Here is a 55,280-nt window from a genome sequence, read left to right as displayed (position 1 = left end):
GAGCGGCTCGGCACGCAGTTCCCCGGCGGCGAGGTGGGCGAGGGTCTGCGCGAACTCCTGGACCGTGTAGTAGAGCGAGAAGACCAGGTCGATCTCCTTGAGGATGCCGAACGTCGGCAGGAACCGGTCCTCGGCCATGCACAGGCCCGCGACGATGACCCGTGAACAGGCGGGGGCGCCGGCGAGCACCTGCTGGATGAGGCCGGGCACGCCGACGCACTCGAAGACCACCGACGGGCGGAACGGCAGCTCGGGGAAGAGCGCCGTCTGGCGGCCGTACCGGGCCGGGTCGTCGACGGCCGCGGCCTCGTGCCAGGAGTCGTACGGCGACGTCTCGCGCGGGTCGACGACGATGTCGGCGCCCATCTCGGCGGCCAGCGCACGCCGCGCCGGGGAGAAGTCGGCGGCGATGACCGGGCCGACGCCGCGCATCTTCAGTACGGCGATGACGGCGAGGCCGATGGGGCCGCAGCCGATGACGACGGGGACATCGTCCGCACCGAGGGCGCCGCGGTTCACCGCGTGCAGCGCCACCGCCAACGGCTCGGTGAGCGAGGCCACTTCGCTGGACAGGTGATCGGGCACCGGCATCATCAGCGCCTCGGTGAGCACCATGTACTCGGCGTAGCCGCCGGGCGCCTCGACGCCGCCGAAGCCGAGGTTGACCGGGACGGACCTGGCCAGCACCGGCGGCGACACGACACGGGTTCCGGGTGCGAAGGTGCCCTGGGTGCCCGGGCCGCTCCGCACCACCTCGGCGCAGAACTCGTGGCCCATCACGACCGGCCGGTCCGGGTCGAGCAGGTCGGCGCCGGTCACGGCCTTCACACCGGCGGCCAGGTCGCGGCTGTGGGACACGCAGTGCAGGTCCGAGCCGCAGATGCCGTTGGCGAGGGTCTTCACCAGGACCTCGCCCGGGCCGGGCTCGGGGACGGGTACCTCGGCGAGTTCGAGGGCGTCGTCCTTCAGGAGTACCGCTTGCATCGTCATGGGGTTCCTCATTCGACGGAACGGCAGGGGGTGGACCGAACGGGACGCGGGTCAGCTCGCGCTGTATCCGCCGTCGACCGGGATGGTCACGCCGTTGATCAGGCGGGCGGCCGGGGAGGCGAGGAACAGGGCGGTGCCGGCCAGCTCCTCCGGCTCGCTGAGCTGCCCGCCCGGGATGCGGCTGACGATCGCCTGCGCCGCCTCCGGCACGTCGGCGAGCGGTGCGGTGAGCGCGGTGCGGATCCAGCCCGGCGCGATGCCGTTGACGCGGACGCCCTCGGCGGCCCAGGCGAGGGCGAGGGTCTTGGTGAGCTGGACGATGCCGGCCTTCGCGGCGCCGTAGGCGGGCACCAGCGGGGAACCGAAGTAGCTGTACATCGAGCCGACGTTGATGACGCTGCCGCCGGAGGCCGCGAGCAGGGGACGCAGCGCGGTCGCCACCGAGAACGACCCCGTCAGGTGAATGCCGACGATCTCCTCGAACGTGGCGAGCTCGTACTCCTCCATCGGCGCGGCGCGGCCCGCGCACTGCACCAGCACGTCGAGCCGGTCCAGGTCCTCGGCGAGGGCGCGTACGGCGGCGGCGTCGCGGACGTCGAGCAGGCGGTCGTCGATCCCCTTGCGGGGCTCGGCCGGTACCGGTGAGACGTCGGTGGCGACCACGTGCGCGCCGGCGTCGACGAAGGCCGCCGCGATGGCGCCGCCGATACCGCCACGACCACCGGTGATGAGGACGTGCTTGCCTGATACGTCGAAGTCGACGGGCATCCGAGGGCTCCCTTGCGCCGGATCCGGGACGGTGACCGAGATGGTGACCGGGTTGGTGACCGGGATGGTCAGTGGCCCCAGCTTGCGACGCCTCGCCCGTCACGTCTTGACGTGGGACGACAAGAATTTGACACTTGGCGACATGAGCTCGCTGATCCGTTCCAGTTCCCTCACCGGCTTTCCCGCGCTGGTGAGTTCGCTCGGCGGTGAGCCGAGTCCGCTGCTGCGGCAGGCGGGCATCCGGCCCGAGGTGGTCGAGGACCCGGACGAGTACATCCCCTACCGTGCGCTCGTGACGGCCCTCGACCTCGCGGCCAGAGGGCTCGACCGCCCCGACTTCGGGCTACGGCTCTCCACCCATCAGGGCCTGGACATCCTCGGCCCGGTCGGTGTGATCGGGCGGCACGCCGGCTCGGTGGGCGACGCGCTCGAAGGGATCGGCCGGTTCCTGTACCAGTACAGCCCGGCGATCGAGATCGCCGTGGAGCCGGCGGGCACGGTGGCCGAGTACCACTTCCGGATCCGCCCGCGCGTGCAGCGCAAGCTGATCGACGTGGCCCAGATCGGCGAACTGTCCCTGGGAACCACGCTGCAGATCTTCCGGGTGCTGATCGGGCCCGAATTCAGCCCGATCAGCGTCTCGTTCCTCCACCGGCCCGCGGCCCCCATCGCCACGTACGAAAGCCACTTCGGCTGCCCGGTGTCGGCCGAAGAGGATCACTGGGGCTTCCGCTTCGCGGCCGATGTGCTGGGCCGCCCGGTCGAGGGCAGCGACCCGGCGGTGCGCAGGCTGGTCCTGGAGTACCTGAGCGGCGTGGTCGGCGGCGCCATCGGCAACGGCCTGCCCGCCGAGGTGCGCAGCACTGTCAAGCGGTCGCTGCCCACCCGGCGGTTCAGCCTGGAGGACGTGGCGGAGAGCTTCGCCCTCCACCCCCGCACCCTGCAGAGGCAGTTGGCCACCCACGGCACGACCTTCCAGGAGATCGTCGACGATGTGCGCCGCGAACTCGCGGACCGCTATCTGCGCACCACCGACATGCCGCTCGCGCAGTTGGCCGACGTCCTCGGATACAGCGAGCAGAGCAGCTTCAGCCGCTCGTGCCGCCGCTGGTTCGGGTGCTCGCCTCAGGCGCAGCGGGTGTCGGCGACGGGCCGGACCCCGAGCGCCGCCGACGGCGTGATGGTGCCGTCGAGGACGACACCGTCCGGCCAGTAGGCGCGCGGAAGGCGCGGGGACTCGTACGTTCCCTCACCGTGTGCTTGACCGTCGACCCCTGCGACACTTCAGGCACAACAGTTCGATACGGGCAGGAGTGAGGACGGCAGTGGGCCTTGAGGATCTTGGACTCACGGCGGACGAGGACGCCGTCTACCAGGCGCTGATCGCGTTTCCCTCGGTGCCGTCCGAGCAGGTGGCCGGCATGGTCGCGCTGCCCGGCGACCGGGTGGGCGAGGCGCTCGGCTCGCTGGTGGGCCGGGGGCTGGTGGCCCGGGCGGGTGACGGGCGGCGGTACACGGCGGCGCCCCCGGCCGTGGCGCTGGGGGCCGAACTCGCCGCCCACCGCGAACGCCTGCAGCGCGCCGAGCTCGTCGTGGCGCGGCTCTCGGAGACGTACCGCATGGCCACCGCGGACCGGGCGCAGCGCGAGCTCGTGGAGGTCGTCGAGGGGACCGAGGCGATCCGTGTCCGCTATCTCCAGCTCCAGCTGTCCGCCCGGCGCACCGTCGACATCTTCTCCGCGGGCGCGCCCCGCGCGGTCACCCCGGCGGACAGCGAGGAGGTGACGGCCATCGCCCGTGACGTGCGGGTGCGGGCCGTGATCGACCAGGGGTTCCTGCGCGAGCCGGGTGCCGCCGCGCACGTGACCCAGTCGCTGGCCGACGGCGTGCGGGTGCGGACGGTCACCGAGGTCCCGTACAAGCTGATCCTGTGCGACGACGAGGTGGCGATGCTGCCGCTGCACGGCAGGGAGGCCGACGTGGATCCGGCGGTCGTGCTGCGCGGCGGACTCGCCCACGTGGCACGGGAGTTGTTCGAGCTGGTGTGGGAGCGGGGCCGGCCGTACCAGGATCAGCGGGGCACCGGTATCGACCCGGTCGACGCGGACATCCTGCGGCTGCTGCTCGCCGGGCTCACCGACACCGCGGTGGCCGGGCAGCTGGAGATGTCCGTACGGACTCTGCAGCGCCGGCTGCAGGTGCTGATGGCCGGGGCCGGGGCAACCACCCGCCTCCAACTGGGCTGGTACGCACGGGAGAACGGCTGGGTGTGACGGGCCGGCGGTCCCCCTCCGGACCGCCGGTCCGTCACACCCATGCCTCGGCTCACCGCAGCAGGACCGCCCTGACGACGTCCTGCTGGACGGTGAGTCCGCCGGGGGCGTCGGCCGTGGCGCGCAGCGACACCGAGGTCGCGCCGCGCGGCGTGCTCAGGGCCGTCGTCCACCGGCCGTCGCCGGTCCGCTTCAGCTTCGCGTCCCGCCAGGTCGTCCCCTCGTCGTACGACACCTGGAGCGAGGCCTCGTCCGCCGTCACGTCACCGGGGAACGTCTCGGCGTGCAGACCCAGTTCGAGGCGTGAGCCGGCGCGTACCGCACCCCGCAGGTCCGTGTCGACGTCGTAGCCCAGGTTCAGCAGCGGAAGGTCGGCGCGGAGCGGACCGTCGGCCTTCGGCGCGAGGTCGAAGCCCCATGTCGTGCGCGTGCTCGTGGACGTCTGCCAGGCGGAGCCGGTGCGCTGTCCGGTCGCCACCAGCTCGTACGAGCCCGCGGGGAGGCTGGAGGCCCGTCCCGCCCGGGAGTTGGCCTTGGCCACCTGGGTGTCGCCGCGGTACAGCGCGGTCTGCGCCGTGCCACCGCGTCCGGTGTGGCCGTCGTCGCCGCCGGACAGCATCGGGATGTTCCACTGAAGGGTGCCGGTGCGGGTGTAGGAGGCGGCGTAGTCGGTGCCCAGGCGCGGGGCCTGGACCGGCTTGAACCACGCTCCCTCGTAGGGGTGTCCCGTCGTGTACGACGGCGCGTAGCCGCTCTCGTAGTAGCCCGCGGCGTCGCCGAGCCCCTCGTGCTGCTCCCACCAGGTGCCGACATCGCCCGCATCCGGGGTGACGTACTCGATGACGGTGCGCCCGTACTGCTCGTACGCGTCGCCGCCCAGGGCGGGGCCCCACTTCGGTGCGAAGTAGCGCCCGCCGACGCCGAGGGTGCCCGCCGGAGCGTAGAAGCTGTTGTTCACGCGGGCCAGGTCGCTGTTGTCCGGACGGTAGGTGAGGGACGACGCCGGGATGCCGCCGTCGAATTTCTTCAACAAATCGTAGGTGTAGTCCGGGTATTGACGCTGCGTCACATGGAGTGTTCCGCCGCGTCCCGCCTCGGCCTCCGCGATCAGGCGGGCGCCGTCCCGCTGTGCCACGGACGCGATGGTGACGTCACCGGCGCCGCTGTACGTCTGGTAGAGGCGGCCGCGCGCGTCGTTGGCGACGATCAGCATCGCCGCGCCGGCGTCCGCCGCCGCCTTGGCCCGCGCGTTCGCGGTCACGGCGTCGCTGCGGTCGATCACGACCGCCTTGCCGCGCGCGTCCAGGCCGTCGTAGTCGGCCGCCGCGCCCTGGCCCGCGTACACCGTGCGAAGGGTGTGGCCACCGTCGTGGTAGGCGGTCCCCCCTTGCGGGTCCAGGGTGATCTCGTGGCCGCCGCCGGTCTCGGCGTCGAGCGCCTTCTGCCGCATGCGCCAGTTCATGAACGCCTTCATCGACCCGTCGGCGACCTTCTCGGTCGGCGTCAGGTAGACGGAGTCGTACTTGGCGGGCAGCAGCAGGGAGCTGGACCAGTCCGTGGCAGCGGGGTCGGCGAAGTCGCGGGAGAGGCCGAAGACCGTCTGCGTCGTCTCGCTCTCGCGCTCGGGAACCGCCGACACCTTGCGTGCCGTACGGGCGTCGAGGACCGCGGTGCCGTTCGGATGGGCGGCGTCCAGGGTGACCTCGGGCGAGAGCAGCAGCGCCTCACCGAGCGAGTCGGAGCTCTCGCCGGGCACGTCCATGTACGAGGAGGCCGAGTAGCGGCCCGGGGGCAGGCGCAGGGTGGTCTCGCCGTCGGCGTCGACGGCGATGTACCTGGGCTCGTCCGCGGTGGGGTCGTAGAAGGCCACCGTGTCGGCGGTGGGATTCCCTTCGCGGTCCTTCACCTTGATGGTGAGGTCGTACGCCTCCCGCTCCTTGAACAGCGCGAAACCCGTGTGCGCCACCACGGAGTGCGAGGCGGCGTCCGTGGCGGTGACCTGGCCGGAGTACATGGTGCCCGCGGCGGCCTTCGCCGGGTCGAGGGTGAGGGTGACCTCGGCGGTGCCGTGCGCCGGGACCTTCACCGAGGAGGCGGACAGGGAGTACGCGTCGTCGGCCGTGCCCGTGGCGAGGTCGAGGGTGACGTCCGTGTCGCCGTCGTTGCGGTAACCGATCGTGCGCGAGGCCGACTTGGCGTCGGCGTTGGGCCACTTGTACACGGCGGCCTCGACGGAACCCGTCGCCTCGATGGTCGTGTCCAGTGCGGCGGACACGTCGACCCGGCCGGTGCCGGACTCGTACGGTGTCTCGCCCGTCCGGTGCGCGGTGGTCATCAGCGCGGCCTTGACGCGCGCGCCGCTCCAGTCGGGGTGCCGCTGCTTCAGGATCGCGGCCGTGCCCGCGACGAGCGGCGTGGCCATCGACGTGCCGCTCATCGTCCGGTACAGGCCGCCGGTCCAGCCCGGCACCGACTGGGAGGCGGCGGCGGTGACGTCCACGCCGGGCGCCGAGACGTCGGGCTTGAGACCGTAGGACCCGATGAGCGGGCCCTGGCTGGAGAAGTCGGCGCGCTCGTCGTCGCGGTCGACGGCGGCCACGGTCAGTGCGGAGGCCGCGGCGCCCGGGGTGCCGATGGTGCCCTGGTCGTAGGCGTTGCCCGCGGCGATCACGTACAGCGGGCCGCCGTCGGCCGACAGGGCGTTCACGGCCTGCGACGTCGGGTCCAGGCCGTCGGAGCCGTCGGGCGAGCCGAGGCTCATCGAGACGATGGCGGCGCCCTGTTCCTTGGCCCACTCCATTCCGGCGATCGCGTCGGACTCGTTGCCCGTACTGGCGTTGGAGAGCACCTTGCCGATCAGCAGGCGCGCGCCCGGGGCCGCGCCCTTCTCCTTGCCGTCGGAGGCGGCGCCGGTGCCGGCGATGGTGGAGGCGGTGTGGGTGCCGTGGCCGTTGCCGTCGTCGACGCCCTCACCGGCCACGAAGCTCTTCGACGCGTCGACCTGGCCCACGAGGTCCGGGTGGTCGAGGTCGGCGCCGGTGTCGAGCACCGCGACCTTCACGCCCGTACCGTCAAAGCCCTTCTGCCAGGCGTCGGTCGCCTTGATCCGCGCGGTCTCGTCGGCGAGGGATGCCTTCACCTTCCCGTCCAGCCACAGCTTGCCGATGCCGCCGTCGAAGGTGCGCGGGGCCTTGCCGGGGGCGATGTCCTTCCAGAACTCGGAGGCGTCGTCCTTGTCCGTGTGCAGCGCGGTCGCGTCGATCGACGTCAGCGTGCGGACCTTCGCGGCGCCCTTCGGGGCGGCCGGGGGCCGGGCGGACCGGGCGTCCCGGGGCGCCGTCGCGATCAGCGGCACGGAACCGGCGTGCGCGTCGTCGTACCCCATGGCCACCAGCTCGGTGACGTTGAACAGGCGCGGGTCCAGCTTGTCGGCGGCCAGCAGGGGCATCGCCGCCGTCGGGACGACGTAGGTGTCGTCGCCGCGGGTCTGCACCTGCACCCCGCCGCCGTCCTCGTCGGCCTGATCGACCGTGACGATGTCGCGGCGGCCGGGCAGGTCGGTGTAGTGCACGACATCGCCCGTGACCAGGGTGACGTCGTACGACCGTGCGTCGGAGCCGCTCGCCGGCCCGGCCGGCGCGGAGGCGCCCGCCGCGGTGGCCGACACCCCTGCCCACCCGGTGAGCGCCATGGTCAGCGCGGTTGCGGCCGGGAGGTACCGGCGCCTGGATATGGGTCTCATGGGGAAGGGTTTAGCTGGCGGTGCCGCCCCGGCGCAGCTGTCAGCGGTGGCGGATGTCCGTCATGGCGGAAACCGGACTGCCGCCTTCAGTCCTGGACCGGTCGCGGGGACGGCCGCTCCGCGGATGGTTCCCGCGTGATCGGGCGAGCCTCGACGGCTCGGCGCCCCCGCCTCACCGGCAGGCCCCGCCCAGCGTCTCGTAGTGGTCGCACATCGCGACGACGGACCGGGCGAGGCGGCGGTTGTGGGCGGCCAGGGCCGGCAGGCCGGGGCGGGGCTCGACGGTCAGGCGGGACCATGCCTCGCCTGCGCCGACGCGGGCGCAGCTGGCGGGTACGTCGTCGGTGGGCAGTACGGAGGCGAGGCTCAGGACCTCGGGGACGGCGAGTATGACCATGCCGCGCAAGGTGAGGGCGAGGGTGTGCTGCTCTTCGGGGGTGGGTGGTTCGGCGTCCTCGGCGAGCAGGCGGCGCGCGGTGGCGCGCATGGTGGCGACGTCCATGGGCCGCCCCTCACGCCCTTCGGCGGGCGGAACGTGAGCGGAAGCTTTCATGTGTCGGCGCTCCTTGTCGGCGTGGGCCACGCCCGGGACCGTTCGTGCGGCTGCCGGGGCCTTTTATTCCGTCGGAGCACTCGATTCGGATGCACTTCGTTCCCGGTCGGCCGACTTCGTGAGCAGAAACGAACAGTGAGTGACGTTCACTCCCGAGAGGCATAAATAGGACAAGGCACTTAAACTCGGGCACGTCGCACACGCTGGACAAGCCTCGGAGGAGTGCACCCATGAGCAATCTGTTCGTCGTCGCCTACAACGACCTCGCCACCGCCAACCAGGTTCGCGACAAGGTCCTTTCGATGACCCGTGAGCATCTGGTCGAGCTCGAGGACATCGTCGTCGTCGAGCGGCGCGAGAGCGACGGGAAGATCAAGCTGCACCAGGCCGTCAACCACACCACGACCGGTGCCGCCGGTGGCGCGCTGTGGGGCGGAGTCATCGGGATGCTGTTCCTGGTGCCGTTCCTGGGAGCCGCCGTGGGCGCCGCCGCCGGAGCGGCGGGCGGGGCCGTGACGGACACCGGCATCAACGACAACTTCATGAAGGAGCTCAGCCAGAACCTCCGGCCGGGCGCCGCCGCCGTCTTCGCCCTGGTGAAGCAGGCCGCCAAGGACAAGGTCGTGCCGGAACTCGCCGTGCTCGGCGGGCAGTTGGTGCAGACCTCGCTGAGCACCGAAGAGGAAGAGGCGCTGCGCGAGATGGCGAAGGCCGCGCAGGAGAAGGCCCAGTCACAGGAGACGGCTCAGGCCCAGGAGACGGCTCAGGCTCGGGAGACGGCTCAGGCCACCGTCGCCTCCTGACCCGCCGAGCTCGTACGACGGCCGTTCCGGCAGGTGCCGGGGCGGCCGTCGGAGTCTGTACAGGGCACTTCAGTCGACGGGCAGTTCGTCCTTGCCCTCGGTGATCTCGCGGGCCACGTCCGCCACCTTGCGCTGACGGGACCGGGCGTAACGGCGTAAGCACTCGAAGGACTCGTCGAGCGTGAGGTCCCGGCGAGCGGCGATGATGCCCTTGGCCTGTTCGACGACGACGCGGCTGGACAGGGCGTGCTCCAACTGGCCTGCCAGCACCCGGCCTTCGGACACCTCACGCTGCAGCGACAGGGTGTGCGCCGCGGTCTCGGCCAGCGAGCGGGCCAGCGCGAGCGCGTGCTCGTTCAGCGGGCTCCCCGGGTCGGCGAGCAGGACGAGCGCGCCGCTCGGGCCGTCCTTGCCGTACAGCGGCAGCGAGGTGACCCGGCCGATGCCCAGGGAGCGGGCGCGGGAGACCCAGCGTGGCCAGCGCACGCGCGAGGGTCCGGTGTCGATGTCCACGTCGATGAGGGCGCAGCCCGTGGCCCGCGCGTCGCAGCCGGGGCCCTCACCCCAGGCGACGGCGTCGAGGACCAGGGAGCGCAGGGCGGCGTCGGTACCGTCGGTCTGCACGAGGCGGCCGCGGCCCGGCACGTACTGGACGATCGCTCCCCGCGCGCCGAACAGCCTCCTGCCGCTGTCCACGAGCGTGGCGAGCAGGGTCTGCGTGTCGAGCGGATCGCGAGCGGCCTCACCCGTCAACCGGGTGAAGAACGCGGCGAGTTCCTGCTCCTGCAGCGTCACGGTGGAGACCTCTCTTAGCCGAGTTTGAGTTGTCCATGGACGATATCCCGGGCGACGTCCGCGATGGGTCGGCCGTCGGAGAAGGCGCGGGCTTTGACCAGTTCCAGTGCGTCCGCGACACGGCAGTTGAGCCGGCCCGCGACCATTCCGGCCGCCTGGTGCACCTCCGCCCGGTAGTCGATGCCGCCGAAGAAGCCGGGAATCGCGTCGCATCCGAGGAAGACGCTGCGGGTCAGGGCGTCGGCGACCTGCGTGAAGAGCGTCGCGGACGCCGATTCGGGCTGTGGGTCGAAGACCGCGAGGGCGCCGATGCACTCGCCGGGCACCTCGAGCGGCACGGCCACCACCTTCTCGATGCCCAGCTCCATGACGGCCGGGCCGTAGCCGGGCCAGCGCGAGGCCAGGCCGTCGCCCGACACGTCCACGGGTCCGCGGGCGAGCACCGCGTCACGGGCCGGCCCCTCCCCCAGTACGTACTCCAAGTCCTGGGCGCCGCGCGAGGGTTGGTCGGAGGAGGCGGTGGCGAGCTGGTTCTGCTCCGCGTCGATCAGGGTCACCGCGACGCTGGCGGTACCGCACACCTCCGCGACACCGGTCATGAACAGGGGCGGCGGGCCACCGTCCCTGATCCACCGCCCGGCGCGGCGCGCATGGGACTGCAGCAGCTCCGCGGCGACCTGGTGCCGGTTCCCCGTGGTGCGGTGGAGATGGGCGAGACGGATGTGGAGCGGGTCCGCCGTGTCGAGAGCGAGCTGCTCGTACCGACGCGCGATCGTGAAATTGCGGTCGGCTCGCTCGCGTGCCTTGGCCGCCCGCTGCCAGGCGAGTGCGGCCTCTGCGGGCGAACCGCCCTGGGGGTCCATGCTTTTCAGCGTACGCCCATCAGCTCAGGAAGCGCCGTCGCTCCGGTCTTCTTCCATCAGGAGCACGACTCCGCCGCGGTGGCCGTCGAACGGACTGCAGTGCACGGTGCAGACGATGCTTCGGCCGAGGCGGTTCACGGCGGCGATCTCCACGGGCAGGCCGCGCTTGCGGGTCTTGATGCAGTCCTCGACGACGGGGCGCAGCCGGCCGGTCGGCAGCCCGAAGTCCAGGCCGAAGAAGGGCTGTTCGGACGCCTCGTCCGCGCGCAGGCCCCACAGGTCGGCGGCGCCGCGGTTCCAGCTCTTGACGGTGAGGTCCTTGTCGAGGACGACGACGGCGGCCGCGATGGAGGTGAGGACGCCCTCCAGGAAGGCGCGGGCCTCGTCGAGCTCCTCGCTGCGGATGCGCATCTCCTCGTTCATGGTCTCCAGTTCCTCGTTGCCGGACTGGAGTTCCTCGTTGGTGGTCTCCAACTCCTCGTTCGTGGACTGGAGTTCCTCGTTCGTCGTCTCCAGTTCCTCGATGGAGGACTGGAGTTCCTCGTTGGTGGTCTCCAACTCCTCGTTCGTGGACTGGAGTTCCTCGTACGCGGTCTCCAGATCCTCACGCACTCGCTTGACCTCGGCCTTGAGCTGGGTGGCGACGGTGACGTCGGTGAACGTGATGTTGGTGGCGGCGGACAGGCCGCCCGTACCGGCCAGCGGCTGGACCAGGATGTCGAAGTACTGGAGGTCCTCGCCGGACCTGCGCTCGGCGCCGTTGATCCGCAGGGTGCGGCGTTCGTGCGTGGCCTGGTCGATCAGGGAGCGCAGTTCGACCGGACGGTAGGAGACCTCGAGGTCCTGGAAGGGGCGGCCCACGTCGCTCGCGGTCAGGCCGAACTGGGCGCGGGCGTGGTGGTTGATGAAGACGACGATGCCCTCGGTGTCCACGGCGAGTGCGGCGCCGGGCGAGGAGTCGAGGATCAGGTCGCGCAGCTGGCGGTTGCGGGCCACGCTCTGCATCTCGCCGCCGAAGCCGGTGCGCAGCTTGACCCCGGTGGGCTGGTAGGGCGTGGCGTGGCCGCCGGGCCGGCGGCGGAAGATGCGCTGGCGCATGGAGACGACGTCGAACCGGTCGGCGTCGTTGAGCAGCATCTCGGCCTTGCCGAGGAAGAGGAAGCCGCCCTCGCGCAGCGCGAAGTGGAACCGGTCGATGATCTGGGTCTGCGCCTCGACGTTGAAGTACATCAGCGCGTTGCGGCAGACCAGCAGGTCGAGGCGGGAGATGGGGGCGTCACGGGTGATGTCGTGGCGGCCGAAGATGACCCGGCGGCGCAGGTCGGAGCGGAAGCTGTACTGCGAGCCGTTCTGCTCGAAGTACTTGTCGCGCAGCTCGGCGGAGAGCGGTTCCAGGGTCCTGGCCGGGTAGAGGCCGGAGCGGGCGTCGCGCAGCGCCTCGTCGTCGACGTCGGTGCCGTAGATCTTGACGCGGGTCAGGGCCTCGTCGAGGCCGAGCGCCTCCGCGAACATGATCGCGAGGGAGTACGCCTCCTCGCCGCTGGAGCAGCCCGCGCTCCACACCCGGATCTCCTCCTCCGCGCCGAGCTGGGCGAGGAGTTCGGGGAGCACCTCGCGCTGGAGGTACGTCCAGGCGTCGGCGTCACGGAAGATGGAGGTGACGTTGATGAGGATGGTGTTGAAGAGCGAGCTGAACTCGTCGGTGTTCGTCTCGAGCTGGTCGCGGTAGTCGGAGTACGACTCGATGCCGATGTCGGCCATGCGCTTGCGGATGCGGCGGCCGAGGGACGAACGTTTGTAGCCGGTGAAGTCGAAGCCACGGGCGTCCCGCAGGAATTCGAGAAGGTCCTCCAGCTCCTCGTCCGGCTCCGCGTCGCGGGGTACTTCGCTCATCGTCTGCTACCTACTGCCTCTACTGCCGCTCGACACCGACGAGTCCGCGGATCACCGCGGGAATCTCCTCCAGAGGTAGCACGAAGTCGACCGCTCCCGTACTCAACGCCGCCTCCGGCATGCCGCGGAACTCCGCCGTCTGCGGGTCCTGGGCGATCACCGTACCGCCCCCGGACTTCACCGCCACCACACCCTTGGCCCCGTCGTTGCCGGTGCCGGACAGGACGACGGCGACGGCGCACGGACCGTAGGCGTCGGCGACGGAGTCGAAGAGCAGGTCGGCGGCGGGGCGCAGGAAATGGACGAGCGGGCTCCGGGAGAGGGAGAGGGTGTGGCCCCGCTCGACGAGGAGATGGTGATCGGGCGGCGCGATGTAGACGGTGCCGGGATGGATGGGCTCGTCCTGCGCGGCGAGTTTGACGGCGAGCTCGGTGCGTCGGTCGAGGATGTCGGCAAGGACCGTGCGGTGGCGGGGGTCCAGGTGCTGGACGATGAGGACGGGGACCGGGAAGTCCGCGCCGAGTCCCGCCAGGAGGCTGGTCAGGGCGGAGATCCCGCCGGCGGACGCGGCGATGGCGATGACGGTTTCCGGGCCTGTGGCCTCGGGCTCTGGTGTCGGAGGCACGTGACTGAGCGTAGCCCGTCGGAGCGCGTTGCGGTCAGAGCCGGGGCCCCGCACGACCACTGCCGTCGGATCCCCGGGCCCTACACGCCCGCGGCCGCCGTCACCACGCCCGCCGCGATCGCCCGCCGCAGTGTGGCGTGGTCCGTGGCGGTCTGGTCGGCGTAGCGCAGGGCGAAGGAGGCGATGGCGCGGTCGAAGGTGTCCGCGCTGCCGAGGTAGGAGGCGATGCCGATGCGGTCGCCGGAGCGGGCGTGGGCGCGGGACAGCGCGGTGCCGCACAGGCGGGCGTAGCCGAGGAGTTCGTCCGGGGGCATGCCGGCGACGTCCGCCGAGCCCTTCATGTCGCGCAGCTGGCGCCAGTAGAAGGCGCGTCCCTGGGGGCCCGTCATCCAGCCGAGGAAGATGTCGCCGGCGGCCTGGAGGAGGCGCTGGCCCGAGACGACGCGGTGACCGGGGTGGAGGTACGGGCCGTGGTGCGGGACGTGCTCCTCGATCACCGAGCGCGTCGCCTCCTTGATCTGGAGGAAGAGCGGGTCGTCCGCGTCCCGTCCGGCGAGCAGCACGATGAAGCAGCGGGTGCCGACGCTGCCGACGCCGACGACCTTGCGGGCCGCGTCCACGAAGCGGTAGCGGTCGAGCAGGCGGCGGCGTTCCTCGGCGAGTGTGGAGCGGTAGTCGCCGAACATCTTGCGGATGGCGGCCGCGTCCGTGACTCCGGCCGGTTCCAGGAGCGGCGGGTCGTGGGCGATGCGGCGGCGGCCGTCGGGCGTCGTCTCGGTGAGTTTGGCCAGCGCGTGCAGGCTGTCGCGGCGGGTGGCCGCCGCCAGGGTGTGCTCGGCGCGGCGCCGGTGGCGTGCGGAGCGGACCAGCGGGAGCAGGTCGTGGGCGTCTATTCGCTCGTACCAGACGGCGAGTTCACCGAGGGCGGCGAGCCGCCGCATGTTGGCGCGGTACGCCGTCGCGCTCGCCCGCGCGGCCCGGTACGCCTGCTTGTCGCCGTGGCCGTTGTCGCGGGCGGCGACGGCGATCGAGGCGGCGAGCCGTTTGACGTCCCATTCGAACGGCCCCGGGTACGTCTCGTCGAAGTCGTTCAGGTCGAAGAGGAGGGCGCGTTCCGGGGACGCGAACAAGCCGAAGTTCAACAGGTGTGCGTCGCCGCAGAGCTGGACGGTCAGACCGGTGTGGCCGCCGGCCGCAAGATCGCCCGCCATGACGGCCGGGGCGCCCCGCAGGAACGCGAACGGGCTCGACGCCATCCGCCCGTAGCGGATGGGCAGCAGGTCGGGCAGCCGGTCGGCGCCCTGGCGTTCCAGCACGACGATCGGGTCGGAGCGGTCGGCGGCCGGGATCCAGGGCGCGTGCGAGGAGCGCGGGGCGTGCTTGCGGGCGCGTTTGCCGTGGGCGGCTCGTTCGGCGGGGCTGCTCATGGCGTGCGCGCCCCGTCGTTCAGTGCCGCAGCGCGCGGGAGACGTCGGCGGTGACGTCGCCGTCGAGGGAGCGGTTGCTGCGGGCCGTGGCCTCCTTGGACTTGCCGGCCTCGACGTCGCCGACGCTGACCACGACCGTGTCGAGCAGGTTGCCGCCGCCGTCCCGGAAGTCGACCTGGACCATGTACGACTTGGTCGACGACTGGCCGTTGGTGGCGGTGACCGGGACCGTGGAGCGGTCGCCGTCCTTGGCGACGTCGCCGAGCTTCACGTCGTCCTTGGCGTCGACGCCGTCCTTGAACTCGTTGAACTTCTGGCTCGCCTCGGCGGTCGCGGAGGCGACCACGTCCGACGCCTTGGAGGCGGCCGACGAGACGGCGGAGCCGGCCTTGGACGCCGCGTCGGACGGGCTGGTGTCGCCGTCGGAGCAGCCCGCGGCGCCCAGCGTCAGCGCCACCACGGCCGCCGCCGCACCCATCGCCCGTACGCCGCTTCGCTTGCCCGCCATCCGGAACACCTCCGCTAGACCGTCGATCTGGTCGCCCCAGTCAACGGCGGGCCGTGGGGGGCCCGCATGCCCAGTACGGCAAACAGGTGACCGCTGCGGAAGGATGAGCGCCATGAGTCCTACGTCCACGGGTCCTACGTCCCCTACGTCCCCTACGTCCCCTACGTCCAAGAGGCACATCGGCGACGCGGAGCGACGGGCCCGCCTCGCCCTCGCGCACCGGCTCTCCCCCGGGGCGCGGGCGACGACGCCGCAGGAGGTGGCGCGGTCACTGGTCGCGCTGCACGGCACGGACCCTGCGACCGTGTACCTCGCGGTCGGCGCGCGGCTCGCCGACGCCTCGAAGACGGTGGCCGCGGTGGAGGCCGCGCTGTACGAGGACCGGTCGCTGGTGCGGATGCACGGGATGCGGCACACGGTGTTCGTGTTCCCGGCGGAGCTGGCGGCGACGGTGCACGCGTCGACGGGGCTCGCGGTCGCGGCGAAGGCACGGGCCGGGCTCCTCAAGGACATGGTGGGCGGCAGCGAAGGGCGGCTGACGGCCGAGTGGCTGGCCGAGGTGGAGGGGTCGGCGCTGGCCGCCCTGGAGCGGCGCGGGCAGGCCACGGTCGCCGAACTCACCGTCGACGAGCCCCGGCTGAAGGAGCGGTTCACGTACGGCAGGGGGACCCGGCACGAGTCCCCGCAGACGCTCTCGTCGCGGCTGATGCGGGTGCTCGGGGTCGAGGGGCGGGTGGTGCGGGGGCGGCCGCTGGGTTCCTGGACCTCGTCGCAGTTCCGCTGGGCGGTCGCGCCGCCGCATCCCGAACTCCCCCTCGCGGAGGCCCAGTCGGAGCTGCTGGGGCGGTGGCTCGCGGTGTGCGGGCCCGCGACCGAGGCGGATCTGAAGTGGTGGACGGGGTGGAAGGTCACGGACGTGCGCAAGGCGCTGGCCGCGACGGAGGCGGTGGCGGTGTCGCTGGACTCCGGCGCCACGGGGTACGTGCTGCCGGGCCTCCTCGACGCGCCCGCCGAGGAGGTCGAGCCCTGGGCCGCGCTGCTGCCCGGGCTCGATCCGACGGCCATGGGGTGGCAGGAGCGCGACTGGTACTGCCCGCCGGAGCTGCGGGCCGCGCTCTTCGACGGCAGCGGCAACATCGGGCCGACGGTGTGGTGGAACGGGCGGATCGTAGGGGGCTGGGCGCAGGGCGCGGGCGGGGAGGTGGTGTGGCGGTTCCTCGACGAGTCCGGGGGCCGGGCGGCCGCGCGGGCGGTCACGTCGGAGGCCGAGCGGGTCGCTGCGTGGCTTGGCGGGGTCCGGGTGACTCCCCGTTTTCGGACGCCGCTGGAGCGGGAGCTGGCGGGATGAGGTCGGTGGTCGGGTGCGGCTTTCGTCGTGGCTGGTCGCGCAGTTCCCCGCGCCCCTGAAGCATGCGCTGCGCGCAGCTTCCCCGCTGGGCGAGCGGAGCTCGCCTCAGGGGCGCGGGGAACTGCGCGACCAGCCCCCACCGGACCGCGGACAGAGGAAAACCCGAAAAGCGGGGCCGGACGAATCCGACCCCGCCGAGAACAACACGGGTCAGCGGCTGTACCGCATCAGCGCCCGCACCATGTGACACGTCGTGTCCGACGGCGGATGCACGCCGATGCGCTCGGCCGTCGAGCGGATCCTTCGGTTGTGGGCCTGGTTGGGGAGGTAGACACCGGAGTCGAGCAGGGCTATCGCCAGGCGCATGGCCTTCAGTCGACGGTTGTGCGTGATGTACCAGTCACGCGGCTGCCCTGCGGGCAACGGCTTCTTGGCGAGTGGCGCGTACGGCAGATCGATCAGCATGGGTGCGGCAGCGGGCACAGGCATCCTCCTGTCGCGTACTTCAAGAGCCCCCGAAGCTCTCGAACACTGCTTCTATTCTACTGCTCCCCACTGACAAAAGCCGCTGGCCAAGCCCTAGTTGAGGGTCTCCCTCGCGTACCTTTGGCCCCATGGAGATCTGGATCAACCCGGCCTGCTCGAAGTGCCGCGGCGCGCTCACCCTGCTCGACGCGGAGGGCGCCGAATACACCGTCCGCCGCTACCTGGAGGACGTGCCGTCGACCGACGAGATCCGCGCCGTCCTCGACCGGCTCGGGCTCGAACCCTGGGAGATCACCCGCACCCAGGAGGCCGCCGCGAAGGAGCTCGGGCTCAAGGAGTGGGCGCGGGACGCGGGCGCCAGGGAGCGGTGGATCGAGGCGCTCGCCGCGCACCCGAAACTGATCCAGCGCCCGATCATCACGGCCGACGACGGCACGGCGGTGGTGGCCCGCAGCGAGGAGGCGGTGCGGGACGCGCTGGGGCGCGGCTGAGGTCCGGGCTCGGGCTCACCGCTCAGTCCAGCAACTCGGCCAGGCGTGGACCGAGTTGGAGCGGCATCCCGTGGTGCGACACCCCCGGCACCACGGTGACGTCCGCCCCGGCCCGGGCCGCCACCCGGGCCACGTCGTGCGCCCGGCTCTCCCCCGCGAGCACGACCCGTACGGCCGGGCCCCCGTCGAGCACCGGGATCCGGCCCGTCACCGGACGCGCACCCGGGAAACCGGCGGCCGCCTCCTGCAGCGCGAGCCAGTCGGCGTCCAGGGCGGCCCCGCGTGTCTCCCAGGCCAGGAACCGGCGGACCCGGCCGGGCGTGGGCCGCAGCAGCATCGGCAGGGCCCGCAGCAGATAGCCGGGGGCGAACCCGGCGTAGCAGCGGGTGGGGTCGAGAAGCGTCAGGCGGCGCACCCGTCCACCGCCCCGCAGCGCGTAGTGGAGGGCGATCCACGCGCCGTACGAGTGCCCGCACAGGTCGGCCTCCGGGACGCCGAGTCCGTCGAGGAGCGCGTCGAGCCAGCCCGCCAGGTCCGCGACGGTCCGGATCGGGCGGTCCGGGGCGGCGACGCTGCGGCCCGGTTCGCCGACCAGGTCGGGCGCGTACACCCGGTACCGGGTATCGAGCGCGCCGGCGTTCGCGAACCAGCTCGCCCCGGTCGCGCCGCCGCCGGGCAGCAGGAGCAGAGGCGGGGCGTCGCGGGGACCGAGGGTGTGGACGTGCGTGGTGCCGTACGGGCCGGCCACGTCGAGGTGGCCGGTCCCGTCCGGCCACTTGGCCATGACCTTGCCGTACGCGTCGAGGAACTCCCGTGACACCCTGACACCCCCAGATATCTCGCCGAGCGATTCTCTCGCTGAGCGAGAGAATAACGGAGGCTCCCCATGCGGCACCAGGAATCCCCCGAGGCCGTGGACACCGCCGACGCGATGGACACCGTCCATGCCCTGCGCGCGGTGACGGTCCAACTCGCGCTGCGCAGCTCCGAGTTCGCGCAGCGCAACGGCATGCACCCCACCGACGTGCGGGCCTTGATCGCCCTGATGGACGCGCTGCGCGCCGGTGAGCCGGTGACCGCGGGGCGGCTCGGCGGCGAGCTCGGGCTGAACTCGGCGGGGACCACGGCGGCCCTGGACCGGCTGGAGCGGGCCGGGCACGTACGGCGGGTGCGCGACCCGAAGGACCGGCGGCGGGTGCTCGTCGAGGTGACGGAGGGGGCGGTCGCGCTGGGGCAGGAGCACTTCGGGCCGTTCATCGAGGCGGCCGTGGCGCTGCTGGAGGGCTACGACGAGCGGGAGCGCTCGGCGGTCCGCGGCTTTCTGCACGGCGTACTGCGGGCGGCTTCACACTCGGAACATCTCGCCCCACCTCGCTTTAGATGAGCGTTACTTGAGAGGTAGCCGCGTTCACCGAGCACGCGGGGGCGCCTCCTGGGCCACCGACCTCGACGACGGCAGGTCGACGACCGTGGGGTAACGCGGGGCCACGTAAACCCATCGCATACGAGTTCACGGGCCGCCTCCCGCCCCAGGCGGCTCCGGTAACACGGGGTTCACAAACGGGCAACGGCCGGGAAATCGCCTGTTGACAGGCTTCCGGCCAGAAAGAGACCCGCTCCTAGAGGATGTGGCCCGTGACGTTCAAGGCTGAGTACATCTGGATCGACGGCACCGAGCCGACGGCCAAGCTTCGTTCGAAGACGAAGATAATCGCCGGTTCGCCGGAAGGCCTGGACGCGCTGCCGATCTGGGGCTTCGACGGATCGTCCACGAACCAGGCCGAGGGCCACGCCTCGGACCGCGTACTCAAGCCCGTGGCCGTGTACCCGGACCCGATCCGCGGCGGCTCCGACGTCCTCGTCATGTGCGAGGTCCTCAACATCGACATGACGCCGCACGAGTCCAACACGCGTGCCGCGCTCGTCGAGGTCGAGGAGAAGTTCGGCGCCCAGGAGCCGATCTTCGGCATCGAGCAGGAGTACACGTTCTTCGAGGGCGACCGCCCGCTCGGCTTCCCGGTCGGCGGCTTCCCCGCCGCGCAGGGCGGCTACTACTGCGGCGTCGGCACGGACGAGATCCACGGCCGTGACGTCGTCGAGGCGCACCTCGACAACTGCCTGAAGGCCGGTCTCGGCATCTCCGGCATCAACGCCGAGGTCATGCCCGGCCAGTGGGAGTTCCAGGTCGGCCCGCTCGCCCCGCTGGAGGTCTCCGACCAGCTGTGGGTGGCCCGCTGGCTGCTCTACCGCACCGCCGAGGACTTCAAGGTCTCGGCCACCCTCGACCCGAAGCCGGTCAAGGGCGACTGGAACGGCGCGGGCGCGCACACCAACTTCTCGACGAAGGCGATGCGTGAGGGCTACGACGCGATCATCACCGCCGCCGAGTCCCTCGGTGAGGGCTCGAAGCCGATGGACCACGTCAAGCACTACGGCGCCGGCATCGACGACCGCCTGACCGGCCTGCACGAGACCGCCCCGTGGAACGAGTACTCGTACGGCGTCTCGGACCGCGGCGCCTCGGTCCGCATCCCCTGGCAGGTGGAGAAGGACGGCAAGGGCTACATCGAGGACCGCCGTCCGAACGCCAACGTCGACCCGTACGTCGTCACGCGCCTGCTCGTCGACACCTGCTGCTCCGCCCTGGAGAAGGCCGGCCAGGTCTGATCGCCGACTGTTTCAGGCCATGAACTCCCCGAGGGCGTCCGCATCCTGTGCGGGCGCCCTCACTTTTGCGTACTCCATCTGCTTCAATACGTATATGGCCAGCTCCCAGAACCTCAGCGCACGGGGTCGTCGTCACGACCTCGAGCCGTTCTGGCCTTCCCGCCAGCACCACGACTTCGACCGTGTGTGTTGCCGCGCGACGAACACGCAGGCCCTCTAAAACCGTCACGCCCTCATCGCGTCGTACGGCCTTCGGTCCGCGTGCATGACGTACGTCCTCTCCCAGACGGCTTCTCGCGCGAAGGTTGACCACTCATGGCTCAGGCCCGCACTCTCTCCTCCCTGCCCGTCGCCCCTTCTCCTGCCCGGACCCGGCTGCGCGCCGTCGGCAGCGACGAAGTGGTGGACGTCACCGAGTTCCTGCCGCCGGGCGCCACGCTGCTGCCCGCACCGCCGCACACCCTGCCCACCCTGCCGGGTCACCCGCCGATGATCGGGTACCTGGTGCTCGTACCGGCCGACCAGCAGCCGCTGCTGCCCACACCCGCCCCGGCCGTGGACGACACGCCCGCCACCGCCGCGTCCGACGCGCTCATCGGGATCGACTCCGCGCAGCGCACCGCCAGCGTCGAGGGGCGTCAACTCGACCTGACCTACCTGGAGTTCGAGCTGCTCGCGCATCTCGTCGCGCATCCGCACCGGGTGCACTCGCGCGACCAGCTGGTCACCACGGTGTGGGGGTACGGGCACGTCGGCGACGGCCGCACCGTCGACGTCCACATCGCCCGGCTGCGCCGCAAGCTGGGCGCCGAGCACCGCAAGGTGATCCAGACGGTGCGCCGGGTCGGCTACAAGTACGCGCCGCCGGCCGGACGCTGAGCCGGTGACCGTTCCGGGGGTGGAGGTAGCTCCACTCCCGGAACGGTAGCTGTACCCACTGACCCGCGCCGCTCCACCGGCCACACTGTGAGGTGTACGGCTGACGGGACGGACGGAGTGCGTGATGGGTGCGAGGGTGCGGAGCGCCGTGCGGGCGGGGCTGCGGGGGCTGTGGGTCGCCGCGGCCGGTCTGGCCGGGTCGATCACCCTGTTCGTCCTGTCGGTGCTGTCGATCGCCTTCATCCTGCTCGGGTTCGGCGCCGTGACCACGCCCTGGGTGCTCGGCCTCGTCCGGCACTGGGCGAACTGGCGCCGGGCCGTCGCGGGCGAGTGGTGCGGGGTGGGCATCCCGGCGACGTACCGGCCGTTTCCGGACGATGTGCGCGGCGGGGTCGTCGGGCAGGTCGCACGGTGCCGGCTGATGCTCGGTGATCCGGCGACGTGGCGGGACCTGCGCTGGCTGCTGGTCGACATGACGGCCGGGTTCGTGACGGCGCTGCTGCCCGCGGCGCTGGTCTTCTACCCGATCGAGGGGTACGTGATCGCGGCCGGCCTGTGGCGGGTCTTCACGGACGGGACGCACATCGGCTACTGGTACGGGTTCGTGCCGATCAAGGGGCAGGGGACCGCGCTGCTCGCCGCCGCGCTGGGGACGGCGCTGGCGGTCACCGGAGTGTTCCTGGCGCCGGCGCTGCTGCGGGTGCACTTCCTTCTCACGCGGGCCGTTCTCCTCCCGCCCGGCGGCGAACTGGAGGAGCGCGTCAGGGTGTTGACCGAGACGCGGCGCGACGCCGTGGACACCTCCGCGGCCGAGCTGCGCCGCATCGAGCGCGATCTGCACGACGGGGCGCAGGCCCGGCTCGTCGCGATGGGGATGGACCTGGGCACGATCGAGGCGCTGGTCGAGAAGGATCCGGCGAAGGCCAAGGCGCTGCTCGCGCAGGCCCGGCAGTCGTCCGCCGACGCCCTCACCGAGCTGCGCGACCTGGTGCGCGGCATCCATCCGCCGGTGCTCGCCGAGCGCGGCCTCGGCGATGCCGTCCGGGCGTTGGCGCTGCGGCTGCCCGTCGCGACGGAGGTGGAGGTCGAGCCGGCCGTACGGACCGAGGCGCCCGTGGAGTCGGCCGCGTACTTCGCCGTCAGCGAGGCCCTGACGAACGCGGTGAAGCACGCGGGCGCGGACCGGATCTGGGTCGACATCACGCACACCGACGGCCACCTGCGGATCTCCGTCACGGACAACGGCAAGGGCGGCGCGGTCATCACGGCCGACGGCGGGCTCGGCGGGGTCGAGCGCCGGCTCGGTACATTCGACGGTGTCCTCGCCGTCAGCTCCCCCGCGGGCGGTCCGACCATGGTGACCATGGAGATCCCTTGCGTGTTGTCCTAGCCGAAGACCTGTTCCTGCTGCGGGACGGGCTCGTGCGGATGCTGGAGGCGTACGACTTCGAGATCGCGGCAGCCGTGGAGAGCGGGCCCGAACTCACCAAGGCGCTCGCCGAGTTGGACCCGGACGTCGCCGTCGTCGACGTCCGTCTGCCGCCCTCGCACACCGACGAGGGGCTGCAGTGCGCGCTCGCGGCGCGGCGGGCGCGGCCCGGGCTTCCGGTCCTCGTGCTGTCGCAGCACGTGGAGCAGTTGTACGCGCGCGAGCTGCTCGCCGACGGGAACGGCGGGGTCGGCTATCTGCTCAAGGACCGGGTCTTCGACGCCGAGCAGTTCGTGGACGCGGTGCGGCGGGTCGCCTCGGGCGGCACCGCGATGGATCCTCAGGTGATCCAGCAGCTCCTCGCGCGGCGGGCGGTCCAGGAGCCGCTCGGCGGGCTCACTCCCCGGGAGCTGGAGGTGCTGGAGCTGATGGCGCAGGGCCGGTCGAACGCGGCGATCGCGGGGCAACTCGTGGTCACGGAGCGGGCGATCGCGAAGCACACGTCCAACATCTTCGGAAAGCTGGGCCTCTCCGTCTCGGACGACGACAACCGCCGAGTCCTGGCGGTCCTGGCCTACTTGGACCGGGCCCTGTAAGGGGCGCGGGGAACTGCGCGAGAAGCCCCACCGGGCGATCACCCGCGAACGGCGCTGCACTGGCCGCCCGATGAAGCGCTCCCCCGCGCCGGGGTGGTGCCCCACAAAAATCGGGGCGGGGTTGAACGCGGGCGGCACTCGTTGCGTACGTAGTCCCATGGGACGCACCTCACGGAAAAGGCGCTCATCGCTGGCGACGCGTATGACCATCGCGTCGGCCGCACTGCTCCTGGGCGGAGGTGGGCTGATCGCGGTGAACGTGTACGCGCAGGCTCACGAAGAGAACTCCGCGGACACCGGGCAGCGGAGCGCGAACAGCGGCGCCGCGACACGCACGACCACCATCGACTGCCCGGACGTCGGCACCGCGCTGCCCGACGTACCGGACAGCGCCCGCGGCCGCGTGGACGGCGAACTCGCCGCCATGGACAGCCAGATCACCGAGGCGTACCAGCGCCTCGCCCAGAACCGGGCCGCCGCCGCCCAGGACCCGAACTGGGTCCAGAACAGCATCCTCGGCCCGCTGAAGGCCAAGCGCGGCGCCGCCCTCGACCGGATCGGCCAGAACATCCGGCGCTCCGGCGGCAGCGCGCCGCAGCAGCGGCTCGACGGGATGGCGGGGTGCGGCCAGCGCGCCACCGACGACAACGGCGGCAACGACTCCCCCGCGCCGCCCACAGACCCGTCCGCCGATCCGTCCGCCGTGCCGTCCGCGGACCCGTCGGGCGGCGTATCGGCCCCGGCCTCGCCCGCGCCGCCACCGGCGCAGGGCGGCACCGGGGGCCCCGTGGCGGCGGACTTCCAGGACATCACGGAGGTCCAGCCGAACGTGCCGCGGGTCCGCAACGCCCGTGGCGCCTCGACCGGCACCTTCACCACCTCGTGCGGCACCAACGCCAACAAGCTCCGCAACAGCGACAACGTGATCGTCGCCCCCGGCGTGAGCAACGGCGCGCACCACATGCACGACTACGTCGGCAACCAGAGCAACACCGCCTTCGCGAGCAACGACACCTTCGCGGGCGCCGCCACCAGCTGTCGCAACCAGGGCGACAAGTCGACGTACTACTGGCCGGTGCTGCGCCTTCAGGACGGCACGCAGGAGGCCGACGCGAACCAGCTCGGAGGCGGCCAGGAGGGCAACGTGGGCAAGATCCTCCAGGTGCAGACGGCGAGCATCAAGTTCGTGGGCAGCCCGCGCGCCAAGGTCGTGGCGATGCCGAGGTTCCTGCGGATCATCACCGGTGACGCCAAGGCGTTCACCAACGGCACCGCGAACGCCAACGCGCACTGGAGCTGCACCGGCTTCGAGAACCGGCAGCTGACGGACAAGTACCCGCTCTGCCCGGACGGCAGCAAGGTGGTGCGCAGCTTCAAGTTCCAGAGCTGCTGGGACGGCCAGAACGCCGACAGCGCCAACCACCGCACGCATGTGACGTTCGCCGACGCGCAGGGCAACTGCCCGGCGAACTTCAAGGCGATCCCGCAGCTGACGATGCGCCTGGTGTACGACGTGCCGGCCCCGACCATCGAGAACGGCCAGGTGAAGAACCCGTACGCGGTGGACGGCTTCCCCGAGCAGCTGCACAAGCCGATCACCGACCACGACGACTTCATCAATGTCTTCTCCGATCAGTTGATGCAGCGCATGACGGGCTGCATCAACCGGGGCGCCCGCTGCAACTGAGCGCCCCTCATGGCTGCTGCGCGGCCGCCTCAGCGATGACCCGTGTGCCCGGAGCCGGACCCCTCCTCGTGACCCCCACCACCACTCCCCGTGTGGTGCGAGGAGGACCGCTCCACGGTCCCGCCGAGCCGGCCGCGCAGCTGTGTCACGACCCGGTCGGGGCCGACCACGACCCATTTGCGGCCGACGAGGTAGGTGCCGCCGTAGTCGTCGGCGATGTCCAGCCATTCGGTGCGGCCGCGGTCGGTGGCGAAGGTGGCGAGAACGTACCGTCCCTTCCCGCTGCCGCAGTTGGCCTGCCGGAGTTCGGCCGCGTCGGTCTGGACGTCGGGTTCGCAGCCCGCCCTGTGCGCGATCTGCTCCAGCGTCCCGGTGGCCGTCCGGGGGATCTTCGGGCCGTCGTCGGCGGCCCCGCCGGACGTGCATCCGGCCGTGGCCGCGAGCAGCACGGCCCCCGTCACCAGCAGCTTCCTCATTGCGCTCTCCTGTCCCGTACGTGGTCGAGGGTCCGTTGTGTTCCCGCCAGCTCCGTGTGTTCCATTGAGCACGGACCTGCACCCGGTTAGCGTGCGCCGCACGATCCGCGACGCAGGGGGTTACACGTATGTCCGCGCCAACGCGACGCACGGTCATCGGCACGGCGGGTGCCGTCGGCCTCGGTTCGGCTCTGGGGGTGAGCCTGGGCGCGCCGGCGGCACACGCCGCTCAGGCCCTTGATACGTCGGCGGCGCTCGCCGCGCTCAAACGGCAACTTCCGCATCACGCGGACCAGTTCAGACTCAGGCTGCTCGCCCCGCAGGGCGGCGCGGACCGTTTCCGGGTGTCCGGGACACGGGGCCGCATCGAGGTGTACGGGACGACCCCGGCGACCCTGCTCGCCGGGGTCCACTGGTATCTGAAGTACGTGTGCGGGGCCCACATCGCGTGGAACGGCAGTCAGCTGGAGCTGCCGAACCGGCTTCCGGCGCCGTCCCGGCCGCTGGAGAGATCGACGTCGCTGCCGCACCGTTTCGCGCTCAACGACACCAACGACGGCTACACGGCGCCGTTCGCCGACTGGTCGTACTGGGAGCGCGAGCTGGACATCCTCGCGCTGCACGGCTGCAACGAGGTGCTCGTCATCGCGGGCATGGAGGCCGTCTACCACCGCGTTCTGAAGGACTTCGGCTATAGCGACGAGGAGTCGCGGGCCTGGCTGCCCGCACCGTCGCACCAGCCGTGGTGGCTGCTGCAGAACCTGTACGGGTACGGGGGCCCGCTCTCTCCCGAACTGATCGCCAAGCGCGCCGAGTTGGGCCTGCGGATCACCGACCGGCTGCGCGAGCTCGGCATGCAGCCGGTGATGCCGGGCTACTACGGGCACGTACCGGCGGGCTTCGTGGAACGCAACGGCGGCGACGCGCATGTCGTCCCGCAGGGCGTCTGGCACGGCTTCCGGCGGCCGGACTGGCTGGACCCGCGCACGGAGTCGTTCGCCCGGGTCGCCGCCTCGTTCTACGGGCATCAGAAGGACCTGTTCGGCGAGATCGACGCCTTCAAGATGGACCTGCTGCACGAGGGCGGCACGGCCGGTGACGTGCCCGTCCCGGATGCCGCGCGGGGCGTGGAGGCGGCGCTGCGGAAGAACCGTCCGGGGGCGACCTGGGTGATCCTCGGCTGGGAGGCGAACCCGCTGCCCGAGCTGATCGACGCCATCGACAAGCAGAAGATGCTGATCGTCGACGGGGTCTCGGACCGGTACACGTCCGTCACCGACCGCGAGAAGGACTGGGGCGGCACGCCGTACGCGTTCGGCACCATCCCCAACTTCGGCGGGCGCACGACGATCGGCGCCCGCGCGCACATCTGGCAGGAGAAGTTCTTCGCCTGGCGCGACAAGCCGGGCAGCGCACTCGCGGGCACGGCCTTCATGCCGGAGGGCACGGACCGCGACCCGGCCGCCTTCGAGCTGTGGTCCGAACTGGCCTGGATGGACGGCGACTTGGATCGCGCGGCGTGGTTCGCGCGGTACGCCGGCTTCCGCTACGGGCGCGACGACAAGAGCGCCCGGGCCGCCTGGCAGGCGCTGCACGAGACGGCGTACCAGCAGAAGGCCGTGGAGCGCTCCGACCCGCACGACTCGCTGTTCGCCGCCCGCCCGGACCTGTCCGCCGACCGCGCCGCCTACTACGCGCCGCGCGCCCTCACCTACGACCCGGCCCGCTTCGACGCCGCGCTCACCGGACTCCTGGGCGTGGCAGGGGACTTGAGACGCAGCGCCGCCTACACGTACGACCTCGTGGACGTGGCCCGGCAGGCCCTCGCGCACCGCAGCCGCCAGCTCCTGCCGCAGCTCAAGGCGGCGTACGCGGCCAAGGACCAGGCCACGTTCAAGGCGCTCGCCACCCTGTGGCTGAAGCTGATGCGGCTGTCGGACGACGTGACCGGGACCCACCCGGCGTTCCTGCTCGGCCCGTGGATCCAGGATGCCAGGAACCTGGCCACCAGCGACGCCGAGCGCGCCGAGTTCGAGCGTTGCGCCAAGGTCCTCATCACGGTGTGGGGCGACCGTGCGACGTCCGACCCGGGCAATCTGCACGAGTACGGCAACCGCGAGTGGCACGGCCTGATGGCCGACTTCTATCTGCCGCGCTGGCAGAAGTGGCTCGACGAGTTGCAGGACGCGCTGGCGGCGGGGCGGGCCCCGGCGGCGGTCGACTGGTTCGCGTTCGAGGAGCCGTGGACGCGCGAGCGCAAGGACTACCCGCTGCGCCCGTACGGGGACGCGTACCGGACGGCGGACCGCGTCCGGGACACTCTCGCGCGGGCCCCGTACCAGGGGGCCGTCACGGTCACGGCGGAGCCGCCCGCGTTCCCGCCGAACGGGCACGCGCGCGTGGCCGCCACCTTCCACAACGTCAACGGCCTGCGCGCGACGGGCCGCGTCGACTTCGCGCTGAAGGGCATCGACGCCGAGCCGGAGGGCGCCACGTACCTCAGGAGCGTCGCCCCGGCGGGCGAGGGCACGGTGGCGTGGCGGGCGAGCGCACCGGGCACCCCGCTCGACGAGCCGCTGCGGCCGCTGCCGTACGAGATCGACGTGCAGTACGGCCCGGCGGGCGAGCCACGGGTCACGTACGTCCACAAGGGGACGCTCTTCGAGGCCGGACCGCTGGACGCGGGCTGGAAGACGTACACCAACAATGCCGCGGTCTTCGGGCAGTTGGCGGACCGGTTCGCCATCGACGGCGGCGGCGCGGACCTGTGGAAGGGCACGGCGGAGTTCGGGACGGCGTACCGCGAGGGCGCGTTCACGGACGGCACGTCGGTGGTGCTGCGGGTGGACAGCCAGGCGGTCACGGGCGCCTGGGCGCGGGCGGGCGTCATCGTGCGCAACTCCCTTGCCACACCGGGGTCGTTGGGCTTCCTGAACCTGTCGGTCACACCGTCGAACGGGGTCGTCCTGTCCTACGACACGAACGGCGACGGCACCCTGGACACGTACCAGCGCATCACCGGGATCAAGGCGCCGGTGCTGCTGCGGCTGAGCCGGTCCGGCGGCTCGTACACCGGGGAGTGCTCCACGGACGACGGCGCGACCTGGCGGACCGTGGCCACCGTGCCGGTGCCCGGGGCGGCGGCGACGCAGGACGCGGGCCTGTTCATGACCGCGACGAACGGCGGGAACGGGGCGCGGGGCACGGTCGGGTTCAGTGGCTGGCGGTTGACGTAGCCGGAGCGGGGGCGCGGGCCCCCTGTGACCATCGCACGATTCGCTCGTTCAGCTGAACGTGCAGTCAAAGGTGCAGCAACCCAAGCCCCCGGCCCCCGGCGCACCCGCCCCGGCCGACGTGATCGACGTCGAACAGGCGGAGGCGGCCCTGGTGGAGCACTACCCCCGCCTGGTCCGCCTCGCCTACCTGGTGCTGCCGCCGGGCCTCGGCCGCAACCGCCGGGTGCTCACCGCCCACTCCGTCACCCAGCGGGCGCTGCCCCGCGGCCGGACGGCGCCGGCACCCGCGCGCACGGCGGGCGACCCGGGCTACGCCTACGTACGCCTGCGGGTGCTGCGCAGCGCCCTGGACGCGGGGCTGCCGCTGCGCCTCTCGGCCTGGCCGAAGCGGGCCCAGCTGCCGCCGCTGCTCCCGCAGGTGCGGGGGCTCCGGCTCTTCCCGAAGTCCGGCGGCGCCGACGAACTCGCCCTGGACCAGGCGCTGTCGGCGCTCGACGGGCCGGCCCGCGCCGCGTACGTGCTGCGCGGGCTGGAGCGCCTGGACGACACGGCGATCAGTACGACCCTGACGTCGGCGGGCTGCACCCCGGAGGACGCGGCGGCGGCGCTGGTGCGGGCCGCGGGGGTCGAGTCGCAGCCCGCGCTCCTGAACTCCCCCGAGTTCGACCCGTGTTCCCTGCACGCCCGCCCCACCGACCTGATGCGCCGCCGCCAGCACGCGAAGGCGGGCCTCGCGGCGGTCGCGGCACTCGTCGTGTGCGGGGCGCTGCTCGGCCTGCCGGCCGACGACTGGGGCCCGGACGGCGCGGCCGCACCGCCTTACGCGCGCAACCCCGCGGGTCAAGCGGCTCTGGATCCGAGCAAGTTGACGAGGGTGGCCGCGGGCGTCTGGCAGACCTCCTCGCGCACCGACTTCTCGGTGTGGCCCGCGCGCGGCGATCTCACCGGCGACACGGAGCTGCTGCGCCGCGCGCTCGCGGTGTGGGCGCGGCCGGGCGAGTCCGTGCAGGTCTCGGCGACGCCCGGCACCCCGGCGGGCGCCCCGCCCGGGCCCGCGCAGCTGCTCTACGCGGGCGAGGTCGACCAGGCCCGTGTCGTCGTCCTCTACGACGGCCTGCGCATCGTCCGCTACGCCGAACCGAAGAACGGCACGAGCGGCGCCGCCCTCGACTTCGCCCGCGTCGACGGGGCCACCGCCGGGCAGGCGAGCGCCGTCGTCCTGGACCGCTCCGACGGCAACGTCCGCTATCTGACGGCCCCTTGGGTGTCCGGCGCCTCGGTCCGCGACCTGCTGAAGCCGGACGCGGCACCGCTGAAGCTGACCCGCACGTCCGACGGCGTCACCTCCCCGTTCCTCAGCCCGGCCCTCGCCGAGAGCTGTACGTCGTGGAACGCGCTGGCGCTCACCGACTCCTCCGGCACCCGGCTCACCACCGACCTCGGCGAACTCGTCCCCGCACAGCTCACCTCGGGCCGCCCGGACGCGCCCCGCGACTCCAGGGCGGCCGACTGGTCGGCCACCGCCTGCTCGCTGGCGGCGGCCCGCTCGCACGGAGTGCGCTCCGTCAACTCCTGGGCGTACGCGCGGCAGCCGCTCCCCGAGGCCAACGGGACGGCGGAGTGGGTGTGCACCCGCGCCGAGACCTGGCAGGGCGGCAGCCCGCGCACCCTCGCCCTGTTCCGCACCCCGGGCGCGGCCGCCTCGGTCGTCGCGGCGAAGTCGGAGACCTCCCCCGCGTGCGGCTCCCGCGACCCCGTGGTCCTCGCGGGCGTCCGCTGGAAGTCGCGGGCCGGCACCTGGTACCTGGTGGCGGCGGGCAGCAAGCAGGTCAACTCGGTCACGGCGGCGGGTTCCACCGGCGCGGGGAACCTGTTGGCGGTGAAGGTGGCGCGGGACGCGAAGGTGTCCCTGAAGGGCGGCACGGCGAGCGGCAAGCAGGTCACCACGCTGCGATGAGGAGAGGCCTCGCATTACTGACGATCAAGTAAAGAAAGTCGCCGCAAGGGGCTGTACCGCCACGTCTACCCGTCAGTACATTGACGCCATGTCTAATAAGCGCGTCACGCTGAAGGCACGCCAGGTGTCCTTCGCCTGGGACAGGACCCCGCTGCACTGGCTCCCGGGCGACCCGTTCGCCACGCACACCATCAACGTGCTGCACCTGCTCCTGCCTGCGGGCGAGCGCTGGTTCGTGCACGTCTACAAGCAGGTCCTGCCCCTCATCGAGGACGACCGGCTGCGCGAGGACGTGATCGGGTTCATCGGCCAGGAGGCCATGCACTCGCAGGCGCACGACGAAGTGCTGCCGCACCTGCGCGAGCAGGGGCTCGACCCGACGCCGTACACGGCCCAGGTGGACTGGTTCTTCGAGAAGCTGCTCGGCGACCGGACGCTGCCGCCGGGCAAGGCGCGCCGGTGGTGGCTGATGGAGCGGGTCGCGCTGATCGCGGCGATCGAGCACTACACCGCGTTCCTCGGGGACTGGGTGCTGAACGCCGACGAGCTGGACCGGCGCGGCGCCGATCCGACCATGCTCGACCTGCTGCGCTGGCACGGCGCGGAGGAGGTCGAGCACCGCTCGGTGGCCTTCGAGCTGTTCGAGCACCTCGACGGCAGCTACCGGCGGCGCGTACGCACCTGGGCCACCGCCTTCACGGCGCTCGTCTTCCTGTGGCAGCGCGGCGCGCGGTTCTTCATGGAGAACGATCCGACGCTGGTCGACGGCAAGGCGAGCTTCAAGGACTTCCACCGGGGCGGCAAGCAGGGCGTGCTGCCCTCGACCGGGGCGATGGTGCGGTCCATCCCCCGCTATCTGAGCCGGAGTTACCACCCGGAGCAGGAGGGCGACACCGCGCAGGCCGTCGCCTATCTCGCCTCGTCCCCGGCGGCGACCGCGGCCGAGGCCCGGACGGGGGCGGCCCGATGAAGGCCCGTACGCTCACCCGGGCCGCCGTCGTCGCGGGCGCCGCGCTCGTCGTCCGCCGCGCGCTGCGCCGCAGGATCCAGGGTTCGCCGCTGTGGCCGCTGCCCGCCCTGGAGGAGCCGGTCTCGGGGCGGCCGCGGGCCCGCGCGCTGCGCCTGCTCATCACCCGGCACGAGCAGATAGCCGACGGAGTGGTCCAACTCCGCCTGGAGGGCGAGCGGTTGCCCGCCTGGCAGCCGGGCGCCCACCTCGATCTGGTGCTGCCCTCCGGTCTCGTACGGCAGTACTCGCTGTGCGGCGACCCGGAGGACACGTCCTCGTACACCGTCGCCACCCGGCTGATCCCGGAGGGCGAGGGCGGGCGCGGCGGCTCGCGCGAGGTGCACGAGCAGCTGCTGGAGGGCGCGGAGGTGGAGGTGCGCGGGCCGCGCAACCGCTTCCCGCTGGACGCCGACGCGCCGTCCTACCTCTTCGTCGCGGGAGGCATCGGACTCACCCCGATCCTGCCGATGCTGCGGGCCGCCGAGGCACGGGGTGCCGCGTGGAAGCTGCTGTACGGGGGCCGGACGCGGGCCTCGATGCCGTTCCTGGAGGACGTGGTGAAGCTCGCCGGGGAGCGGTCCGAGCGGGTCACCGTCGTGCCCGAGGACGAGGCCGGACTGCCGGACCTCGCCGCCGCGCTCGCGGACACCGCGCCCGGCACGGCCGTGTACTGCTGCGGGCCCGAGGGTCTGATGGCGGCCGTGGAGGCGGCGCTGCCCGAGGGCCGCGCCCTGCACCTGGAGCGGTTCGCGCCCCGGAACTCCGCGGACGGCGACGGACCGTTCGAGGTCGAGCTGCGGCGCAGCGGCAAGGTCGTCGACGTCCCGGCCGGCACCACGGTGCTCGCGGCGGTGCGCGCCGCGGTGCCCGGCGTCTCGTACTCCTGCGAACAGGGCTTCTGCGGAACCTGCCAACAGCGCGTCCTGGAAGGGGAGATCGACCACCGCGACGAGCTCCTCACCGACGCCGAGCGGGACGACTCGATGCTCATCTGCGTCTCGCGGACCCGCGGTGAGCGCCTCGTGCTCGACCTGTAGCGACCCCGTGGCGACCGCGTAAGGGAGCGCCCTGATCCGCTCGGTAGAGTGTTCGGCATGACTACCGGGGTGCGGCGCAGGATGGGAGTCGAGGAGCGGCGGCGGCAGTTGATCGGGGTCGCCCTCGAACTGTTCAGCCACCGCTCCCCCGACGACGTCTCCATCGACGAGATAGCGGCCGCCGCGGGCATCTCGCGGCCGCTGGTCTACCACTACTTCCCCGGCAAACTCAGCCTGTACGAGGCCGCGTTGAAGCGGGCCGCCGAGGATCTGGCGGAGCGGTTCGAGGAGCCGCGGGAGGGGCCGCTCGGCGCGCGGCTGCTGCGCGTGATGGGCCGGTTCTTCGACTTCGTGGACGAGCACGGGCCCGGTTTCTCGGCGCTGATGCGCGGCGGCCCGGCCGTCGGCTCCTCGGCGACGAACGCGCTGATCGACTCCGTGCGGCAGGCCGCGTACGTCCAGATCCTGGCGCACCTGGGGATCGTGACCCCGTCCCCGCGCCTGGAACTCGTCGTCCGGTCCTGGATCTCGCTCGCCGAGTCGACGGCGCTGATCTGGCTGGACGGACGACGGATTCCCCGCGGGGAGCTGGAGCGTCAGCTGGTGCACGACTTCGCGGCGCTGGCCGCGGTGAGCGCCGCGTACGACTCCGAGATGGCGGCGCTGTTGCGCCGCCTTCTCTCGGGGGAGCCTGCGGACGGTCCGTTCGCCGAGTTGATCGGGCGGCTCTCCGCGCTGGCTCCGGTCTGAACGGGCAGCGCCCCGGACGGGGCGCTCCTAGCCCCGCGCCGACTTGTACGCCGGCTCCAGGTCCCGGACCTCCACCGACAGGTGGCAGCCCTCCGGGTTCTTGATGTGCTCGGGCAGCAGGGCGAGTACGGCCTCCGCCAGTGCCGTCTTCGCCTCCTGTGTGCGGCCCGCGAGGAGGGCGATCTCGAGGTGGACGACCTGCGCGTCCTCGGCGCCGTCGCCGACGACCGTCTCGTCCGCGCGGCGGAACCGGGTCTTGCAGGCCGCGGTGCGCGCGGCCACGGTCTCGACACAGGCCTGGTGCACGGCGCCCGCGAGCCCGGCCCGGTCGATCCGGTCGTCGAGGCCGGCGGAGTGGTCGACGGTGATGTTCGGCATGAGGCCTCCGGTGGGGTGACGTGCGGATGTGCTGGCCCCACACCTTTACGGTGATCGGCATGACGGCACAACTCGCGTTCCGCAGAGCGGACACCGACGACCTGGACACGCTCGTGGCGCTGTACGACGGCGCGGCCCGCTGGATGATCGACCGGGGCATCGACCAGTGGAAGCCCGGCGAGAAGGACGCGGACCACTTCCGGCTGCGGATCAAGGAGGGCGAGGTGTGGCTCGCGGAGCTGCGGGGCGAGGCCGTCGGCGCGTACGAGCTGTGGTGGGAGGACGAACCCGCGTGGGGCGTGCAGCCGCCCGTCGCCGGTTACGTGCACCGGCTGATGGTGCGCCGCGGCGCACCGGCCGGCACCGGTGGGGAGCTCCTCGCGCACGTCGAGCGGCGGATCACGGACAGCGGCCGGTCGCACTGCCGGCTCGACTGCGTGGCGAGCAACCCGCGGCTGCGCGTCTACTACGAGGGCCGTGGTTACGCGGTCGTGGGCGAGCAGCCCTTCAAGGCGGGCTCCGGCGGCAGCAGCTATGCCGTGACGCTCATGGAGAAGGATCTGGCGTCGAAGGCTCCGGGCTGAGCCGCAGGGCGAGGAGGGCGATGTCGTCGGCCCGGTCCTGGCCGAAGCACGACATGAGCGTGTCGCACAGGCCGTCGGGCGCGGCCGGGGCGACGGCCGCGGCGCCGCGCAGCTGTTCCAGGGAGATCGCCAGGTCGGTGCCGCGGGTCTCGACGAGCCCGTCGGTGACCATGAGCAGCCGGTCGCCGACGCCGACGTCGAGCGCGCTCGGCTCGGGGTGCGGCAGACCGAGGCCGAGCAGCGGGCCCGCCGCCTTCGCGTAGTACGGCACGCCGCGGTCGGGCACGATCAGCGGCGGGATGTGACCCGCGTTCGCCACGAGGGTGCGGCCGGTGTCCGGGTCGACGAGGGCCAGGCACAGGGTCGCCGTGGTCTCCGGGTGGTAGTGCTGGAGCATCCGGTCGATGCGGGTCACCAGGTGGCCGGGGCACGGGTCCTCGATGCTGTAGGCGCGCAGCGCGTGCCGGATCTCGACCATCACGGTGGCCGCTTCGAGGGAGTGCCCCACGACGTCGCCGATGCCGACGAGGATCCCGGCCGGGGTGGGCAGCGCGGCGTAGAAGTCCCCGCCGATCTCGGCCTGTTGGGACGCCGGCTCGTAGCGGAAGGCGACCTCGACGCCCGGCATGTGGGGCAACTGGGCGGGCAGGAAGCTGCGTTGCAGGGTGAGGGCCACGTGACGCTCCTGCTCGTACCTGAGGAGGGGTTCGGCGGCGAGCGCGGTGGCCCGGGCCAGCTGGGCGACGAGCGAGCCGATCCGCCCGGCCCCGTCGGCGTAGGCGGGCGTGGCCAGGCACACCGGAAGGCCGTCGCGGCTGCGGGCGAGGACGAGCCGGACGTCACCGGGCCCGAAGTACGCCTCGGGCCACAGCGATCCGGGCACGACGGTGGAGCGGACGCCACCCCGGGCGCACATCACGCGCCGGACCAGCGCGGCGGCCCGCTCCTCGTCGCGGGGCGCGGGCACCCCGGGGTGCGGGGCCTGCGGGGCGCGCCGGGACAGGCCGCAGTGCACGTCACCCTCGTCGCCGAGGACGAACACGGCGGCGGTGTGCCCGGTGAGCCGGGACGTCGCGTCGGCCGCGGTGGAGGCCAGCTCGCCGAGGCAGCGGGCGCCCTGCACCTCGACGACGGCCTCGGAGAGCAGGGTGAGGCGGGTGAACTGGTGCTGGACATGGGTGAGTTCACGGGCGCCGCGCAGGGCGGCCCGGACCACCGCGCGGATCTCCTCCGGCTCGGCGGGCACCGTCAGATAGGCCTCGCCGCCCGCGTCGAGCGCCTGGCAGCGGTCGACGGGGGCCGCGGGACGGGCGGAGAAGTGGACGACGGGGATACCGGCGAGGGAGGGCAACGCCTTGACCCTGCGGCACAGTTCGTAGCCGCTGAGATCGGGCAGGCCCACGTCGACGAGGACCACGTCGGGCAGGCTGCCGGTCCGCAGCCGGACGTCCAGCTCCACGAGGGCCTCGCCCGCGGAGGCGACGGGCACGACCACGTGTCCGGCGCGGGTGAGGACGGCACTCAGCGCGTAGCGGTTCGCGGCGGTGTCGTCGACCACCAGGACCGTGCTGCCTTCAGGGCCGCCTTCCGGCCGCGTCTCCAGGGCGGTGGCGTTCACGCACAACACCCCCTTGCGGCGAACCTGCGGGCCCCCTCGGCCCGCCCCACCAAGCTACCGCCGCCCGCAAGGGGCATGTCGGCCGTTCGCGGACCTTCACCGTTCCGAGTGGCCGTGCGCCGTGCACGCCCCTCAACTCGGCGCACGACCACCGCACTTGCCTGGCGGGGCCACCGGTGGGCAATACGGCGGGTCGCCGGTAGTGTCCACTTCCGTGACCGCACGCATGGCCGACATAGCAGCGCAAGCGGGGGTCAGCGAAGCGACCGTCAGCCGCGTGTTCAACGGCAAGCCCGGGGTCGCCGCCGCCACCCGCCAGTCCGTCCTCGCCGCACTCGACGTGCTCGGTTACGAGCGGCCGGTGCGGCTGCGGCACCGCAGCGCGGGCCTGGTCGGCCTGATCACGCCGGAGCTGGAGAACCCGATCTTCCCGGCGCTCGCCCAGGTCGTCGTGCAGGCCCTGACCCGGCAGGGGTACACCCCGGTGCTCGCCACCCAGACCCCGGGCGGCTCCACCGAGGACGAACTGACCGAGATGCTGGTGGACCGCGGGGTCGGCGGCATCATCTACGTCTCCGGACTGCACGCCGACACCACGGCCGACATGCGGCGCTACGAGGCGCTGCGCGGCAAGGGCGTCCCGTTCGTGCTCGTCGACGGCTTCTCCCCGGCGATAGCGGCCCCCTTCATCTCGCCCGACGACCGGGCCGCGGCCCGGCTCGCCGTGACCCATCTGGTCTCGCTCGGCCACACCAGGATCGGCCTGGCGCTCGGGCCGCGCCGCTTCGTGCCCGTGCAGCGCAAGATCGAGGGCTTCGTGCGGACGATGACGCAGCTCCTCGGGCTGCCCGCCGAGGACGTGGAGCGCGATCTCGTCCAGCACTCCCTGTACACGCTGGAGGGCGGCCAGGCAGCCGCCTCCGCGCTCCTCGACCGGGACTGCACGGCGGTGGTCTGCGCGAGCGACATGATGGCACTCGGTGCCGTGCGGGCGGCACGGGGGCGCGGCCTCGACGTGCCGAAGGACGTCTCGGTGGTCGGCTTCGACGACTCGCCGCTCATCGCGTTCACCGATCCGCCCCTGACGACCATCCGCAAACCGGTGCACGCCATGGGCCAGGCGGCCGTCAACACGTTGCTGGAAGAGGTGGCCGGGACGCCCGCGCCGCACAGCGAATTCGTGTTCATGCCGGAGCTGGTGGTTCGGGGTTCGACGGCCTCGTCCCCTGGGGTCCGGCCTCGTCCGTAGGGCGTAGCGGGTGCGGGCGTGACCCGACCGAGGGATGATCTGGCGGGGGCCTGATATCTGGCAGACTCGGTGACTATGGGTGAAACGACCGTGACGACACTCGACGGCCGACAAGGACCCGCCACCTCACCCGTCGCGGAGAAAGACCGCGGCAGGGAAGGCTTCGGCGGCCGCCTCAGCCGCCTGCGTACGCCGCGGCGTCCCCGGCTCTGGTTCGAGATCCTGCTGATCGCGGTGAGTTACTGGACGTACTCCCTGATCCGCAACGCGGTCCCGGAGCAGAAGGCGCAGGCGCTGCGCAATGCGGACTGGATCTGGTCCCTCGAGCACCATCTCGGCATCGCCGTCGAACAGAGCGTCAATCATGCGGTGAACGCCGTGTCTTGGCTCATCGTCGGCATGAACTACTACTACGCGACACTCCACTTCGTCATCACACTGGGCGTGCTGGTGTGGCTGTTCCGCCGCCATCCGGGGCGCTACGCGGCGACCCGGCTCGTGCTCTTCGCGACGACGGCCGTCGCGCTGGTCGGCTACTACTTCTTCCCACTGGCCCCGCCGCGCCTGATGTCCCCGGGCTCGGGCACCCGCTTCGTCGACACGGTCGCCGTGCACCAGACCTGGGGGTCGATGGCCTCCGGGAACCTGAAGAACATGTCGAACCAGTACGCGGCCATGCCGTCGATGCACATCGGCTGGTCCCTCTGGTGCGGCCTGACGATCTTCGCGCTCGCGTCCGCGCCCTGGGCCCGGATCCTCGGGCTGCTGTACCCGGCGGCGACGCTGGTGGTCATCGTGGCGACGGCGAACCACTTCTGGCTGGACGCGGTGGGCGGGATGCTCTGCCTGGCCTTCGGCTTCCTGGTGGCGCGGCTCTGGTACGGGGCGCTGCCGTACGCGCTGCCGCGCCGGGTGGCGGCGCGGCGCCCCCTGCTCCCGCTGAAGAACTAGGGCGATTTCTGCGCACATTCCAGGGAAGGGGCGGTGCCGTGCGGCACCGCCCCTTTTCCCATCATTGGCTACGGTGCGTGGTCCTTCCCCCTACGGTCGTCAACAGCACCGGCGCCTCGGCCAGTTCGTCCGCCGGGGCCGCGACCGGGTCGAGGCCGAAGGCGGTGAGGTCGGCCCGCATCCCGACGGCGATCCGGCCGGCCTCGGCCGACTCACCGGCCGCGACGGCCGCGTGCGAGGTCACTCCTTCGAGTGCTTCGAGACCGGTCAGGCCCTGGGCGGGACCGGCCGCGCCCGCGGGCACCCGGGCCATGGCGAGCACCCGCCGCGCGTCGTAGGGGGCGATCGGCCAGTCCGAGCCGAGCGCGAGCGTGGCGCCCGCGTCGCGCAGGTCGCGGGTGCGCCAGGCGCGGTTCGCCCGCTCGTCGCCGAGCCGCTTCGACCACTCGTCGCTGTGGTCGTCCTTCGTGTACGCGGTGTGCGGCGGCTGCATCGACGCGGTGACGCCGAGCGCGGCGAACCGCGGGAGCGTGTCGTCGGGGACGGACTCGATGTGCTCGATGCGGTGCGCGCCGCGGCCGCTCGCGCCGAGCCCCTCGATGGTGTCCAGGGCGTGCCGCACGGCCGCGTCGCCGATGGCGTGGGTGGCGGTGCGCACCCCGGCGGCGTGCAGGTGCCGTACGGCGGCGCTGTACGCGGCCGGGTCCGGCCAGAACGCGTCGGTGCCCTGCCCGTGGCAGTCGGCGTGCTCCAGCCAGGCGGTGCCGCCCTCGACGGTGCCGTCCATGAAGAACTTGACCCCGCCGACCCGCCAGTCCCGGCCCCGCGTGCGCTGGAGGGCGACCAGTTCGTCGAGCCCGGCGGCGTCCACGCCCGGCATGCACCAGGGCGCGACCGTCAGGCGCAGCGGCAGGTCGGTGTCCTGCTCGACGGCCTCCAGCAGGTCGAGCCCCGAGCCGTCCATGACGTGGGCGCCGGTGAGGCCGGTGGCGGCCATGGCGGTGAGCAGTTCGACGAGCCCGGTACGGCGTTCCGCGTAGGCGGGCGTGGGCACGACCGCGTACACCAGGTCCATGGCGGCGTGCTCGATCAGGTGACCCGTGGGGCGTCCTTCGGCGTCGCAGACGATCTCGGAGCGCTGGTCGAAGGAGCGCGGTCCGGTGATCTTCGCGGCGTCCAGGGCGGCGCCGCTGGCGAGCGCCGAGTGGCCGTCGTACAGGCGCAGGAAGGCGGGGGCGCCGTCCAGGACGTCCTCGACGAGGTCGCGGTGGACGGGCCGGCCGCCGAAGGCGTTGTGGTCCAGCCCCCAGGCGACGACCCAGCCGTCGGTCCGGGGCGCCGCGCGCAGGGCGGCCCGCAGTCCGTCCAGGTCCCGTACGCCGCTGAGGTCGGCGCCCGTCGCCATCTCCAGGCCCCAGACGGGGTGGCTGTGGGCGTCGACGAGGCCCGGGGTGACGGTCGCTCCGCGGAGGTCGATCCGTTCTGTGCGCGGACCGCTGTGGTCGCGGACCAGGGTGTCCGTGTCGCCGATCGCCGTGATGCGGCCGTCGGCGACCGCGAGGGCGGTGGCCTCCGGCCGGGCCGGGTCCAGGGTGCGGATGTGGGTGTGGGTGAGGAGGAGGTCGGCCGGGGGTGCCATGGGGGCTCCGATCAGGTTCGCGTGTTCGTCTGCCGGGTGCTGTCTCGTCGGCGGGTGCGGGTGGTGGGTGGCTGGGCGCGCCTACCCGGCGGAGCCGCATGTCGCTACAGCCCCGCGCCCCTGGATGCCTGGCCTGCGGCCGGCCTCATCGCCCGCGCTACGACTGGCCGAACCTTTCGTACACCTCCGGACGCGACCGCTTCAGGCGGTGGGCCAGGGTCAGGCCCAGGACGAAGACCGCGGGGACCACCGCGACCATCACCGTGTTCGCGAGCGGGGACGCGCCGGTGAACAGGTCGACGTGGGTGATCACCAGGGCTGTCGCCGCGCCGAGGAGGAGGGTCGCCGCCACGGGGGCCACCATCGTGCGCAGGACGCCCTCCGTGTGCGTGATGCGGCGGAAGAAGAACGGGACCGCGAGGGCCGCGAGGAGTTGCAGCGCCATCAGGCCGATCATTCCCGGGGTGTTGACCCACAGGAGGAGCTGGGCGTACGGGTCGGCGCCCGCCGCCCAGAAGGCGAGGACGACGACCGCGCCGAGGACCGACTGCGCGATCCCGGCCGCGTACGGGGAGCCGTGCCGGGGGTGGATGCGGGCGAAGGAGCGCGGCAGGACGCCCTCGTCGGCGAGGGCCAGTCCGTAGCGGTTGATCGCGTTGTGGAAGGCGAGGAGGGAGGCGAGGACGCTGGTGACGATGAGGACGTGCATCAGGTCGGCCGCCCAGCCGCCGACGAAGGTCGTGATCGCGGTGAAGAAGAGGTCGGCCGGGTTGCTCCCCGCCTCCTTCACCACCTGCGCGTCACCGAAGGACTGGATGGCGATCCAGACCGTGAACGCGTAGAAGAGGCCGAGGAAGGCGACCGCGATGAACGTCGCGCGGGGCACCGTGCGGTCCGGGTCGCGGGCCTCGCGGCGGTAGATGACGGTCGACTCGAAGCCGGTGAACGCGGCGAACGCGAAGGCCAGGACGACGGCCGTGCCGGGCACGAGGACGTTGCCGGGCGTGAAGGAGGCGAGGGAGAGGCCGTGGGCGCCGCCCTTGAGGAGGACGCCGCCGGCGAGCAGGACCAGGATGCCGGTCTCGGCGACCAGCAGGACGCCGAGCAGCTTCGCGCCGAAGTCGATCGAGCGGAAGCCGCCGTACCAGATGAGGACCAGGCCGAGCAGGGAGACCGGGAGCCAGGGAACGTCCGCGCCGAACAGGGCGTGGACGGTGTCCTGGGTGGCGGAGCCGAGGAGGCCGTAGACGCCGATCTCCATGCCGTTGTAGCCGATCATGGCGAGCAGCGCGGCGCCGACACCGGCCGGGCGGCCGAGGCCCTGGGTGATGTACGCGTAGAAGGCGCCGCCGCCGGTGACATGGCGGCTCATCGCGGTGAAGCCGACGGCGAAGACCGCGAGGGTGAGGCCCGCGAGGAGGTATCCGGCGGGGGCGCCGATGCCGCCGAGGGCGATGGCGAGCGGGGCGACACCCGCCATGACGGTGAGCGGCGCGGCGGCCGAGACGACGAAGAAGGCGATGTCGGAGGTGCCGAGGGAGCCGGTGCGCAGGCCGGGTTGTGCGGGGGCGGGCGGGTCCGGGGTGACGGTCTTCGGGGAGGTTGCGGGCATGCGGCACTGGGCCCTTCTGGTGGCAGGCAGCAGAGGACGGGGAAGGGGCGAGCGGCGTAAACCTAAAGCCTTTCGGTTTCCGCAATGTAACCTCCCGTTGGGCGCACGGGAAGACCCGTCATGCGGACACGAGGGAGAGCGGGACCGATGGGACGGCCGAGCAAGCCACTCCTGGACCGGGAGCGCATCGCGTCGACGGCACTCGAACTGGTCGACGAGCAGGGCGAGTTCAGCGTCCCGCAGATCGCTCGGCGGCTCGGGGTGCAGACCGGTTCGGTGTATCACCATGTGGACGGCCGGGACGGCATCGTGGAGCTGCTGCGGGAGCGGGTGGCGGCGGCCATCGACCCGGCGCCGCTGGACTCCGGGCTGCCGTGGGACCGGGCGCTGACGGCGTGGGCGCGCTCCTACCGGGCCGCGTTCGCCGCGCACCCGAAGGCGATCCCGCTGCTGACCACGAACCCGGTGCGGGCGCCGCGGGTGCTCGCGCAGTACGAGCTGGCGGTGGGCGTGCTGCTGGACGCCGGGTTCGCGCTGGCCGACGTGATGCCGGTGATCATCGGCCTGGAGAACGTGGTGCTCGGGTCCGCGCTCGACATGGCGGCACCCGAGGCGATGTGGGAGCTGACCGACGAGACGGCGACACCGCTGCTCGAACGGGCGCTCGCGGCCGTGTCCGAGGGGCGGGCGGACGCCGCGTTCGAGCTGGCGCTCGGGGCCTTCGTGGGGCACTGCCGGGGGCTGCTGGACGTAAGCGGGGAGTAGGGGTGGTGGGCCCTTGGGCCCACCGGCCCGCGACGTACGACATCTGTCGGGCGGCCGCGCGCTCGGGGAGGGTCGTGGGGACAGACACGACGAACGGAGTCCTGATGGCGGCGACGGTACGGAAGACCACGGCGGGTGTGATGGTGGCGGGAGCCTTCGTCACGGGGATCGCGGCGGCGGCGCCGGCGGTGGCCCACCCGGGCGACGACGCGCACCCGTGGTCCGATCTGCACCGCACGCACGCCTCCGGCGACGAGGCGGCGGCGGATGTCGCGGCTCTGGCCAACCGTGGCCCCGGCGGCCTCCCGTGGCTGGCCGGCACGTCTTCGGTACCGGTGCTGTCGGCCCTGTAAGGGGCGCGGGGAACTGCGCGACGAGCCACACCCGGTCCGCACCCGGCAACGGTGCCCGGGCCCTACTGGTAGAACCGCTCCTCCACCACGGCCCGCGCCCTGCGCGTCGTGCGGCGATAGTCGTCCAGCATGTCCCCGACGTGCCCGGGGTCGTACCCCAGGTACCGTCCCACCGCGCCGAGTTCGCGCCCGTCGGACGGGAACGTGTCACCGGCCCGCCCGCGCACCAGCATCACCGCGTTGCGCACCCGGGTCGCCAGCACCCACGCCTCGTCGAGCGTGGCCGCGTCCTCGCTCGGCAGCAGGCCGGCCGCGCAGGCCGCCGCCAGCGCCTCCCGGGTACGGGTCGTGCGCAGGCCCGGCTCCGCCCAGCCGTGCTGGAGCTGGAGCAGCTGCACCGTCCACTCGACGTCGGAGAGGCCGCCGCGGCCCAGCTTCGTGTGCAGCGTGGGGTCGGCGCCGCGCGGCATCCGCTCCGACTCCATCCGGGCCTTGAGGCGGCGGATCTCGCGGATCGCGTCGTCGCCGAGCCCCTCCATCGGGTAGCGCAGCGGGTCGATGAGGTCGATGAAGGCCCGGCCCAACTCGGCGTCCCCCGCGACCGGTTGGGCCCGCAGCAGCGCCTGCGACTCCCACACCAGTGACCATCGGCGGTAGTACGCCTCGTAGGACTTGAGGGTGCGCACGAGCGGGCCCGACTTGCCTTCCGGGCGCAGGTCCGCGTCGATGAGGAGCGGCGGGTCCGCGCTCGGCAGGGCGAGCAGGCGGCGCATCTCGGAGACGACCTTGCCCGCGGCCTGCGCCGCCTCGTGGTCGCCGACGCCCTCGCGCGGCTCGTGCACGAACAGGACGTCGGCGTCCGAGCCGTAGCCCAGCTCGTGTCCGCCGAAGCGGCCCATGGCGATGACGGCGAACCGGGTGGGCAGGGTGTCGCCCCAGCCGTCGCGGACGACCGCGCGGAGCGTTCCGGCGAGGGTCGCCGCCGTCAAGTCCGATACGGCGCCGCCCACTTGGTCGACCAGGGCGCCCTGGTCGGCGACGGCGGGGGTGTCCTCGGTGCCGTACGAGGCGATGATGTCGGCCGCCGACGTGCGGAAGAGTTCGCGACGGCGTACGCCGCGCGCCGCGACCACGGCCTGCTCGCCGCCGTCGGCGCGGCCCACCGCGGCCATCACCTCCTGCTCCAGCGAGGCGGGCTCGCGCGGCTTGAGCCCCTGCGTGTCGCCGAGCAGCGCGACCGCCTCCGGGGCGCGCATCAGGAGGTCGGGGGCGAGGCGGCCCGCGGACAGGACCCGGGCCAGGTTCTCCGCGGCCGCACCCTCGTCGCGCAGCAGCCGCAGGTACCAGGGCGTCTTGCCCAGCGCGTCGGACACCTTGCGGAAGTTGAGCAGTCCCGCGTCCGGGTCCGCCGAGTCCGCGAACCAGCCGAGCAATACGGGCAGCAGCGTGCGCTGGATGGCCGCCTTGCGGGAGACGCCGGAGGCGAGGGCCTCCAGGTGGCGCAGGGCCGCGCTGGGGTCCGCGTAGCCGAGCGCGACGAGCCGTTCGCGGGCCGCCTCCGTGCTCAACCGGCTCTCGCCCGGGGCGAGTTGGGCGACCGCGTCGAGCAGCGGCCGGTAGAACAGCTTCTCGTGCAGGCGCCGGACGACCGAAGTGTGGCGCTTCCAGGCCCGGTTGAGGTCGGTGATGGGCTCGGTCCGCATCCCCAGGGAGCGGCCGATGCGGCGCAGGTCCGCGTCGTCCTCGGGGACCAGGTGGGTGCGCCGCAACTTGTAGAGCTGGATGCGGTGTTCGAGCGTACGCAGGAAGCGGTAGGCGTCGTCGAGCTGGACGGCGTCGACCCGGCCCACGTAGCCGCCGTCGGCGAGCGCGGCCAGCGCGTCGAGGGTCGTACCGCTGCGCAGCGAGGCGTCGGCCCGCCCGTGCACCAACTGCAGGAGCTGGACGGCGAATTCGACGTCGCGCAGCCCGCCGGGGCCGAGCTTCAGTTCGCGCTCGACCTCGCCCGCCGGAATGTTCGCGACGACGCGCTTGCGCATCTTCTGCACGTCCGGCACGAAGTTCTCGCGCTCGGCGACCTGCCAGACCAGCGGGGACACGGCTTCGACGTAGGCCTCCCCCAGTTCGGGATCGCCCGCGACCGGCCGCGCCTTGAGCAGCGCCTGGAACTCCCAGGTCTTCGCCCAGCGCTGGTAGTAGGCGAGGTGGGAGGAGAGGGTGCGTACCAGCGGGCCGTTCCTGCCCTCGGGGCGCAGGTTCGCGTCGACGGGCCAGATGGTGCCCTCGACCGTGGTGTCCGAGCAGATCCGCATCAGGTGCGAGGCGAGCCGGGTGGCGGCCTGGACGGCCTTGCCCTCGTCGGCGCCCTCCACGGCCTCGCCGACGAAGATGACGTCCACGTCCGACACGTAGTTCAGCTCGTGGCCGCCGCACTTGCCCATCGCGATCACCGCGAGCCGGCACAGCGCCGCGTCCTCGGGCGCGGCGGCGCGCGCGATGGCGAGGGCCGCGCGCAGCGTCGCGGTCGCCAGGTCGGCCAGTTCGGCGGCGGTCTGCGTGATGTCGGTGGTGCCGCACACGTCGCGGGCGGCGATCGAGAGCAGGCAGCGGCGGTAGGCCACGCGCAGCGCCACCGGGTCGGTGGCCTCGGCGAGGCCCTGCTCGAACTCCTCGACGCCCGGGTGCAGGTCGCTCGGCTCATAGGTGACCAGCGCCTGCCAGTCGCCCCGGTGCCGGGCGAGGTGGTCGGCGAGGGCCTCGGAGGCGCCGAGCACGCCGAGCAGGCGGTCGCGCAGCGGCTTCGCGGTGATGAGCGTGTCGAGGAGTTCCTGGCGCGCGGTGGGGTCGGGCTGCGCCTCGACGAGCCGGACCAGGCCGAGCAGCGCCAGATCCGGGTCGGCGGTGGCGCCGAGCGCGTCCAGGAGCAGCGGGTCGGAGCGCACCGTGGACAGCGCCTCGGAGTCGAGCAGCCGCTCCGCGCCGGAGGGGTCCGTGAACCCGTGCCGCAGCAGCCGCGTGAACGTACTGCTCCTGCGCCCTTGCGGCACCGACATCGCACGGCCTCCTGTTCGATCACGCACTGGTGCTGAGCCTACTGCGCGGTGTCGTGGACCGATGAGTCGAGCGCGGGTGCGGAGTCATTGCCTCGGGGGGACGATTCCCGTACGTCTCCCCATGACGCCTCTGGAAGGACCGGCCATGGAATGGACCCTCGAAGTCGTCGTCGTCCCCGTCTCGGACGTGGACCGCGCCAAGGACTTCTACGCGGACAAGGTGGGCTTCAAGGTCGACCTGGACAGCGAGGTGGCCCCCGGTGTCCGCATCGTGCAGCTGACCCCGCCGGGCTCGCGCTGTTCCATCGCCCTGACCGAGGGCATGCCCGGCGCCCCCGGCCAGCCGCCCATGAAGCCCGGCGCGCTCACCGGTCTCCAGCTGTGCGTCACGGACATCGGGGCCGCGCGCGGGGAACTGGTGGCGCGGGGTGTCGGGGTGAGCCCGGTGCAGCACGCGGGCGCGGGCGGCTGGGAGGAGGGGCACGGCGGGGAGTGGAACGCGTTCATGTTCTTCCAGGACCCGGACGGGAACGGGTGGACGGTGCAGGAGGCGCCGGCGCCGCTCGCCGAGCGGTAGCCCCGCCCGCTCCGAGGATTCACCGGCGCTTCATCCGCAGGAACCGGAATACGTGACGCCGGGGCCTCTTGGCGTGTGCATGATCTGCCCGCACCGCCAGGAATCCCTCGCTCCTCCCCTACCCCGGAGGTCTCACGTGCCCGGCAGTTCTCTCCTCGGCCGCTCCCGCGGCAAGGCGCTCGCCTCGGCCCTCGCCCTGACGGTCGCCGCCGCGGGCAGCTGGCTCGCGCTCGGCGGCGGCTCGCCCGCCCACGCGGCGGCAACCGTGCCCACCCCCGACCACACGGTCGTCGTGGTCTTCGAGAACCACGCGTACAGCCAGGTCATCGGCTCCTCCAGCGCCCCGTACATCAACAGCCTCAAGACGGGCGGCGCCAACCTCACCGCCTCGTACGCCGAGACACACCCCAGCCAGCCCAACTACTTCGCCCTGTTCTCCGGCTCCACGCAGGGCATCACGGACGACAGCTGCTACACGCCCGGCTTCTCCTCCGCCCCGAACCTGGCCTCGGAGCTGATCGCCGCGGGCAAGACGTGGGGCAGCTACAACGAGACGCTGCCGAGCCAGGGTTCGACCACCTGCTCCTCGGGCGACTACGCGCGCAAGCACAACCCGTGGTTCGGCTTCAGCAACGTACCGACGTCGTCGGCGAAGACCTTCGCCCAGTTCCCCACGGACTACGCGACGCTGCCGCAGGTCTCCTTCGTCGTGCCGAACCTGTGCAGCGACATGCACGACTGTTCGGTCGCCACCGGCGACACCTGGCTGAAGAACAAGCTGGGGGCCTACGCGACCTGGGCCAAGACCCACAACAGCCTCCTCGTCGTCACCTTCGACGAGGACAACCGCCTCAGCGGCAACAAGATCCCCACCGTCCTCTACGGCCAGCAGGTCACCCCCGGTGCCACGTCCTCGACGACGTACAACCACTACGACCTGCTGCGCACCCTGGAGGACATGCACGGTCTGACGTCGCACGCGGGCAACGCGGCGTCGGCCAAGGACATCACCGGGATCTGGGCGTCCTGACATGTACGTAGCGGACAGTCGCGCGACACCCGGTGCGCCGACGTCCGCGGAGCCCGCCGCCCGGCCCCGTGCCGGGCGGCGGCGCGCCGTGGGCTCCACCGTGTTCGCGCTCGGCGCGGTCAGCCTGATCACGGACGTCTCGTCCGAGATGGTGACCGCCGTCCTGCCCCTGTATCTGGTGGCGGGCCTCGGCCTGAGCCCCCTCGGCTTCGGCCTCCTGGACGGTGTCTACAACGGCTTCTCGGCGCTGGTGCGCCTGCTCGGCGGCCGGTTCGCGGACAGTGGCGGCGGCCGCCACAAGACGGTCGCGGTCCTCGGCTACGGCCTCTCGGCCCTGTGCAAACCCCTCCTCCTGGTGGCCGGCACGCTCCCCCAGATCGGCGCCGTCCTCGCGGCCGACCGCACGGGCAAGGGCCTGCGCACGGCCCCGCGCGACGCCCTGATCTCCCTGTCGAGCACCCCGGAGGCGCAGGGGCGGGCCTTCGGTGTGCACCGCGCGATGGACACGGCGGGCGCGCTGCTCGGCCCTCTGGTGGCCTTCCTGATTCTCCGGGCCACGGTGGACGGCTACGACGCGGTCTTCACGGTGAGCTTCTGCGTGGCGGTCCTGGGCGTGGTGGTGCTGGTCCTGTTCGTGCCCCGCCAAAAGCGCGGGCCCGTGCCGGCCGGCGGCTCCGCGGCGCCCGAGCGACCACGGACGAGCCGCGCCCGGCAGCGGACGAAGCCGTCCCGGGCGCTCGTCCGCATCACCTTGTGCGCGACGTTGCTGGGCCTGGCAACCGTCAGCGACGCCTTCGTCTATCTGGTCCTCCAGCGCCAACTGGGCGTACCGGAACGGTGGTTCGCCCTCCTTCCGCTGGGCACGGCCGCCGCGTTCCTGCTCCTCGCCGCCCCGCTGGGACGGCTCTCGGACCGGGTGGGCGCCTGGCCCGTGTTCCTCGGCGGGCACGTCGCCCTGCTCGCGGTCTACGCCCTCCTGCTCACCCATGCGCGCACCCCGGCCCTGCCGTGCGTCGTCCTCCTGCTGCACGGCGCGTTCTACGCGGCGACCGACGGCGTCCTGATGGCCGCGGCCTCCGTCGGCATCCCGCGGGAGCACCGCTCCTCGGGCCTCGCCGTCGTGCAGACGGGCCAGGCCGTGGCCCGCTTCGGCTGCTCCCTCGGGTTCGGCGCGGCCTGGACCGCATGGGGCGACCGCACGGCGCTGTCCGCCGCGGCGGTGCTGCTCGCCGCCGGGGCGACGGCGGCCTCCTTCCTCCGACCGACCCGTACGGAAGCGCGCCCATGACGACTCGCGGCAAACTCACCGTTCTGATCGCGGCGGTGCTCGCGCTCGCGGCGGTGGCGACCACCGCCGTCCTGCACGCGTCGGCCCGCGCCGACCGCCGCGACCGGGCCCGCCCCGGCGGTCCCGTCGTGACCGAGGGGGCGGTCGGGCTGCGACCCGACGGACGCCACCTGGTGTTCCGCGACATGGCCTGGGGCCCGCACCGCGACGAACTGGCCTGGACGCCGGTGAACCGGCCCGCGGGCCCGCGCACGGCGACCGGCACCGGTCTCAAGTGCCTGCGCTTCTCCGCCGGTTCGGGAACCGGCATCTGCCTGCAGGCCGTCCACGGCGCCCTCACCGACACCTACCGCGCCACCGTCCTGGACGCCTCCCTGCACGAGAAGGCCCACTACCCGGTGCCGGGCATCCCGTCGCGGGCCCGGGTCTCGCCGAGCGGGCGGTACGCGGCGTGGACGGCGTTCGTCGGCGGCGACAGCTACGCGGGGACCGACTTCTCGACGCGGGCCGCGATCCTCGACACCTCGACGGGCCGCCTCACACCGACACTGGAGGCGTACCGCGTCGTCAAGGACGGGCGGCCGTACCGGGCGGCGGACGTGAACTTCTGGGGTGTCACCTTCGCCGCCGACGACCGCCACTTCTACGCGACCCTCGCCACGCGCGGGAAGACGTACCTGGTCCGCGGCGACCTGCGCACGCGCACGGTCACCACACTGCACACCAACGTCGAGTGCCCGTCCCTCTCCCCCGACGGCACCCGGATCGCGTACAAGAAGCGCGTCCCCGGCCTGCCCGCGGACGCGCCCTGGCGGCTGTACGTACTCGACCTGGCCACCTTCCACGAGACGCCGCTCGCCGAGACACGCAGCGTCGACGATCAGGCCGTGTGGAGCGACGACCGGCACGTGACGTACGCGCTGCCGGGCGACTACGGGGCCGACCTGTACACCGTCCCGGCGGACGGCTCGGGCGCGCCGCGCAGGCTCCTGACGGCCGGGGTGTCCCCTGCCTACCTTTGACACATGGAGATGACACTCGAAGTGATCCCCCTGCCCGTGTCCGACATCGACCGGGCCAAGGAGTTCTACGTCGACAAGGTGGGCTTCCACTGCGACGTCGACCGCGAGGTGATGCCGGGCGCCCGCATCGTCCAGCTCACGCCGCCCGGTTCGGGCTGTTCGATCGTGCTCGCCGCCGGGATCCCCATCCGGACGGGGACCCCGGCCCCGGGCACGTACCACGGGCTGCAGCTCGTCGTGAGCGACATCAAGGCCGCGCGCGACGAGCTGACCGAGCGCGGCCTGGAGGTGTCGGAGCCGGTGAAGTTCGGCGCCGACGACGGCGGCACGTTCATGTACTTCACCGACCCGGACGGGAACGGGTGGGCGGTGCAGGAGTACCGCAGGCGCGCCACCGTTCCGCTGCGGGACGCGATCAGCCCGCCGCCCGCTTGATCAGTTCGCCGATCCGCGCCGCGTCGGCGTCGGTCAGCTCCGCCAGGGCGAAGGCGCTCGGCCACATCGTGCCGTCGTCGAGCTGCGCCACGTCGCTGAACCCGAGCGTGGCGTAGCGCGCCTTGAACTTCTCCGCGCTCTGGAAGAAGCAGAACACCTTGCCGTCCTTGGCGTAGGCGGGCATCCCGTACCAGAGCCGCGGCGTCAGGTGCGGGGCGTGCTCCTTGACGAGGGCGTGGATCCGCTCGGCGAGGACCCGGTCCGCGTCCTGCATCTCGGCGATCTTCGCGAGGACCTCGGGCTCCGGGTCGGCCTTGGTCTTGCCGCGGGAGCTCGCCCTGACCTCCTTGGCACGCTCCTTCATCGCGGCGCGCTCCTCGGCGGTGAAGGCCTCGGTCGGCTCGGTGGTCCTGCGCTGCGTGCTCATGGTTTCTCCCCCTGGATCAGGCCGGCTGGGCCGGGTGTTGCTCTCGTGTTGTGGTGCTGATCAGGACGTCGCGCGGGCCGGCGACACGGCCTCCCACACGAATCCGTCCGGGTCGGTGCAGGGCTGCGCGGTGCCGCCGAGGACCAGCAGGTGCGAGCCGGTGCCGTCGGCGGGGACACCCGCCTGCTTGGCGAGCGCGCGCCGCTTGTACAGCGCCAGCGTGAGGCCGCTCGCCGGGTCGGCGGCGAACTCGACGTACTTGCCGCCGAAGCTCTTGCCCACGGCCAGGCCCTGCTCGACGTAGAACTTCTTGCTCTCCTTCACGTCCTCGACGCCGAGCAGGATCACGAGCGCCTCGATCGTGCGGGTGGCGGGTCCTGTGCCCTTCTTGTCCGAGGTGGCGATCTTCCAGATGGTGCCGTCGGGGGCCTGGACGACGGCGCCGTAGCCCCACAGCGACTTCTCGGCGGGCTTCAGCGTCGTGGCGCCCGCGGCGACGGCGGACTCGACGAAGCTGTCGACGTCGGAGCGGGAGGCGACCGTGAGCGCCGGGGTGAATCCGCGGAAGCCGGTCGACGGTGCGTCGGAGGCGCGGAACCGGAACTCCGGGCCGAGGCCGAAGGCGGCCTTGTAGAACTGGGCGGCGGCCTCGGTGTCGGCCACTTCGAGGGTCACGGATGCGAGTGATGAGGTCATGTCGTTCACGCTAGAACCGGGGCGGTCGTGGGCGCTTCTCGAATCCTGACCGGTTGGGCCGCCCGCGGCGGTACGCCGACCAGTTCCGTGAAACGGCCGCGGAAGACGCCGTCGGACGCGCAGCCGACGACGCGGCCGACCTCCTCGGCCCCGAGGCCGCCGTGGTGCAGCAGCCGCACCGCGCGCTGGACGCGCAGCGCCGTCAGATACCCGTACGGCGACGTGCCGTACGCGGCCTCGAACCGCCGGCTCAGCTCCCCGGCGGCCATGTCGACGCCGGAAGCGAGCGCCTCGACGTTCAGCGGCTGCGCGTACTCGCGGTCGATGCGGTCACGGACCCGCCGCAGCCGCGCGAACTCCGTCAGGCGCTGCGCGGCGACCAGCGCGAGGGCCCATCCTGGTCGGCACATCAGCTCGGGTCCGCGATCTCCTGGATGCGGACCATGTTGCCCGCGGGGTCGCGGAAGGCGCAGTCGCGGACGCCGTAGGGCTGCCGCGTCGGCTCCTGGACCACCTCGGCGTCGGTGGCCTGCACCTTGTCGAAGACGCCGTCGAGGTCGCGGGTGGCCAGCATGATCCAGCCGTAGGTGCCCTTGGCCATCATCTCGGTGATGACGCGCCGCTCGTCGTCGGTGACGCCCGGGTCGGCGGCGGGCGGCGCGAGCAGCACGCAGGTCCCGGGCTGGTTCGGCGGCCCGACGGTGATCCAGCGCATTTTGCCCTGCCCGACGTCACTGCGGACTTCGAAGCCGAGGGCGTCGCGGTAGAAGGCGAGGGAGGCGTCGGGGTCGTCGTGCGGGAGGGCGGTCGTATGAATGGTGAGGTCCATGGCCCTCAAGCTAGCGGCGGCCCCGGGCGGTCGCTTCTCGAATCCTGATCTGTTCCGGCCCGGACACGACAAGGGGCCGACGGCATGTGCCGTCGGCCCCTCGAAGCGGTGTCGCGCTAGAGCACCGGCAGGTTCTTCCGCAGCTCGAACGCGGTGACCTCGCTGCGGTACTCCTCCCACTCCTGCTTCTTGTTGCGCAGGAAGAAGTCGTAGACGTGCTCGCCCAGCGTCTCCGCGACCAGTTCCGAGCGTTCCATCAGGGCGATCGCCTCGCCGAGGTTCTGCGGGAGGGGCTCGATGCCCATCGCGCGGCGCTCGGAGTCGGAGAGGGCCCAGACGTCGTCGTCGGCGCCCGGCGGGAGTTCGTAGCCCTCCTCGATGCCCTTGAGGCCGGCGGCGAGCAGGACCGCGTACGCGAGGTACGGGTTGCAGCCGGCGTCGAGGGAGCGGACCTCGACCCGTGCCGAGCCGGTCTTGCCCGGCTTGTACATGGGCACGCGGATGAGGGCCGAGCGGTTGTTGTGGCCCCAGCAGATGTACGAGGGGGCCTCGCCGCCGGCGCCGGCCGTGCGCTCGGAGCCGCCCCAGATGCGCTTGTAGGAGTTGACCCACTGGTTGGTGACGGCGGCGATCTCGGCGGCGTGCTTGAGCAGGCCGGCGATGAAGGAGCGGCCGACCTTGGAGAGCTGGTACTCGGCGCCCGACTCGTAGAAGGCGTTGCGGTCGCCCTCGAAGAGGGAGAGGTGCGTGTGCATGCCCGAGCCGGGGTGCTCGGAGAACGGCTTCGGCATGAAGGTCGCGTTGACCCCCTGCTCCAGCGCCACCTGCTTCATGACCAGGCGGAACGTCATGATGTTGTCCGCCGTGGAGAGCGCGTCGGCGTAGCGCAGGTCGATCTCCTGCTGGCCCGGGGCGCCCTCGTGGTGGCTGAACTCGACCGAGATGCCCATGGATTCGAGCATGGTGATCGCCTGGCGGCGGAAGTCCATGCCCACGTTCTGCGGGGTGTGGTCGAAGTAGCCGGAGTTGTCGGCGGGGGTGGGGCGCGAGCCGTCGAGCGGCTTGTCCTTGAGGAGGAAGAACTCGATCTCGGGGTGGGTGTAGAAGGTGAAGCCGAGGTCGGAGGTCTTGGCGAGGGCGCGCTTGAGGACGTAGCGCGGGTCGGCGAAGGACGGCGAGCCGTCGGGCATCAGGATGTCGCAGAACATGCGAGCGGTGCCGGGGGCCTCCGCGCGCCACGGCAGGACCTGGAAGGTGCCCGGATCCGGCTTGGCGATCATGTCGGACTCGTAGACACGCGCGAAGCCCTCGATCGCCGAGCCGTCGAAGCCGATGCCCTCGTCGAAGGCCTGCTCCAGCTCGGCCGGGGCCACGGCCACCGACTTCAGGAAGCCCAGAACGTCCGTGAACCACAGGCGTACGAACCGGATGTCGCGCTCCTCAAGAGTCCGGAGCACGAATTCCTGCTGCTTGTCCATCTTCCGCTTCCACCCATCCTTGCTGGTCAGGCCGTCTGCTCCCACGCCCGGGGGCGCCATCGGGGGACCTCGAAAAGAAACCGTAAAAGGGCCTGGTCGCATCCCACCACACGCCCGTTTCGAGCGCGTTGCCGACCATGATCGTCTTTGATCGGCCGGTGTGGGTCTCATAGTGCCTGCTGGACCCCCCAGGGCCATAGTGCCTGCCGTTCGGCGCGACCACGACAGCGGGCCCTGAACGCGTCCTCCCGCAACCGCCCGTTCCCCCACTACGATCAGCGGGCCCGCCCGTCTCATCCTTTTCTCAGAAGGACTTTCCATGGGTTCCGCCAAGAACACGTCCGCCTCGCCCTCCCCGGACCGCAAGGCCCGTATAGAGGAGATGCGTCGGGCCGAGCGCGCCCGTGAGCGCCGCGGCCGGATCGCGGTCATCGCCGTCAGCACGGTCGTCGTGGCCGCGCTGATAGGAGTAGGGGCGTGGGCCGTGACCAAGGGCGATGACGACGGCGGCGACGCGAAGGCGAAGGCCCCGGCCGGGCACTTCTCGTACGACAAGGACGGCGTGGGCACCTGGAGCGCCAAGCTCACCCGCAACCACGTCGGCCAGAAGGTCGCCTATCCGATGAACCCGCCGGTCGGTGGCGACCACAACCAGGTGTGGATGAACTGCAACGGCGACGTATACGAAAAGGCCCTCGCGAACGAGAACGCGGTGCACTCCCTGGAGCACGGCGCGGTCTGGGTGACGTACAACGACAAGGCGTCCGACGCCGACGTCAAGGCGCTGGCCGCCAAGGTGAAGCAGACGCCGTACTCGCTGATGAGCCCGGTCGAGGACCAGAAGGACCCGATCATGCTGAGCGCCTGGGGGCACCAGCGCACGGTGAAGAGCGCGAAGGACCCGAAGGTCGCGACGTTCTTCTCGACGTTCGTGCAGGGCAAGCAGACGCCCGAGCCGGGTGCCCCGTGCACCAGCGGGCTGAGCCAGTGAGGCGTCGTACGGGGTGGCTGGTGTCGGGCGTGGCGGCGCTGGCCGTCACGGCCGGTGCCGTCACCTACGCCGTCGCCGACGGGGACGGCGGTCCGCACGATCTGAGGGTGCCCGCGGCCGAGTCGGCGGACGCCGGGTTCGCGCGCGACATGTCCGTGCACCATCAGCAGGCCGTCGAGATGTCGTACATCGTGCGCGACCGGACCAGGGACGAGGACGTGCGGCGCCTCGCCTACGACATCGCGCAGACCCAGGCCAACCAGCGCGGCATGCTGCTCGGCTGGCTCGATCTGTGGGAACTGCCGAAGGTGTCGGCGAAGCCGCCGATGGCCTGGATGGGCATGGGCGACGCGCCCGTCGGTGAGGACGGCGCGCTGATGCCCGGCATGGCGACCAACACGCAGCTCCGTCAGCTCGGCAAGTTGAGCGGGCGCAAGGCCGAAGTCATGTACCTGCGGCTGATGATCGCCCACCACAAGGGCGGCGTCCACATGGCCGAGGGGTGCGTGAAGCGGTGCGAGGTCGGGGCCGAACGGCGGCTCGCGCGCGGGATGGTGGCCTCGCAGGAGTCCGAAATAGACCTGATGACGGGGATGTTGAAGGAGCGCGGAGCCAAGCCGTAGCGGTCACCGCCGACTTGCGGAGACAGCTTTTGACGTCTTCTTGATCGTTTCATTCCCCTCGCGTGAACGGTTCGTGACGAGAGTGGTCCCCCTGCGTGTGCATTACACATGCACCTCTCCCAGGGGGTTCCACCATGAGATCCATCCGCATCGCAGCAACACTGCCGCTGCTAGCGGGCGCCCTCGCCCTCACCGCCCCGGCCGCCCAGGCCGACGCGGGAAGCAGCCGCGAGGCCCTGACCGGCACCAAGCCGCTGTGGGCCACCAACGCCGCCGACCAGGGCTCCACGGCGAACGGCAACAAGGTCACCGCACGCGTCTACCTGGCCGGCCGCGACGCCAAGGGCCTCGCCGCGTACGCGAAGGCGGTCTCCGACCCGTCGTCCGCGTCGTA

Annotated in this window: 52 protein-coding genes (2 of these 52 only partly in view); 29 read left to right on the top strand and 23 right to left on the bottom strand. The window is 72.2% G+C overall.

The genetic code is table 11. The features are described from left to right. Positions 1-990 carry the 5' portion of a zinc-binding dehydrogenase gene (locus tag B072_RS0114335; protein WP_018530650.1) on the bottom strand. 99 nt of this gene lie to the left of the window's left edge, so only the first 990 of its 1,089 coding nucleotides appear in the window; it begins with the start codon at positions 988-990; its stop codon lies beyond the left edge, outside the window. 51 nt (positions 991-1,041) lie between these two features. Beyond that, positions 1,042-1,758 (bottom strand): SDR family NAD(P)-dependent oxidoreductase, encoded by a 717-nt coding sequence (locus B072_RS0114330; protein WP_018530649.1) that lies wholly within the window; start codon positions 1,756-1,758, stop codon positions 1,042-1,044. 142 nt (positions 1,759-1,900) lie between these two features. Here B072_RS0114330 and B072_RS43180 point away from each other — a divergent pair, with 142 nt between their 5' ends. Together B072_RS43180 and B072_RS0114320 are read left to right on the top strand one after the other, a co-directional pair. Then, the gene (locus tag B072_RS43180) at positions 1,901-2,974 is read left to right on the top strand and encodes an AraC family transcriptional regulator (protein ID WP_018530648.1); all 1,074 of its coding nucleotides are present in this window, start codon (positions 1,901-1,903) and stop codon (positions 2,972-2,974) included. Positions 2,975-3,083: 109 nt separating this feature from the next. After that, the gene (locus B072_RS0114320; RefSeq protein ID WP_018530647.1) at positions 3,084-4,031 is read left to right on the top strand and encodes a helix-turn-helix domain-containing protein; all 948 of its coding nucleotides are present in this window, start codon (positions 3,084-3,086) and stop codon (positions 4,029-4,031) included. 52 nt (positions 4,032-4,083) lie between these two features. Here the strand turns inward: B072_RS0114320 and B072_RS0114315 are convergent, their stop codons facing one another. Further along, positions 4,084-7,773 (bottom strand): S8 family peptidase, encoded by a 3,690-nt coding sequence (locus tag B072_RS0114315; protein WP_078506420.1) that lies wholly within the window; start codon positions 7,771-7,773, stop codon positions 4,084-4,086. A gap of 172 nt (positions 7,774-7,945) precedes the next feature. Further along, positions 7,946-8,326 carry a DUF6415 family natural product biosynthesis protein gene (locus B072_RS0114310; protein WP_026245816.1) on the bottom strand — a complete coding sequence of 127 codons (381 nt, stop codon included), beginning with the start codon at positions 8,324-8,326 and terminating at the stop codon, positions 7,946-7,948. Positions 8,327-8,556: 230 nt separating this feature from the next. Between B072_RS0114310 and B072_RS49630 the strand changes: the two genes are divergently transcribed. Further along, complete coding sequence (locus B072_RS49630; RefSeq protein WP_018530644.1) at positions 8,557-9,129, top strand: DUF1269 domain-containing protein; 573 nt, start codon at positions 8,557-8,559, stop codon at positions 9,127-9,129. Between the two features lie 69 nt (positions 9,130-9,198). Here the strand turns inward: B072_RS49630 and B072_RS45520 are convergent, their stop codons facing one another. The 6 genes from B072_RS45520 to B072_RS0114275 all read right to left on the bottom strand — a co-directional run bounded on the left by B072_RS45520 (position 9,199) and on the right by B072_RS0114275 (position 15,240). Further along, entirely contained in the window at positions 9,199-9,924 is a 726-nt protein-coding gene (locus tag B072_RS45520) for a GAF and ANTAR domain-containing protein (protein WP_018530643.1), read from the bottom strand. A 14-nt stretch (positions 9,925-9,938) separates the two neighbouring features. Further along, positions 9,939-10,787, bottom strand: coding sequence for a GAF and ANTAR domain-containing protein (locus tag B072_RS48165; RefSeq protein WP_018530642.1), 849 nt, complete (start codon positions 10,785-10,787; stop codon positions 9,939-9,941). A 24-nt stretch (positions 10,788-10,811) separates the two neighbouring features. Further along, the gene (locus B072_RS0114290) at positions 10,812-12,680 is read right to left on the bottom strand and encodes a CheR family methyltransferase (RefSeq protein WP_018530641.1); all 1,869 of its coding nucleotides are present in this window, start codon (positions 12,678-12,680) and stop codon (positions 10,812-10,814) included. Between the two features lie 19 nt (positions 12,681-12,699). Then, positions 12,700-13,305 (bottom strand): chemotaxis protein CheB, encoded by a 606-nt coding sequence (locus tag B072_RS0114285; RefSeq protein ID WP_018530640.1) that lies wholly within the window; start codon positions 13,303-13,305, stop codon positions 12,700-12,702. A gap of 80 nt (positions 13,306-13,385) precedes the next feature. Beyond that, positions 13,386-14,732 (bottom strand): DUF2252 domain-containing protein, encoded by a 1,347-nt coding sequence (locus B072_RS0114280; protein WP_018530639.1) that lies wholly within the window; start codon positions 14,730-14,732, stop codon positions 13,386-13,388. 19 nt (positions 14,733-14,751) lie between these two features. Then, the gene (locus B072_RS0114275; RefSeq protein WP_018530638.1) at positions 14,752-15,240 is read right to left on the bottom strand and encodes a hypothetical protein; all 489 of its coding nucleotides are present in this window, start codon (positions 15,238-15,240) and stop codon (positions 14,752-14,754) included. A 112-nt stretch (positions 15,241-15,352) separates the two neighbouring features. On the opposite strand from B072_RS0114275, the gene B072_RS0114270 reads away from it, so the two are divergent. Next, complete coding sequence (locus B072_RS0114270) at positions 15,353-16,588, top strand: winged helix DNA-binding domain-containing protein (protein ID WP_051127177.1); 1,236 nt, start codon at positions 15,353-15,355, stop codon at positions 16,586-16,588. Positions 16,589-16,798: 210 nt separating this feature from the next. Here B072_RS0114270 and B072_RS0114265 read toward each other — a convergent pair whose 3' ends face one another. Further along, positions 16,799-17,077: a hypothetical protein gene (locus B072_RS0114265; protein ID WP_026245814.1), complete on the bottom strand. Its 279-nt coding sequence runs from the start codon at positions 17,075-17,077 to the stop codon at positions 16,799-16,801. 125 nt (positions 17,078-17,202) lie between these two features. On the opposite strand from B072_RS0114265, the gene B072_RS0114260 reads away from it, so the two are divergent. After that, positions 17,203-17,565: an arsenate reductase family protein gene (locus B072_RS0114260; RefSeq protein WP_018530635.1), complete on the top strand. Its 363-nt coding sequence runs from the start codon at positions 17,203-17,205 to the stop codon at positions 17,563-17,565. Between the two features lie 22 nt (positions 17,566-17,587). Here the strand turns inward: B072_RS0114260 and B072_RS43170 are convergent, their stop codons facing one another. After that, positions 17,588-18,349 (bottom strand): alpha/beta hydrolase, encoded by a 762-nt coding sequence (locus tag B072_RS43170; protein WP_202538762.1) that lies wholly within the window; start codon positions 18,347-18,349, stop codon positions 17,588-17,590. 102 nt (positions 18,350-18,451) lie between these two features. On the opposite strand from B072_RS43170, the gene B072_RS0114250 reads away from it, so the two are divergent. From B072_RS0114250 to B072_RS0114225, 6 genes are all read left to right on the top strand, one after another. After that, positions 18,452-18,949, top strand: a complete 498-nt coding sequence (locus tag B072_RS0114250; RefSeq protein WP_018530633.1) for a MarR family winged helix-turn-helix transcriptional regulator — start codon at positions 18,452-18,454, stop codon at positions 18,947-18,949. A gap of 251 nt (positions 18,950-19,200) precedes the next feature. Further along, positions 19,201-20,232 carry a glutamine synthetase gene (glnII, locus tag B072_RS0114245; protein WP_018530632.1) on the top strand — a complete coding sequence of 344 codons (1,032 nt, stop codon included), beginning with the start codon at positions 19,201-19,203 and terminating at the stop codon, positions 20,230-20,232. Positions 20,233-20,547: 315 nt separating this feature from the next. Continuing rightward, positions 20,548-21,111 (top strand): winged helix-turn-helix domain-containing protein, encoded by a 564-nt coding sequence (locus B072_RS0114240; protein ID WP_018530630.1) that lies wholly within the window; start codon positions 20,548-20,550, stop codon positions 21,109-21,111. Positions 21,112-21,235: 124 nt separating this feature from the next. Further along, positions 21,236-22,501, top strand: a complete 1,266-nt coding sequence (locus B072_RS0114235) for a sensor histidine kinase (protein ID WP_018530629.1) — start codon at positions 21,236-21,238, stop codon at positions 22,499-22,501. Next, positions 22,486-23,136, top strand: coding sequence for a response regulator transcription factor (locus tag B072_RS0114230; RefSeq protein WP_026245813.1), 651 nt, complete (start codon positions 22,486-22,488; stop codon positions 23,134-23,136). Before B072_RS0114235 ends, B072_RS0114230 begins: the two co-directional genes overlap by 16 nt. Positions 23,137-23,293: 157 nt before the next feature. Then, positions 23,294-24,823: a DUF1996 domain-containing protein gene (locus tag B072_RS0114225; protein ID WP_026245812.1), complete on the top strand. Its 1,530-nt coding sequence runs from the start codon at positions 23,294-23,296 to the stop codon at positions 24,821-24,823. A 29-nt stretch (positions 24,824-24,852) separates the two neighbouring features. On the opposite strand, the gene B072_RS0114220 is transcribed toward B072_RS0114225, so the two are convergent. After that, positions 24,853-25,299 (bottom strand): hypothetical protein, encoded by a 447-nt coding sequence (locus B072_RS0114220; RefSeq protein WP_018530626.1) that lies wholly within the window; start codon positions 25,297-25,299, stop codon positions 24,853-24,855. Positions 25,300-25,427: 128 nt separating this feature from the next. Between B072_RS0114220 and B072_RS0114215 the strand changes: the two genes are divergently transcribed. The 5 genes from B072_RS0114215 to B072_RS0114195 all read left to right on the top strand — a co-directional run bounded on the left by B072_RS0114215 (position 25,428) and on the right by B072_RS0114195 (position 33,288). Beyond that, a complete protein-coding gene (locus B072_RS0114215) occupies positions 25,428-28,535 on the top strand; it encodes an alpha-N-acetylglucosaminidase (protein WP_018530625.1) in 3,108 nt (1,035 codons plus the stop codon). A 70-nt stretch (positions 28,536-28,605) separates the two neighbouring features. Continuing rightward, a complete protein-coding gene (locus B072_RS0114210) occupies positions 28,606-30,492 on the top strand; it encodes a hypothetical protein (protein ID WP_018530624.1) in 1,887 nt (628 codons plus the stop codon). 88 nt (positions 30,493-30,580) lie between these two features. Beyond that, entirely contained in the window at positions 30,581-31,462 is an 882-nt protein-coding gene (locus B072_RS0114205) for a metal-dependent hydrolase (RefSeq protein ID WP_026245810.1), read from the top strand. Next, a complete protein-coding gene (locus B072_RS0114200; protein ID WP_018530622.1) occupies positions 31,459-32,538 on the top strand; it encodes a PDR/VanB family oxidoreductase in 1,080 nt (359 codons plus the stop codon). The genes B072_RS0114205 and B072_RS0114200 overlap by 4 nt, the downstream gene beginning before the upstream one ends. Positions 32,539-32,595: 57 nt before the next feature. Continuing rightward, positions 32,596-33,288, top strand: a complete 693-nt coding sequence (locus tag B072_RS0114195; protein ID WP_078506424.1) for a TetR/AcrR family transcriptional regulator — start codon at positions 32,596-32,598, stop codon at positions 33,286-33,288. A 27-nt stretch (positions 33,289-33,315) separates the two neighbouring features. Here B072_RS0114195 and B072_RS0114190 read toward each other — a convergent pair whose 3' ends face one another. Then, complete coding sequence (locus B072_RS0114190; protein ID WP_018530620.1) at positions 33,316-33,666, bottom strand: 5-carboxymethyl-2-hydroxymuconate Delta-isomerase; 351 nt, start codon at positions 33,664-33,666, stop codon at positions 33,316-33,318. A gap of 59 nt (positions 33,667-33,725) precedes the next feature. Between B072_RS0114190 and B072_RS0114185 the strand changes: the two genes are divergently transcribed. Beyond that, the gene (locus B072_RS0114185) at positions 33,726-34,250 is read left to right on the top strand and encodes a GNAT family N-acetyltransferase (RefSeq protein WP_043243978.1); all 525 of its coding nucleotides are present in this window, start codon (positions 33,726-33,728) and stop codon (positions 34,248-34,250) included. Here the strand turns inward: B072_RS0114185 and B072_RS0114180 are convergent. After that, a complete protein-coding gene (locus B072_RS0114180; protein ID WP_018530618.1) occupies positions 34,213-35,868 on the bottom strand; it encodes a fused response regulator/phosphatase in 1,656 nt (551 codons plus the stop codon). The two genes, B072_RS0114185 and B072_RS0114180, sit on opposite strands and share 38 nt — an antisense overlap. Positions 35,869-36,082: 214 nt before the next feature. Here B072_RS0114180 and B072_RS0114175 point away from each other — a divergent pair, with 214 nt between their 5' ends. After that, the gene (locus tag B072_RS0114175) at positions 36,083-37,117 is read left to right on the top strand and encodes a LacI family DNA-binding transcriptional regulator (protein ID WP_026245809.1); all 1,035 of its coding nucleotides are present in this window, start codon (positions 36,083-36,085) and stop codon (positions 37,115-37,117) included. A 75-nt stretch (positions 37,118-37,192) separates the two neighbouring features. Then, complete coding sequence (locus B072_RS0114170; protein ID WP_026245808.1) at positions 37,193-38,068, top strand: phosphatase PAP2 family protein; 876 nt, start codon at positions 37,193-37,195, stop codon at positions 38,066-38,068. 61 nt (positions 38,069-38,129) lie between these two features. On the opposite strand, the gene B072_RS0114165 is transcribed toward B072_RS0114170, so the two are convergent. Together B072_RS0114165 and B072_RS0114160 are read right to left on the bottom strand one after the other, a co-directional pair. Beyond that, entirely contained in the window at positions 38,130-39,707 is a 1,578-nt protein-coding gene (locus tag B072_RS0114165; protein ID WP_018530615.1) for an amidohydrolase, read from the bottom strand. A gap of 157 nt (positions 39,708-39,864) precedes the next feature. Next, on the bottom strand, positions 39,865-41,319 hold the full coding sequence (locus B072_RS0114160) for an APC family permease (RefSeq protein ID WP_018530614.1): 1,455 nt from the start codon (positions 41,317-41,319) through the stop codon (positions 39,865-39,867). A gap of 147 nt (positions 41,320-41,466) precedes the next feature. On the opposite strand from B072_RS0114160, the gene B072_RS0114155 reads away from it, so the two are divergent. Together B072_RS0114155 and B072_RS0114150 are read left to right on the top strand one after the other, a co-directional pair. Then, positions 41,467-42,084: a TetR/AcrR family transcriptional regulator C-terminal domain-containing protein gene (locus tag B072_RS0114155; protein ID WP_018530613.1), complete on the top strand. Its 618-nt coding sequence runs from the start codon at positions 41,467-41,469 to the stop codon at positions 42,082-42,084. Positions 42,085-42,158: 74 nt separating this feature from the next. Beyond that, positions 42,159-42,437: a hypothetical protein gene (locus tag B072_RS0114150; protein ID WP_158689191.1), complete on the top strand. Its 279-nt coding sequence runs from the start codon at positions 42,159-42,161 to the stop codon at positions 42,435-42,437. Between the two features lie 62 nt (positions 42,438-42,499). On the opposite strand, the gene B072_RS0114145 is transcribed toward B072_RS0114150, so the two are convergent. After that, positions 42,500-45,490 (bottom strand): bifunctional [glutamine synthetase] adenylyltransferase/[glutamine synthetase]-adenylyl-L-tyrosine phosphorylase, encoded by a 2,991-nt coding sequence (locus B072_RS0114145; protein ID WP_018530611.1) that lies wholly within the window; start codon positions 45,488-45,490, stop codon positions 42,500-42,502. 145 nt (positions 45,491-45,635) lie between these two features. On the opposite strand from B072_RS0114145, the gene B072_RS0114140 reads away from it, so the two are divergent. From B072_RS0114140 to B072_RS0114120, 5 genes are all read left to right on the top strand, one after another. After that, a complete protein-coding gene (locus tag B072_RS0114140; protein WP_018530610.1) occupies positions 45,636-46,067 on the top strand; it encodes a VOC family protein in 432 nt (143 codons plus the stop codon). A gap of 136 nt (positions 46,068-46,203) precedes the next feature. Continuing rightward, positions 46,204-47,097 (top strand): alkaline phosphatase family protein, encoded by an 894-nt coding sequence (locus tag B072_RS0114135; protein WP_018530609.1) that lies wholly within the window; start codon positions 46,204-46,206, stop codon positions 47,095-47,097. 1 nt (position 47,098) lies between these two features. Then, on the top strand, positions 47,099-48,385 hold the full coding sequence (locus B072_RS0114130; RefSeq protein ID WP_018530608.1) for an MFS transporter: 1,287 nt from the start codon (positions 47,099-47,101) through the stop codon (positions 48,383-48,385). Beyond that, positions 48,382-49,407, top strand: a complete 1,026-nt coding sequence (locus tag B072_RS0114125) for a TolB family protein (RefSeq protein ID WP_018530607.1) — start codon at positions 48,382-48,384, stop codon at positions 49,405-49,407. The genes B072_RS0114130 and B072_RS0114125 overlap by 4 nt, the downstream gene beginning before the upstream one ends. 3 nt (positions 49,408-49,410) lie before the next feature. Beyond that, on the top strand, positions 49,411-49,842 hold the full coding sequence (locus B072_RS0114120; protein WP_018530606.1) for a VOC family protein: 432 nt from the start codon (positions 49,411-49,413) through the stop codon (positions 49,840-49,842). Here B072_RS0114120 and B072_RS0114115 read toward each other — a convergent pair. From B072_RS0114115 to B072_RS0114095, 5 genes are all read right to left on the bottom strand, one after another. Continuing rightward, a complete protein-coding gene (locus B072_RS0114115; RefSeq protein ID WP_018530605.1) occupies positions 49,823-50,269 on the bottom strand; it encodes an iron chaperone in 447 nt (148 codons plus the stop codon). The two genes, B072_RS0114120 and B072_RS0114115, sit on opposite strands and share 20 nt — an antisense overlap. Positions 50,270-50,329: 60 nt before the next feature. Then, entirely contained in the window at positions 50,330-50,965 is a 636-nt protein-coding gene (locus B072_RS0114110) for a glyoxalase (RefSeq protein WP_043243971.1), read from the bottom strand. A gap of 5 nt (positions 50,966-50,970) precedes the next feature. Beyond that, on the bottom strand, positions 50,971-51,375 hold the full coding sequence (locus B072_RS0114105; RefSeq protein WP_018530603.1) for a helix-turn-helix domain-containing protein: 405 nt from the start codon (positions 51,373-51,375) through the stop codon (positions 50,971-50,973). Then, the gene (locus B072_RS0114100; RefSeq protein WP_018530602.1) at positions 51,375-51,794 is read right to left on the bottom strand and encodes a VOC family protein; all 420 of its coding nucleotides are present in this window, start codon (positions 51,792-51,794) and stop codon (positions 51,375-51,377) included. The genes B072_RS0114105 and B072_RS0114100 overlap by 1 nt, the downstream gene beginning before the upstream one ends. Positions 51,795-51,910: 116 nt before the next feature. Continuing rightward, a complete protein-coding gene (locus B072_RS0114095) occupies positions 51,911-53,272 on the bottom strand; it encodes a glutamine synthetase family protein (RefSeq protein WP_018530601.1) in 1,362 nt (453 codons plus the stop codon). A gap of 319 nt (positions 53,273-53,591) precedes the next feature. Between B072_RS0114095 and B072_RS0114090 the strand changes: the two genes are divergently transcribed. The 3 genes from B072_RS0114090 to B072_RS0114080 all read left to right on the top strand — a co-directional run. Then, positions 53,592-54,263, top strand: coding sequence for a DUF3105 domain-containing protein (locus B072_RS0114090; RefSeq protein ID WP_018530600.1), 672 nt, complete (start codon positions 53,592-53,594; stop codon positions 54,261-54,263). Further along, complete coding sequence (locus B072_RS0114085) at positions 54,260-54,886, top strand: DUF305 domain-containing protein (RefSeq protein ID WP_043243927.1); 627 nt, start codon at positions 54,260-54,262, stop codon at positions 54,884-54,886. Before B072_RS0114090 ends, B072_RS0114085 begins: the two co-directional genes overlap by 4 nt. 134 nt (positions 54,887-55,020) lie before the next feature. Continuing rightward, positions 55,021-55,280, top strand: partial view of a S53 family peptidase gene (locus B072_RS0114080; protein ID WP_018530598.1) — the start only. It continues 1,654 nt past the right edge of the window; the window shows 260 of its 1,914 coding nt (coding positions 1-260); it begins with the start codon at positions 55,021-55,023; its stop codon lies beyond the right edge, outside the window.

Origin of the sequence: Streptomyces sp. HmicA12 (assembly GCF_000373565.1) — a bacterium.
Lineage (GTDB): Bacteria > Actinomycetota > Actinomycetes > Streptomycetales > Streptomycetaceae > Streptomyces.
Note: the sequence above shows the minus strand (reverse complement) of the source record. Positions and strands in the feature narration are given on the sequence as shown.

What these genes read in the sequence shown, in the direction of transcription:
- B072_RS0114330 (WP_018530649.1), bottom strand. Translation starts at nt 1,758, where the DNA reads ATGCCCGTCGACTTCGACGTATCAGGCAAGCACGTCCTCATCACCGGT.
- B072_RS43180 (WP_018530648.1), top strand. Translation starts at nt 1,901, where the DNA reads ATGAGCTCGCTGATCCGTTCCAGTTCCCTCACCGGCTTTCCCGCGCTG.
- B072_RS0114315 (WP_078506420.1), bottom strand. Translation starts at nt 7,773, where the DNA reads ATGAGACCCATATCCAGGCGCCGGTACCTCCCGGCCGCAACCGCGCTG.
- B072_RS0114310 (WP_026245816.1), bottom strand. Translation starts at nt 8,326, where the DNA reads ATGAAAGCTTCCGCTCACGTTCCGCCCGCCGAAGGGCGTGAGGGGCGG.
- B072_RS49630 (WP_018530644.1), top strand. Translation starts at nt 8,557, where the DNA reads ATGAGCAATCTGTTCGTCGTCGCCTACAACGACCTCGCCACCGCCAAC.
- B072_RS48165 (WP_018530642.1), bottom strand. Translation starts at nt 10,787, where the DNA reads ATGGACCCCCAGGGCGGTTCGCCCGCAGAGGCCGCACTCGCCTGGCAG.
- B072_RS0114290 (WP_018530641.1), bottom strand. Translation starts at nt 12,680, where the DNA reads ATGAGCGAAGTACCCCGCGACGCGGAGCCGGACGAGGAGCTGGAGGAC.
- B072_RS0114280 (WP_018530639.1), bottom strand. Translation starts at nt 14,732, where the DNA reads ATGAGCAGCCCCGCCGAACGAGCCGCCCACGGCAAACGCGCCCGCAAG.
- B072_RS0114275 (WP_018530638.1), bottom strand. Translation starts at nt 15,240, where the DNA reads ATGGCGGGCAAGCGAAGCGGCGTACGGGCGATGGGTGCGGCGGCGGCC.
- B072_RS0114270 (WP_051127177.1), top strand. Translation starts at nt 15,353, where the DNA reads ATGAGTCCTACGTCCACGGGTCCTACGTCCCCTACGTCCCCTACGTCC.
- B072_RS0114265 (WP_026245814.1), bottom strand. Translation starts at nt 17,077, where the DNA reads ATGCCTGTGCCCGCTGCCGCACCCATGCTGATCGATCTGCCGTACGCG.
- B072_RS0114260 (WP_018530635.1), top strand. Translation starts at nt 17,203, where the DNA reads ATGGAGATCTGGATCAACCCGGCCTGCTCGAAGTGCCGCGGCGCGCTC.
- B072_RS43170 (WP_202538762.1), bottom strand. Translation starts at nt 18,349, where the DNA reads ATGGCCAAGTGGCCGGACGGGACCGGCCACCTCGACGTGGCCGGCCCG.
- B072_RS0114250 (WP_018530633.1), top strand. Translation starts at nt 18,452, where the DNA reads ATGCGGCACCAGGAATCCCCCGAGGCCGTGGACACCGCCGACGCGATG.
- B072_RS0114240 (WP_018530630.1), top strand. Translation starts at nt 20,548, where the DNA reads ATGGCTCAGGCCCGCACTCTCTCCTCCCTGCCCGTCGCCCCTTCTCCT.
- B072_RS0114235 (WP_018530629.1), top strand. Translation starts at nt 21,236, where the DNA reads ATGGGTGCGAGGGTGCGGAGCGCCGTGCGGGCGGGGCTGCGGGGGCTG.
- B072_RS0114225 (WP_026245812.1), top strand. Translation starts at nt 23,294, where the DNA reads ATGGGACGCACCTCACGGAAAAGGCGCTCATCGCTGGCGACGCGTATG.
- B072_RS0114220 (WP_018530626.1), bottom strand. Translation starts at nt 25,299, where the DNA reads ATGAGGAAGCTGCTGGTGACGGGGGCCGTGCTGCTCGCGGCCACGGCC.
- B072_RS0114215 (WP_018530625.1), top strand. Translation starts at nt 25,428, where the DNA reads ATGTCCGCGCCAACGCGACGCACGGTCATCGGCACGGCGGGTGCCGTC.
- B072_RS0114205 (WP_026245810.1), top strand. Translation starts at nt 30,581, where the DNA reads ATGTCTAATAAGCGCGTCACGCTGAAGGCACGCCAGGTGTCCTTCGCC.
- B072_RS0114200 (WP_018530622.1), top strand. Translation starts at nt 31,459, where the DNA reads ATGAAGGCCCGTACGCTCACCCGGGCCGCCGTCGTCGCGGGCGCCGCG.
- B072_RS0114195 (WP_078506424.1), top strand. Translation starts at nt 32,596, where the DNA reads ATGACTACCGGGGTGCGGCGCAGGATGGGAGTCGAGGAGCGGCGGCGG.
- B072_RS0114190 (WP_018530620.1), bottom strand. Translation starts at nt 33,666, where the DNA reads ATGCCGAACATCACCGTCGACCACTCCGCCGGCCTCGACGACCGGATC.
- B072_RS0114185 (WP_043243978.1), top strand. Translation starts at nt 33,726, where the DNA reads ATGACGGCACAACTCGCGTTCCGCAGAGCGGACACCGACGACCTGGAC.
- B072_RS0114170 (WP_026245808.1), top strand. Translation starts at nt 37,193, where the DNA reads ATGGGTGAAACGACCGTGACGACACTCGACGGCCGACAAGGACCCGCC.
- B072_RS0114165 (WP_018530615.1), bottom strand. Translation starts at nt 39,707, where the DNA reads ATGGCACCCCCGGCCGACCTCCTCCTCACCCACACCCACATCCGCACC.
- B072_RS0114160 (WP_018530614.1), bottom strand. Translation starts at nt 41,319, where the DNA reads ATGCCCGCAACCTCCCCGAAGACCGTCACCCCGGACCCGCCCGCCCCC.
- B072_RS0114155 (WP_018530613.1), top strand. Translation starts at nt 41,467, where the DNA reads ATGGGACGGCCGAGCAAGCCACTCCTGGACCGGGAGCGCATCGCGTCG.
- B072_RS0114145 (WP_018530611.1), bottom strand. Translation starts at nt 45,490, where the DNA reads ATGTCGGTGCCGCAAGGGCGCAGGAGCAGTACGTTCACGCGGCTGCTG.
- B072_RS0114140 (WP_018530610.1), top strand. Translation starts at nt 45,636, where the DNA reads ATGGAATGGACCCTCGAAGTCGTCGTCGTCCCCGTCTCGGACGTGGAC.
- B072_RS0114130 (WP_018530608.1), top strand. Translation starts at nt 47,099, where the DNA reads ATGTACGTAGCGGACAGTCGCGCGACACCCGGTGCGCCGACGTCCGCG.
- B072_RS0114125 (WP_018530607.1), top strand. Translation starts at nt 48,382, where the DNA reads ATGACGACTCGCGGCAAACTCACCGTTCTGATCGCGGCGGTGCTCGCG.
- B072_RS0114120 (WP_018530606.1), top strand. Translation starts at nt 49,411, where the DNA reads ATGGAGATGACACTCGAAGTGATCCCCCTGCCCGTGTCCGACATCGAC.
- B072_RS0114115 (WP_018530605.1), bottom strand. Translation starts at nt 50,269, where the DNA reads ATGAGCACGCAGCGCAGGACCACCGAGCCGACCGAGGCCTTCACCGCC.
- B072_RS0114110 (WP_043243971.1), bottom strand. Translation starts at nt 50,965, where the DNA reads ATGACCTCATCACTCGCATCCGTGACCCTCGAAGTGGCCGACACCGAG.
- B072_RS0114105 (WP_018530603.1), bottom strand. Translation starts at nt 51,375, where the DNA reads ATGTGCCGACCAGGATGGGCCCTCGCGCTGGTCGCCGCGCAGCGCCTG.
- B072_RS0114100 (WP_018530602.1), bottom strand. Translation starts at nt 51,794, where the DNA reads ATGGACCTCACCATTCATACGACCGCCCTCCCGCACGACGACCCCGAC.
- B072_RS0114095 (WP_018530601.1), bottom strand. Translation starts at nt 53,272, where the DNA reads ATGGACAAGCAGCAGGAATTCGTGCTCCGGACTCTTGAGGAGCGCGAC.
- B072_RS0114090 (WP_018530600.1), top strand. Translation starts at nt 53,592, where the DNA reads ATGGGTTCCGCCAAGAACACGTCCGCCTCGCCCTCCCCGGACCGCAAG.